Here is a 57,671-nt window from a genome sequence, read left to right as displayed (position 1 = left end):
GCCAACGCCCTTGCTCAGAGGTCTCATGACGGGACTGAGCGAGGGCGTTGGCATGTCTAGGCCCAGCTTGAAACCTCAGCACGTCTGCCAGGCACGATAGGCGTCACCATCCATTGCGACCGCGACGCGGGGACCATAGTCCCTCGCACATCGGGGTTTTGGCGAGCATAGTGGTAGTAACAGCCGCGAGGAGGTTCGTCATGAAGGTTTTGGTCGCCACAGGTTCTAAGTACGGCGCTACCCGCGAAGTCGGGGAAGCAGTTGCAGCCGTGCTCAATGAAGCCGGTTTTGAAGTCGACTGTGCCCCGGCACACGAAGTCACGGGCATCCACTACTACGACGCCTTCGTGATCGGCTCTGCCGTCTACGGGGGTCTATGGCGGCGTGATGCCTCAGCGCTGGTGCGCGAGCACAGCGAAGAGCTCAAGAACCGCGATGTGTGGCTGTTCTCCGTAGGCATGGCGACCGTGACCACGCCGAACCAAGAGTTCGAGGAAGCAAAGGAACTCACGGCGCTTATCAACGCCCGTGAGCACCAGCGCTTCGACGGTGCCCTGGATTACGAAAAGCTCAACATGGGGGAGAAGGCCATCATCCGGGCACTCAATCCTCCCAAGGGTGACTTCCGAGACTTCGCGGCCATCCGCGATTGGGCAAGCCAAGTCGTGACCGAGCTGAGGGCGGTCGCGGCACTGTAAAAGTCTTGCAACAGCCTCCGGGCCTGGAATCTGCTAGCGTGCAGATACCAGGCCCGTTGCTGTTTCCGGGCACACACGAAGGGGGAGTGCCGTCTTGTCGGACGCGCGCAGCTATCAAGCAACTGAGTTTGTGATCAATGGTCAGGTGTCAAACCTTGACGGACCGCTCATTGTCCCGTCCCCTGATGCGCGGAACTGGCTAGCGGTGACGGCGATCATCAGCAGCGTGATTGTTCCACCGCTGGGTGTATTGCTCGGTCATCGTGCAATGCGAGAAGTACGGCAGGGTAGGGCCACGAACCGCGCCCTTGCCGCACGAGCGTTGCTGTTGTCATATCAAGTCTTGGCCTTGATGTGGGCACTAGCTACCGTGCTGATGATGTCAGTGCCAGGAATCGCCATCGCCATGTGCGTGGCGCTGGGGTTGTCCTCACTCGCGGGTGTGGCGATGGCACTGACAATGTTCCGCGATCACGACAAGCACACCCCAGCAGAGTCGCGGCGCGCGCTGCTGACCGCTGGCTATTGCCTCATGCTCTCTGTGGTGCTCATCCCGGGTTACGGGGCCGTTCAGTCGATCCTGGACAGGAGCCTTCAGTGATGAAGCACGTGACACCCGCCCCAGGAGACTCGCACGGCACGGCGGTGCCGTCAGACGTTACACCTGCGGGCCAGCGCAGGAAGTTTGGCTGGGGGAGTGCTGCAATCGCGTTAACTCTGATTGCCGCGGGCGTGGTGGTGTGGGCGCTCATGAGGCCAGGTGACGTGGCGATGCCGGCAGAAGACGCGAGCCCTACGGAAGTTGTCGCGACCTACATCGAGGCTGTGAATGCACGTGATTGTGAAACAGCCGACGCCTTGTGGCTGACCGATGCGATGTCAACGGGTTCGTGGTGCGGCGAAGCCACATTGCGGGACACCGAGGTGAGCCAGGATCCACACAGTATTGATCCGGCCTGGGTGGAGCTTCCTGCGGGGACGCAGGTCGTGTCCGTCCAGGTGACTTTTGATCTTAACTGGAAGATGCTCCGCAACGACGGCTCGCTCTCGGAGGGCCCCACACAATGGGGCTACACGTTGCGCCAGGATTCGTCCGGCCAATGGCGCTTGATGGATCAGGGCGTCGGATAGTCCGTGTGCGCCCCGTCAATGACCTGGGGCAGTGCCCACAACAGCCTTACTTGACATAATGCACATTATCGGCGTTATGCGTCTCACGGCCTCCAGCCATCGGTCAGCGCACACCGTTGCGGTCATGCACCCACGTATTGACCCAGATGCTCCGCTGTGAGACCCCGCTGCGAATCGATCAGATCGCGCGGCGTTCCTTCGAAGACGATCGTCCCTCCGTCATGACCAGCACCTGGACCCATGTCGATGATCCAGTCTGCGTGCGCCATGACGGCCTGATGGTGCTCAATGACCACCACAGATTTCCCAGCGTCGACGAGTCGGTCCAGCAACGTCAACATTGTCTCGACATCCGCCAAGTGCAATCCTGTGGTCGGCTCGTCCAGAACGTAGATGTCGCCGCTCTCCGTCATACGTGCCGCCAACTTCAGTCGCTGGCGTTCTCCTCCGGACAACGTCGTGAGCGGCTGCCCCAACTTGACATAACCTAGCCCTACGTCTCTCAAGCGGACCACAATCTTGTGCGCAGCGGGCGTTTTCGCCTCTCCGCTGCCCAGGAACTCCTCAGCTTGCGCCACCGACATGTCCAACACCTCGGCGATGTTCTTGCCGCCCAACCGGTACTCCAAGACATCTGCTTGGAAACGACGTCCCTCGCATTCTTCGCATCGCGTCTCTACAGAGTCGAAAGGCCCCAACTCCGTGACCACGACTCCTGCGCCCTTGCAGACGGGACATGCACCGTCGGAGTTCGAGCTGAACAGCGCGGGCTTCACACCATTGGCTTTGGCGAAGGCCTTGCGAATGGGGTCCAGCAGTCCGGTGTAGGTCGCAGGGCTTGACCGGCGGGATCCCCGAATCGCACTCTGGTCAACCGCAATCACGCCATCCATGGGCGTCACCGACCCATGAATCAACGACGACTTGCCGGAGCCCGCGACTCCCGTGACTACGGTCAGCACGCCCTTGGGTATGTCGACGCTGACGTCGCGGAGGTTGTGTGTGCTCGCACCCCGCACTTCGATCATCCCGGAGGCCTGGCGCACGGTGTCCTTGAGGGAGGCACGGTCATGGAGATGCCGGCCGGTCACGGTGTCTGCCTGCGCAAGATCGGCTGGGGTGCCCTCGAACACCACCTCTCCCCCGTCGCTACCTGCGCCAGGTCCCATGTCGACCACATGGTCGCCGATGGCGATCGTTTCAGGCTTGTGCTCGACCACCAGCACCGTGTTGCCCTTGTCGCGGAGTTGGAGTAGCAGGCTGTTCATGCGCTGGATGTCGTGCGGATGCAGCCCGATGGTGGGCTCGTCAAAGACGTACGTGACATCGGTCAACGCGGAACCAAGGTGACGAATCATCTTGGTGCGTTGCGATTCACCACCGGACAACGTCCCGGTAGGTCGTTCAAGGGAGAGATATCCCAAACCAATGTCGACGAACGAACGCAACACTGCCCGGATTCCTTCGAGCAATGGTGCGGCCTGCGGGGCCTCGAGCGCATCACACCACTGGGACAAGTCTGTGATCTGCATGCGGCACAGGTCAGCAATGGACTTTCCGTTGATGAGAGAGGATCGTGCGGCGTCATTGAGCCTGGTACCAGCACATTCGGGGCACTCTTGAAAGGTGACGGCACGGTCCACAAACGCCCGGATATGCGGTTGCATCGCATCCCGATCCTTGCTCAGCATCGATTTTTGGATCCGCGGCACAAGCCCTTCGTACGTCATGTTCATGTTGGCGAACTTGACCTTTGTGGGCTCCTTGTACAGGAAGTCCTCACGCTCGCGCTTAGTGAAGTCTTTGATGGGCTTGCTGCCGTCAAGGAATCCCGACTCGGAGTAGATCCGCACATACCAGCCGTCAGCGGTGTACCCGGGCACCGTGATGGCACCTTCGGAGAGCGACTTCGTTTCGTCGAACAGTTGGCTGAGGTCAATGTCGGAGACAGAGCCCATGCCCTCGCACCGCGAACACTGGCCACCCTGGATCGAGAATGACCGCACTTCTTTCTTCTTGTCACCACGCGTGGTGTCCATCGTCACCGCGCCTTGGCCGGAGATGGACGCAACGTTGAACGAGTATGCCTGGGGTGAGCCGATGTGTGGCTCAGCTATGCGGGAGAACAGTGTCCGGAGCAGCGCGTTGGCATCGGTGGCGGTGCCGACCGTAGAGCGTGCGTTGGCTCCCATCCGCTCTTGGTCGACCATGATCGCGGTCGTAAGCCCCTCAAGCACGTCAACATCGGGCCTGTTCAGCGAAGGCATGAAGCCTTGAACGAACGCGGGATAGGTCTCGTCGATGAGACGGCGGGACTCTGCGGCGATGGTGCCGAACACCAGTGAACTTTTTCCGGAACCGGACACGCCCGTGAAGACCGTGAGGCGCCGCTTGGGCAGGTCGACATCGATGTCGCACAGATTGTTCTCGCGGGCTCCGCGTACTTTGATGAGATCGTGAGCGTCGGGGTTCGCCACAGGTCCTCCTTGAATGCGGCTGGTTGCCCAGCGGTGCGTAGCCCTATCTTCGCACCTGACGCCTACTTGGCGTCGGGACTCCTGTCTCCGAGGCTCAGTGCGAAACTACGCAACAGTGCCGCGAGTTGAACCTGCTGCTCTGATGTCAGGCCGGCCAGGATGGCGCGCTCGTTGTCCATGTGTGCCTCCTGTACGCGATCACAGACCTTCAGCCCTTCCTCGGTCAACTGCACCCGGATGCTGCGCCCATCTTCACTATCCCGCTCCCGCAACACCCAGCCGCGGTCTTCGAGGCGCTTGAGCCGGTGGGTCGTGGTGCCTGAGCTGATCATCATCGTGCGATCGAGTTGCCCTGGGGTCAGGGACACTCCGGCGCCCGCGCGGCGCAGCGTTGCCAACACATCAAACTCCCACGATTGCAGCCCGTACGCGCCAAACACGGAGTCGAGTTGCCTTTGCACCAGGCTCGCCAACCGCGACAGCCTTCCGATGACGGCCATTGGCGTCACGTCGACGTCCGGGCGTACGTGAGCCCATCGGTCGATGAAGTGGTCTACTGCGTCCTGCTGCTCCCCCATGGCGCACCTCCGGGAATTATTTTGACGTCAAACTACTTCTCAAGTTATCTTGACATCAAACTATAGGAGTCTCCGTGAACAGGCCAGCACTCATCGCCACGACGGCGATCGCCCCCATATTGTGGGGAACCACCTATCTCGTCACGACTGAACTTCTGCCAGAGGGTCGCCCCCTCCTCGCTTCAGTGGCACGCGCGCTCCCCGTCGGACTCGTCCTCATTGCTGCGACTCGCTCACTCCCGCGGGGCGACTGGTGGTGGAAGTCGGCCATCCTTGGCACGCTGAACATCGGCGCTTTCTTCGCACTTCTCTTCATCTCCGCATACCGGCTACCCGGAGGCGTAGCGGCCACGCTCGGCGCCGTCCACCCTCTCATCGTCGGAATCCTTGCGGTCGTCGTACTGAAAGAGGGCAGCGCGCGGCGCACCCTCGCCGCCGCTCTACTGGGCTTGGCTGGCGTGGCGCTCCTGGTATTGACACCCGGAGCCAGCGCCGATGCTGTGGGCGTGGTGGCAGGCCTCGCCGCAGGCACCTCAACGGCCGCAGGCGTCATTCTCACCAAGCGGTGGGGACGCCCCACGAGTTTGGCAGCCTTCACCGGATGGCAGTTGACATGGGGCGGCCTTATCTTGATCGTTCCCCTCATCGCACTGGAGGGATTGCCCTCCACCTTGACGAACGTCAACCTGGCCGGACTCGCATGGCTGGCAATCGCCGGTGGCCTCGTGTCCTACTTGCTGTGGTTCCGCGGGATTCTTGCCTTGCCAGCAAGCCAGGTCAGTTCACTAGCATTCCTGGCCCCACTCACCGCAGCTCTTCTGGGCTGGTATGCGCTGCAGGAGTCATTGACCCCGTTGCAGCTGTCGGGCGCAGTCCTCATTGTCGTCGCCGTCAGCATCGGCCAAGGACTCCTCCGCAGGCCGCACCGCCCGGGCAGGGCTCAGGAAGACTCCGCCGTTGCTGTGGCAGCATCTGCGAGCCGTGACAGCGGGGCTCCTAATGCGCTCAGCGCCTCAGGGTCCACTCGATAGAACGCCCAGGTCCCCCGCTTCTCGCGAGTGACCAAGCCCGCCTCAAACAACTGACGCAGGTGATGCGAAACGGTGGGCTGGCTCAACCCCAGGGGCGCTTCGAGGTCACACGCACACACGGCTCCATTGGCCGCAAGAATGCCCAGAATCTTCAAGCGCATCGGGTCCGAGACAACCTTCAGCCGGGCTGCGAAGGGGGCGACATCCCCTGTAGGCACCACTACAGCAGTGCCAGGAGGGCACACGTTCGCATCGGCCAACAGGTTCTTGGGACTGTCCATGTCCAGACAGTACATGAACCATTGATTTCGTTCAATATTGACAGGTGTCAATGTTGAGGCCATGCTTGCCTCATGAGCGAAAACAAGCCCTCAGTCATCTTCGTTTGCATCCACAACGCCGGCCGGTCCCAAATGGCCGCCGGGTACATGCGTCACCTTTCTGGCGGCGCCGTCGAGGTACGTTCTGCCGGCTCCATGCCCGCGGACCAGATCAACCCCGTGGCCGTCGAGGCAATGCTTGAAGAAGGAATCGACATCCGCGAAGAACAACCAAAGGTCCTCACACCCGAAGCCGTCGAGGCCTCTGACGCGGTCATCACCATGGGATGCGGCGACGCATGCCCGTTCTACCCCGGAAAGCGCTACGAGGACTGGAAGCTTGATGACCCAGCCGGCCAGGGCATCGATAGCGTCCGCCCGATTCGCGACGACATCAAGGGCCGAGTCGAAGCTCTTCTCGCTGACCTGCTCTCATGACGGTCACGCAGGTAGCACCCTCACGCTTGTCCACGTTGGACCGATGGCTACCCTTGTGGATCGGTCTGGCCATGGTGGGCGGCGTTGCCCTGGGGCACTTTGTGCCGCAGGTCTCGCAAGCACTCGAAGCGCTTGAAGTAGGCGGAATCTCGATCCCCATTGCGCTCGGGCTGCTCGTCATGATGTACCCGGTCCTGGCGAAGGTTCGCTACGACAAAGTCGCTGCCGTCACCGGCGACAAGCGGCTACTGACCTCGTCGCTCGTTCTGAACTGGCTGGTGGGCCCCGCCGTCATGTTCACTCTGGCGTGGACTTTCCTGCCCGATCTTCCCGAGTACCGCACCGGCCTCATCATCGTGGGACTCGCGCGATGCATCGCCATGGTGGTCATTTGGAACGACCTTGCCTGCGGCGACCGGGAGGCCGCCGCAGTTTTGGTTGCCATCAACTCCGTGTTCCAGGTAGTCGCGTTTTCGCTTCTTGGTTGGTTCTATCTCACCGTCCTGCCGGGCTGGCTGGGGTGGGACACCCAAGGCCTTGACGCATCCATTGGCACGATTGCCCTCAACGTCCTGATCTTCTTGGGCATACCGCTCGCGGCCGGCTTTGCGTCCCGTGCGCTGGGTGAACGCGCCAAGGGACGCGAATGGTACGAGGAGACGTTTCTGCCCCGCGTAGGCCCCTGGGCGTTGTACGGACTGCTGTTCACCATCGTGTTGCTGTTCGCATTGCAGGGCGAGCAGGTCGTTGCTCACCCGTGGGATGTCGCGCGAATCGCCGTTCCGCTGCTGGCCTACTTTGCCATCATGTGGGGCGTCGGCATGGTCACGGGACGCGCACTAGGGCTGGGCTATGCCCGCACCACCACGCTCGCGTTCACCGCGGCCGGCAACAACTTCGAGCTTGCGATCGCGGTGGCGATCGGCACATTTGGAGCGGCGTCCGGTGAAGCGCTAGCCGGTGTGGTCGGGCCCCTCATTGAGGTGCCCGTGCTCGTGGGGTTGGTCTACGTCACGCTCTGGCTCCGCCCCCGTCTGTTCCCGCAGCGCGTCCCTGAAACCGCTCCTGATGCGCGTGTTGAGGAAACGCGCTAGCGTCACAGTAACCGGCAAGTTACCTCGATAAACAGAGTCGAGGAGAATTCTCCGGCAACGGGAACATAACGCCTACCAGACTCGTTCCCCTCAGTAGCAGGCATACCCCGCCTGAACACTTGTAGGGAGGCTGACATGGCTGATCGAGCATTGCGCGGCATGCGTTTGGGAACACAAAGCATGGAGACCCCCGCTCACGCCGAACTGGCAGAGCGCCGCGATGTCCACTACGACTGCCCCAATGGGCACATCCTTACTCTGCCGTTCTCGGTGGAAGCTGACGTCCCGCTGTCGTGGGAGTGCCACTGTGGCGCACTCGCGCTCTTGCGTGACGGCGACCGCCCACAAGAGACCGAAGAGAAGACGCAACGCACCCACTGGGACATGCTGCTCGAACGCCGCACGATCCCCGAGTTGGAGGAACTCCTCGACGAGCGCCTGCAACTGCTCCGGGCAGGACGCCTGGGCTCGTAGTTCAAGAAGTACGGCGACTGAACGCACGGCGCACTTGCGCCGTGCGTTCTTTCATTCCCCACACGGTGGTCTTCACCAAGGCCTCACGGATGATGGCGCCACTCATCTTTGACACACCTTGCTCACGCTCAACAAACGTGATCGGCACCTCGACGACTGTGCCACCGGCCTTCACCACACGCCACGCCATGTCGATTTGAAAGCAGTACCCCTGCGACTCGACAGTCGCCAGATCCAACGAGCGCAGCACGTCCGCGGTGTACGCGCGGAAGCCTGCGGTCGCGTCCTTGACGTGGAGACCCAGCATGAGGCGCACATACGTGTTCGCACCGGTAGAAAGCGCTAGCCGATGCTTGGGCCAGTTCACGACCGAGCCGCCCTTGACCCAGCGTGAACCGATGGCAAGGTCCCAGTCGCCAGGTGCCGCCAGCACATCGGGCAAGTCCTGTGCGCGATGAGAGCCGTCGGCGTCCATTTCCACAAGGATGTCGTAACCACGTTCAAGTCCCCACGCGAATCCTGCCAAGTAGGCCGCGCCCAGACCCTGCTTGCCCGGTCGGTGAAGCACGTGGACGTGTGAGTCTTCCGCAGCCCGAGCATCGGCCCACTCCCCCGTGCCGTCCGGCGAGTTGTCGTCCGCCACAAGGATGTCGACGTCAGGCGCTGCCGCGCGCACACCATCGATTTGGACGGGCAACGAGTCGCGCTCGTTGTACGTGGGAATGATGACAAGGGTGCCGCTCACCAGTCGTACCTCTCTTTGACCGTTCGCACCGTTGCGACGCCCACGAGTAGCACGGGAACCAGCAGGAATCCCCATTGCCAGACGTGCCGCCACTGCACGGCAGGAGTGATCTCTGAGCGTAGCGGTAACTGGGCATACATCTGTTCAGCTGTGAACAACCCGGTGGTTTCCACAATCCGACCGTTGGGAGCAACGACTCCGGAAACGCCCACCGTAGAGATCTGAACCGTCGCGCGGCCCGTCTCGATTGCACGGAACTGCGTCATCTGGAGTTGCTGAGTGGACTCTGCGGTGAGACCAAAGTTCGCATTGTTCGTCTGGACAAACAGCACCTCTGCACCAGCGGCCACCGCTTCCGTGACGATCGGATCGTAGGCCACCTCAAAACAGATGATGGTGCCCACCTCTACATCGCGGCCCACGGACTCGACCGGAAGGGTCACGGTCGCAGGACCCTCACCAGGAATCACCTCCGTACGTACCAGGTCGACAGCGTCGGAGAAATGACTGACGAAGTCGCGCATCGGCACATACTCGGCAAACGGTGCGGGCCGTTGTTTGGAGTAGGTGTCCAAGACGTCACCACCCGGTGCCCACAGCAACGAGGTGTTGTAGCGGCCTTCCTCCGGCGAAAAGTCGTTGGTCCCCAGGAAGATAGGAACGCCCGCCGCCTGTGCAGCGGCGTCCACCATCGTTGCGGACTCGGCATCCGTTCGCGGATCGTAGTCAGCAGCGTTCTCTGGCCACACGACCACGTCCAGCGGTCCCGGATCAGAGTCCATCAGGGCGAAGGTGCCGTCTCGATGGTTCTGCGTGACTTGCCGAGCTTGGGCGAACGCATCCAAGCCTGCATTGGGCACATTGCCTTGTACGAAACCAGCGTTGAGTGTGCCCTCGGTGGCCTGGGTATCAAGTGGAATGAGCAGGCCCGTCATGAGTAGCGTGCCGCCAGCGAGCGGTGCTGCGAGCCCCAAGACCATTCGGCGCCGTATCAGGACCTCGATCCCTAGGCCTAATGCTGCGCCGGCCGTGACGACCACAAGGCCGGTCAGCGGCACGCCCCCAAGCCAGGCAAGTCTCGCCACCGGCAAGTCGGACTGGGAAAACGCGATCCTTCCCCACGGGAACCCCCCAAACGGAATCATGGAGCGCACCTGCTCCATGCCTACCCACAACAAGCCAAAGACAGCGGGCGACCACCACGGCACGTCAGTGTGCCGAGACGGGGCTCGCCTCACGAGCGACCATCCCAGACCGAACAGGCCGATGAACGCCCCCTCTGCGATCGACAACGCAATCCACGGCACTAGCCCGACTGAGGTGTACGCCCAGTACACATGCGGGAGCAAAAACGCGATACCGAAGGCCCAGGTGAGAAGGAAGGCCCGCCACGGGGTGGCTTCTCGAAGGGCGAGCCAGAGCAGTGCGACGCCCGCGTATGCGGCTGGCCACCATCCCCAGTCAGGGAAAGCAGCGTTGACGGCGAGCCCACCTAGGACGGCAAGGAACAGGTTGCGGGTAGCGGCGATCAGCACCGGTTCAGCCTACTTTCCGTCCCGCGTGGCGCCGTGAGGCGCGACGCACGGCCCTTGTCAGTAAGCAACGACGCCACGCCTCATCGCTTCGATGGCGCTGTGCGCACGACTGCGAAGGATTTCTGTGGGGGCCACCTGTGCGATCTGATCGAGGACGTCGATGACTTGCTTGCACCACCGCACCATGTCACCCGGCGCGATGTCCGCGTCCTTGAGTGCAACGTCGAGTGTCTTGCCTTGCGCCCAGGCATGGATGGCGCTCACCATGCCCCAGTGTGGTGCGGGTGCTTCCGGCAGCTTATGCGCATGCTGAAGATCATCGACGTGCGACCACACTCGAACAGAATCCCGCAGCGCTCTCCCCAAGACGCCCGAAGGCCCACCCGGGATCTTGGGGGATCTCATGTCGTCCTCGCGGCGGCCGTTATATAGCAGGCTGGACACGACGGCAGCGAGTGCGGGAGCGTGAAGCTCCTGCCAGATTCCTTGACGCAGGCATTCGGCGATGACGAGGTCGTTCTCTGAGTACAGCCGCTTCATCAGCCCGCCGGACTCCGTCACCGCGGTCTGCGTGCCATCCCCTTCGAGGTAGCCCAGGTCACGCAGCACAGCGCAGCGCCTGTCAAAGATCGTCGCAATGGAGCCGGTCGTGCGCGAGATCTCGCGCACGAGGCGGTCGCGATCCCGAAGAGTCCGGTGGTAGCGCTCAGCCCAACGCGCATGCTGCTCCCTGTCGGGACAGCCGTGACAGGGATGCGCCCGCAGCTGGCGGCGCAAGCTGTCGATCTGGTCATCTCGCAATTGCTGACCGGACGCGGGCTGGGCACGACGTCGCGACGGTAGTTCGAAAGTGTCCTTCGCATTGTTCATCACCTGCGCCAGTTCGCGGCGCTGCTGTGCGTTCCGTGAATCCACTTTCTTGGGCACACGGATCGCACCCACCACTTCCACACCGGCGGGAAGGTCTGCAATGGAGAGCCGAACTGAACGGGCGTGATGGGTAATGACGGTGGGGCGTGGCGTATGCGCGTGATGGTCGGGGAGAACGACAACCGCAAGTCCCGCACGCTTTCCTGAAGCGATCGACACCACATCACCCCTGCGGAGTTGAGAGAGGGTCTCCACCCCTGCATCTCGCCTTTCGCGCTTCACGGCCCGCGACGCTTCTTTCTGCGCACGGTTGATACGTTCACGCAAGGCCGCATACTCCATGAAGTCGCCCTGGTCACAAGTCACGGACTCCCCATACCCGGCGAGCGTCTTCTCGAGTTCGCGAACTCGTCGCGCTTTGCCCACCACGGTTTGGTCCGCTTGATACTGGGCAAACGACAGCTCCAGCAGTTCGCGAGCGGTTTCCACACCGGACTGCGCCACCAGGTTGATCGCCATGTTGTACGACGGGGAGAAACTCGACACCAGTGGGTAGGTGCGACGGGAAGCGAGACGGCCCAACTGAGTGGCGTCGAACCCGGGGTGCTCCACGACGACCGCGTGGCCCTCGATGTCGATCCCACGGCGACCAGCGCGGCCCGTGAGCTGCGTGTACTCCCCCGCTGTCAGGTCCTTGTGGCCTTGACCATCCCACTTGACCAGCTTCTCGAGCACCACCGAACGGGCGGGCATGTTGATGCCCAGCGCAAGCGTCTCGGTAGCGTAGACGACCTTCAGGAGGCCCGCGGAGAACAACTCCTCGACCACCTCCTTGAACAACGGGATCATGCCAGCATGATGAGCGGCAATGCCGGCTTCAAGCGAGTCGCGCCAGCGCAGGAATCCCAGGGCCCCCAAGTCCGCCGATGGGATAGCGGCACAGCGCTCGTCGACGATGCGAGCGATCTCACGCTGCTCTTCCTCAGTCGTCAACGCGAGACCAGCGGCGCGGACTTGGTCCACAGCGTCCTCGCACCCTGCCCTCGAGAACACAAACACGATGGCGGGTAGCAGCCCTTGGCGGTCGAGGACATCAATCACCGCGAACCGCGGCGGAGCCCTGCGGCCCTGAGGACGGCGCCCCCCACGTGAGGGCCTGCCACGATGCCGAGAGCCATCAAAACGGTCACGCTTGGTCGCGGCGATGAGTTCGGGATTGACCGCAGGGTTAACTCCGGGATCCTGCGGATCAACACCGGGCCCGTAGAGATCGAAGATGCCTTCCCTCACCAGAACGTGGGGCCACAGCGGGACCGGCCGATGCTCCGACACCACCACAGCGGTGTCACCGCGGACCTCAGTCAGCCAGGCGCCGAACTCCTCAGCGTTGGACACCGTGGCAGACAAAGCAATCAACGCAGTACGCGGACCCAGGTGGATGATGACTTCTTCCCACACGGAGCCGCGGAACCTGTCGGCGAGGTAGTGGACCTCATCAAGGACCACAGCCCCCAGCGTGTGGAGAGTGCTGGATCCGGCATAGATCATGTTGCGCAAGACCTCGGTCGTCATGACGACGATGGGCGCATTGGAGTTGATCGACGTGTCACCTGTCAGGAGGCCCACGTTGTCGTCGCCGTAGACCCGCTGAAGGTCGTGGAACTTCTGATTGCTGAGCGCCTTGATAGGTGTGGTGTAGAAGGCCTTCTCGCCTCGCTCATACGCGTGCTTGACGGCAAACTCACCCACCAAGGTCTTACCTGCCCCGGTGGGGGCCGCTACAAGTACCGACCGACCATCGGCAACGGCCTCACACGCTTCGCGTTGAAAGGGGTCCAGCGGGAACGACAGCGTTTCCTCGAATGCGGTGAGGTCGGGACGCTTGGCCCGTGCGCGTGCAGACGCGTATCGCTCGGCGGGGGAAGTCATGCAAGCCAGGCTAATGCCGTTGCAGACCGAGCAGTCGCAAGCCACCCGGGAGGACACGGACGTCAACAGGCAGATGCCCGATGGGTTCCCCGTCCGCAGACGCCACCGGCGGTAAGGTGCCGCCTCGAGAGGGCGCAATCGTGACCTGGTCTGCGGAGATCACCTGCACGCGCGGGTCATCGATGTGTGCGCCCCTCAACAGAGCGGGAAAGATCCCCACGATCTCTCTCCTTGTCAAAGCATCGGCAATGACCAGTTCGAGCGCGCCGTCCGTCACCGACGACTTGGGGCTGATCGGAATTCCGCCGCCGAGCAACCCAGAGTTGGAGATTGCCACCAGGGTGCACGACTGCGAGTGCGCGTACACCGTGTGCCCGTCAAGTGACGCATGGATGTCGATGTCATAGGGGCGAAAGACCGGCAACTCTCCCACCACGGCAGCCTTGTACTTAAGAGAGCCACGGGGGAAACGCATACGACGACCGCGCTCCGCGATCGCCGCGTCGATTCCCGCGGAGAGGACCCCGGCGAACCACCGTGTGTGCCCGTCGTTCCTGCGTGTCTGTCCCACATCAACAGGGGTCGGTTCCTGCAGTGAAGCAAGAATCGAGTCGACGGTGTCACTCACGTCTGCGGCCGGAGCCCTCATCACGGATGCAAAGTCATTACCTGAACCCGCGGGAACGATACCCAAGGGCACATCGGTGTTCGCACACACCTGTACGCCCAGGTGCACCGTTCCATCTCCACCGACGACCACCAACGCATCCAGTTGGGTGCGTGCGTCGAGCGCGTTACTCAGCGCTCGCGACCACGACGGCCCCGACAGATCAAGGACGTCAACGCCCCGGTCTTGGAGCGCTCGCAGTGCTCGCGTGCCCGCTCCCCCACCTCGACCCGAGTTGGCGGCCGGGTTGGCCACCAACCCGACTCTTGTCATGCGTCGTCGAGCGCCGCGGCGCGCTTGCGGTCTCGCCGTCTCTCGCCAAGCCTTGCTACGCCGATCGCACCAAAGTACAAGGCCACCATCGGGCCAGCCATGGTCAGCATCGTGACGACGTCTGGTGTGGGTGTCAGCATGGCCGCGGCGATGAAGATGATCATGACTGCCCAGCGCCAGCCCTTGAGCCACGTGCGGGTCCGCACTACGCCTGACCAGCTCAGGAACACCATGACGACAGGAAAGACGAACGCAATGCCAAAGGCGAGGAACAGCCTCATCGTGAAGCTCATCAGCATCTGGGCATCCAGGAAGTTCGACCCGCCTTCGGGGGTGAATCCTGTGAGAATCCGAACGGCCTGCGGATAGATCCACCAGGCCAGAAACAGCCCTGCACCAAACAACGGAATAGCCGATGCCAGGAAGCCGATCGTGTAACGCTTCTCCTTTGACTTCAACCCTGGAGCGACGAACGCCCACAGTTGATAAAGCCACCAGGGAGACGAGAGCGCCACGCCCACAAACAGTGAGACCTTGATCTTCATGTCCAAGGCGGTCGCGAGTCCCGCAAAGTTCACGGTGACCAGCGCGTCCTGACTTTCAGCAGCTTCAATAATGGGCGCCTGAAGTGCTTCGAAGACCGGTTCGTAGATGACCCAGCCAACGACCGAACACACCGCGACACCAATCGCTGCGTAGATCAGCCGGTTGCGGAACTCCCGTAAGTGAGCGCGCAACGACATGCGCGCATCGGGGTTAGACCGACGTGAGGTGTTACTTGCCACGCTTGTCGTCGTCGCTCGAGGACTCGGCGGAGCCTTCGCCGCCGTCCGCAGAACTGGCGTTCGTTGTTCCCTTGTCGTCCGTAGCGGCGTCCTTCTTGTCCGAGTCGCTCAGCGACTTGGTTTCTTCCTTCAGGATCTTCATGGACTTGCCCAGGCTGCGAGCCAGTTCAGGAAGCTTGGGTGCACCAAAGAGCAGGATCACCACAATGGCGATGATGATGATTTCGCGGTAACCCATCACGGTTCCTTCCGGGAGTGAACGTCAGTGTTCCAGTCTAGACCGAGTGTGCGTCGATCACGGCTTGCGCTCGCCGCACGACGGCATCGTGAAGTGCGGCAGGGCCCACGGAACGCAAGTGTGGAGCGACGGCAAGCAGCCGCCCTGCGATCCAATCGGCGTTGGCCACATGGAACCGGGCTGTCACCAGCTCTCCTGAAGTGTGCAGCTCAACACCGGGAAGTTCCTCAACCGCCCATTGACCAGCACGAGCAAGCGTCACGGTTCCCACCCATCCTTGGTCGACCGTGAATCCCAGCCGGTCCGCCGGTTCATGAGTGCCGTGGCCGCCGCCGGGCTGCACCGACACGATGCGCTCAAGCCGCAACATCCGGTAGTCCTGGGCTCGGTGGCAGAAACACTCGAGATACCCGGCCCCGTCAATGACGACCAGGCGGTGTGGCTCCACGGTCCGGACGCTTTGCCTCTCCTGGGCGTCGACGTACGTCAGTTCGAGCGTCGACCTCGCGCTGATCGCTTCATCGATGGCTCCCCTCACTTCCGGAGCAACCGTGGCGCTGTCAACAATCTCCACCGACGAACCGCCCAGTGCGGCCGTCAGTTTCTCGACCACCGTCCTCGTTGCCGCAGGTGCAGCCCCCGTCGCGTCGAGCGCGGATAGGGCACCCACGAGCGCGGCTGCCTCTCGGGCGGAGTAACGCACCTGGCGCAGGCCCTGAGCTTCCGTCAGGTCCGCAACGCCGGCCTCGAATGCGGAAGCATCAAAGTCCACCAGGTCTTCATGGGAGTACCCCGGACGGCCCGACACCCACAACAGGTACAGGTCGTCCTTGATCTGTGCCGCGGACACACCGAAGTGCGCACCCAAGTCCGCGAAGGACGTGGGCCCATGCAACTCAAGGTATTCGACGAGTCCCAGCAGGCGGGTGACCCTCCCTACTGCCTTGTCACCGGCCACCGTCCGCCTCCTCAGCACTGGATCCGATGGTCAGGGCCGCCTGCGCGTACTCCACAACCTCGGCCGCGAGGTCTTCAGGCGTCACCACGGTGACCGCACCGCCTAGCGCCAGCACACGCTCACGCACATCCTCACGGTGGAAGTAAGAGACCTCAATGAGGTCTCCCCCTGCTGTCGGCGTACTGGCGACCGCACGCCGACGCAGCTCATGCGCGGCCTCGGGCTTCACCACCAGGGTTGCGATCTTTGGCTCGTCCTGCGCCGAGTCGCGTTCAGTTTCTCCGGACTCCGGGATGGTGTACGCCTCGGGATCGCCTTCAAGTTTCACATTCCCCAGGACGCGACTGAGGCGAAAGGTCCGCTTGGCTTGGCGGTCTTGGTCAAACCCCACCAGGTAGTCCACGCCACCACGAATCTGAATACGCCACGGCTCCACACGGCGACGTCGGTCTCCCGACGAAGCCGACGCGTATTCGAAGCTCACCACCTGGCGTTGCTGGACAGCTTCCACCAAGGTCGCGGTCGCATCGGTCAAATGGGTAGACAGCGTGGCAAACGGCAACTCCGCGACCTCACCATGCGGGACGTGCGACGCGGCCTTGACCCATGCCTGAGACGCATCCACTCCCAATGCGGCACCGCGCCAGTAGTCAGCGGCCAGCGCTATCACCGCGGACTCCGCCGGCGTGAAATCGATAGGCGGCAATGTGGCCTGGTCGGGATCGATCCGATAGCCGATGTCGTCGCCGTGAGCGTGAGAGCGCACCGTGACGACAGGAACACCCAGCTTGCGAAGCGCATCTTTGTCGCGTTCAAACATGCGTTCAAACGTGGCCTTGCGGCGCTTCGCGGTCTCGTCATCCCACGCAGAGTCTTCGGCTTCATATCCAGCAACGCGCGCACGAATGTCGTCCTTCGTCATGCGAACGCCAGCATGCATCAAAGCGATGATGAGGTTGAGGAGCCGTTCCTCAGGGGTGACCTTCGCCACCTTAGATCCGGACTGCGAGCAGTTCAGTGCTGAGGATGGCACGGCCACCAGCGGCGTACACCCGGTCCATCACCTGGTTCATCTCCGAACGGGGCACCATGACACGCACGGCGTGCCAGTCCTTGCCGTGCAGCGGCGTGACTGTGGGCGCCTCGAATCCCGGGCAAACTGCCACGGAGGCCTCCAGGTGTTCCGACGGCACGTCATAGTCGATGAGCACGTACTGGCGAGCCATCAGGACACCACGCAAACGGCCTGTCAGGACCGCAATGTCTTCATCCGCAGTGTCAGGCCGGCGAATCAGGATCGCTTCCGACTTCAAGATGGGGTCGCCGAAGATCTCCAACCCTGCCGCTCGCAACGTGGTGCCTGTGGACACCACATCCGCAACAGCATCGGCCACACCAAGTCGCACAGACGACTCGACGGCACCATCAAGGCGCACCACGGTGGACTCCACACCAAAAGACTTGAGGTGGTGCTTCACCAGACGGGGATAGCTGGTGGCCACACGCTTGCCGTGGAGGGCCTCAATCGACGAGATCTCGCCGGCGGGCGCGGCATAGCGGAACGTGGACCCACCAAAGCCAAGTTCCAGGTGCTCGACGGCGTCCGCGCCGGAGTCGAGCAGCAGGTCACGGCCGGTGATACCGGCGTCGACGGTGCCCGAGCCCACGTACACCGCGACGTCGCGCGGCCGCAGGAAGAAGAACTCGACGTCATTGCGGGGATCCGCGAGCACCAACTCGCGAGAGTCCCGGCGCTGCTTGTAGCCCGCTTCCTTCAACAGCTGAGCGGCAGGTTCGGACAACGACCCCTTATTGGGAACAGCAATACGCAGCACGGCGCTCCTTAAAGATTGCGGTAGACGTCATCAAGGGTGAGACCCTTGGCGACCATCATGACCTGAGCCCAGTAAAGCAACTGCGAGATCTCCTCAGCAGCGTCTTCCTTGGACTGAAACTCGGCAGCCATCCACGACTCGGCGGCTTCCTCGACCAGCTTCTTGCCGATCGAATGGACGCCCTTGTCGATCATCGCAACCGTGCCAGAGCCCTCAGGACGCTCAGCAACGCGGGCGGACAGTTCAACAAAGAGTTCGTCGAAGGTCTTCACGCGCCCAGCCTAGTGGGATCAGGCGCGCCTCACCGGACACCACACACCGTGCCGTGTCCTCACGACTCGTTACGACGCGAGGTCACGCAAGGTCAGGGCAGTGGCCAAAGCGGCTTCTACCGACTCCGCACCCTTGTCTTCCTTCGACCCAGGAAGACCTGCACGGCTGAGTGCCTGGTCAACCGTGTCGACCGTGAGCACACCAAAGCCCACCGGAACTGCGTGCTGGCGTGCCACTTCGGTGAGGCCATTCGTCACGGAAGAACACACGTACTCAAAGTGCGGAGTTTCACCCTGGACCACCACGCCCAAGGCCACCACAGCATCGGCTCCCTGGCGGGCAAGATGCTCAGCGACGACGGTGAGTTCAAATGCGCCTGCGACACGCGTCACCCGATAGGCCGCGCCCGCCTTCTCAGCCGCCGCAACAGCGCCGTTCACGAGTCCGTCCATGATTTCGGTGTGCCACAGGCTCGCGACGATTTCGACTGTCAGGCCATGGCCGTCAACGTCAATTACAGGTGCTCCAGCGCCGCTCATTCGTCTCCTCCAGTCAAGTGGCCCATGCGCTCAATCTTGGTGCGCAAGTAGTCGGCATTTTCCGGGTGTTCGCCATAGTGGTGAGGAACCCGTTCCGTCACAGAAATACCCGATGCCTGAAGCGCAGCCACCTTGGCGGGGTTGTTCGTCATCAGGCGCACCTCATGGAGACCGAGAGCATTCAGCATTGCAGCCGCAGCACCATATTCGCGTCGGTCAATGGGAAGCCCCAGGTCAGTGTTGGCGTCTACGGTGTCTCGGCCTGCATCTTGCAATGCGTAGGCCTGGATCTTCGCCACAATGCCAATCCCGCGGCCCTCGTGACCACGCAAATACAGCACTGCTCCGCCCTCGGCAGCAACCCGGGCGATAGCGGCGTCGAGCTGTGGGCCACAGTCGCACCGCAAGGAACCGAAGGCATCACCGGTGAGGCACTCGGAGTGCACACGCACCACGGGCGTGCCTCCCTCCGGCACGGGTGCCGTCAACGCCACGTGCTCGTCACCGGTGCGAGCGTCCCGGAACCCGCGAATCGTCAGCACGCCATGGCGGGTGGGGAGGCGTGCTTCACCCAACGCCACCACACGATGAGGGGCAGGCTCGACCGGTGGTGCCTCGTCTCCCCTGTCCTGACGGAAAGCGATGAGTTCCTCGATGGTCATGAACACCAAGCCCTCGCGCTGTGCGATGGCTTTCGCGTCACCGGCACGCATCATGGTGCCGTCGTCGTTCACCATTTCTGCGATCACGCCCACCGGCTCAAGACCGGCGAGCCTGCACAGGTCGACCGCGGCTTCCGTGTGGCCGGGCCGATGCAGCACTCCCCCAGCGACTGCACGCAACGGCAACACATGGCCTGGGCGAATGACATCCTCGGGGTGGGCGTCAGCCTTCGCCAGCACTTGGAGCGTACGGTGACGGTCAGCCGCGGAAATACCAGTGGTGATACCTTCAGCTGCGTCAACGGACACGGTGTAAGCCGTGCGGCGCGGATCCTGGCTGTTCGGCACCATCAGCGGTAGCTGGAGCGCATCTGCCTTGGGCCCAGGCATCGGTGCACACAAGTAGCCACTGGAGTGGCGGATCCCCCATGCAACCCAGTCCACCGTGGCGGTCTGAGCAGACATGATGAAGTCTGCCTCGTTCTCCCGGTGGTGAGAGTCGGCTACCAGGACCGGCTTGCCTTGGCGCAGATCCGCCAGCGCCTGCTCGATGCGCACCGCGTCCTCAGCGGTCAGCACCGCGGCGGCGTTCATGCGCGGTCTCCCAGCATCTTCTCTACGTACTTTCCGATGACGTCGACCTCGACATTCGCAATGTCGCCCACCTGGGCCTCGCCAAAGATGGTGTCGGACAGAGTCGTGGGGATCAGAGAAACCGTCGCGCGATTACCTTCGAGCTCCGCAACCGTCAACGACACACCATTGAGAGCAATGGATCCCTTGCGCACCACATAGCGCAGGAGGTCGTCCGGTAGCTCGAAAGTGAGATTGTCCCAGTCCGGCCGCGAGTCACGGGCCACCAACGTTGCACGCCCATCGACGTGCCCCTGCATGAGGTGACCGCCCAGGCGTCCGTCAGCCTTCATCGCCCGCTCGATGTTGACCCGGTCGCCTGCCTGCAAGCCACCCAGCGAGGTGGTCTCCAACGTGACCTTCATGACGTCAGCGACCCAGGTGTCCCCCGTGTGCTTGGCGACCGTGAGGCACACGCCATTCACAGCGATGGACTCGCCATGAACAAGGTCGGTGCCAAAACCGTCGGTATGAATGGTGAACTGCGCCTGAGCGCCAGCGTCCGAGACAGCTTCGACCGTGCCGACCGTCTCAACGATGCCCGTAAACATCAGGTTCCTTCCGTCAAAAACCCAGTGACCAGGATATCCGCGCCCAATGGCGTGAAGGTCACATCCCGGAGCCGTAACGCATCCGCCATGGTGGAGATTCCCAGGTCCGCGAGAGACGTGGGACCGGCGCCCACGATGGCGGGCGCGAGGTAAGCGTTGACCTCATCCACGAGTCCGGCAGCAAAGAACGCGCTCAGAAGGGTGGGTCCCCCCTCGACCACCACTGTCCTCACCTCACGCGCCCACAACTCCGCCAGGACCTCAGCAGGATCGTGGGTGGAGGCCTGCATCGCATTCGAGTCGCGCCACACCGCTGCGCCGGGTGTGGACCGTTGGCCCACCACCACACGCAGAGGCTGGTGGCCCTGTTCCACACCGCCAGGCCGCGCGGACAGGCTTGGATTGTCCGCGGTGACGGTACCGGTGCCCACAGCAATCGCGTCCACTACTGCTCGGACACCGTGAGCATGCTCTCGTGCCTGCGTTCCAGTGATCCAAAACGAGGTTCCGTCAGCTGCAGCCATTCGGCCGTCGAGCGTTGACGCCCACTTGGCAATCACGTACGGCCGGTGCAACGACATCGCGCGGTGCCAGCGGCGCGTGAGTTGCTTGGCACCGTCGTGCCCAACCAAATCCGCGCCGATTCCCCGACTACGCAACGTTGCCGCACCACCGCTGGAGGCGTCTCCCGGATCCGCGACCGCGTAGACCACGTCACCGATACCGGCAGCGGTCAGCGCGTCAGCGCAGGGGCCCGTACGTCCCACGTGGTTGCACGGTTCCAAAGTGACGTAAGCCCTGGCGCCGCGAACATCGTTGCCGCGCTCAACGGCATCGGCCAACGCCGCTACCTCCGCGTGAGCGGTGCCCGCGCCCCGATGCCAGCCTTCGCCCACCACCACACCTGCGGCCGTAGGGTCCTGGCCGCCGGAGACGATGACGCATCCCACTTGGGGGTTGGGCCCGTACGCGGGGCCACGTTGCGCAAGCACTACTGCCCGGTCCATCGCGTCCCGTCCGGAGGTCACCACCGGTGTGGTCTCACTCATAGGGATGCGCAGACGCGCTCGCGGCGAGGTGCCGTAGCGCATCAACCTCCGCCGCTGGGTCGGCTGCACCGTAGACAGCGGAGCCCGCGACGAACACGTCGCAGCCAGCAGCGGCAGTCTGCTCAATGGTGTCGCGTGCGATTCCGCCGTCGGTCTGAATCCACAGATCAAGATCTGCGGCACGCGCTGCATCCCGTAGAGCCGAGACCTTTGGGAGCATGTCGGGCATGAAAGCTTGGCCACCAAAGCCTGGTTCCACTGTCATGACCAGCACCATGTCAAAGTGCTTGAGGTCGTCAATCACCGCGTCGACCGGGGTGCCCGGCTTCAAAGCCACGGACGCGCGTGCGCCTAGGGCGCGCAGGTCTTGAGCGATGGCCAGCGGGTTGGACGCAGCCTCATAGTGGAAGGTGACCGATGCGGCACCGGCCTCCGCGTATCGAGGAGCCCAATGATCTGGGTTCTCGATCATCAGGTGAGCGTCGACTGGCATGGGCGCGACCTGGGCGATGCGTTCCACCACGGGTAGTCCCAACGTGAGGTTAGGAACAAAGTGTCCGTCCATGACGTCGACGTGGACCCAGTCGGCGGTGGAGATGCGCGCCACCTCTGCCTGCAAGTTGGCGAAGTCTGCCGACAAGATTGACGGAGATATCTGCATTCCCATGGGTACGAGGCTACTGGACTCGGGCCTGCGGATCGCCGGATTTCTTCGCGGGCAGAAGGTCCGCTAGCCCACTGTCAGAAGCTGAATGAACATCGCATCCGTGGCGTGAACATGGGGCCACAGCTGAACATGGGGTCCTTGACCCCAGTCCGCAGGCTCGGTACCGGTCGCTGCTGCAACAGCCAGGCGAGTATCCAGCAGCACCGCACCGGCATCCTCGACAACTGCCCGCGTCTCCGCAACCACCGGAGAACACGTCACATATGCGACCGCACCACCTGGCGTGACCAGCCGAAGTGCCTGCGCAAGAAGTTGAGTCTGAATCTCGACGAGTTCGTCCAGGTCCCGTGGTGACCGGCGCCACCGGGCTTCCGGCCTGCGGCGAAGGGCCCCTAGACCCGTGCAAGGCGCGTCCACCATGATCCGGTCATAGCTGGCGGGCTCACCCCATGCGCGCGCATCGACGGCGTGCACCGAGACCACGCCCTCAGGAACAGCGCGAACCGAGTCCTTCACCAGGCCGGCCCGATGCGGGTGCAGTTCCAGTGCATCGAGCGCACCGCCGTCCAATGCGACCTGTGCACCGACGAGGGCTGCCTTGCCGCCGGGACCGGCGCACATGTCGAGCCATCGTTGTGGCGGTTGGCCCCCGTCCTTGTTGAGGGCGGCGTCGGCGTGAAGCAGCGCCAAGGCAGCCAACTGACTACCTTCGTCTTGAACGGCTGCTTCACCCCGTGCGACCGCTGCAATGTCACCCGGATCGCCTGACTCAAGGATGAGAGCATACGGTGACCACGAGCCGTCTACGGCGCCAGGAGCGTCCTGGGCGACGGCGTCACGCGACACCAATCCCGGCCGTGCCACGAGTGTGACAGCCGGAGGCTGATTGTCAGCCTCAAGCAACGCTTCCAGCTGACCGGGACGACCATCAGCGATCAACGCCCGGTCCAACTCCCCCACCATCCACTCCGGATGGGAGTGCTTGACCCCAAGTGAGGAGCGAGACGTTCCTGGCGCGACGCGCGAGAGCCACGTGTCGAGATCCGCCTCCACGATCCGTCTCATCACTGCGTTCGCAAAGCCGCTTGCCCCCTTGCCCCGATGCAGGCGCACCAGATCAACCGTCTCTGAGACTGCCGCGTGCGGAGGCACACGCATCCCCAAAGCTTGATGGGCGCCCAACCGCAACGCCACCAACACTTCCACGTCCAAGTCCCGAGCCGAACGCTTTGCCGCCTTGCTCACGATCGCGTCGTAGCGGCCCACCAGGCGCAGAGTGCCATAGGTCAACTCGGTAGCGAAGGCCGCATCGCGTCCACTGAGCCCGCGCTCGCGCAGCACCGTCGGCAACGCCAAGTTGGCGTACGTGTCCTGAGTCTCGACTGCGAGAACTACGTCAAATGCCGCCTGCCGTGCGGCATCGACCTTCACGCTTCACCCAGGGCTGAGCCCTCGGGCAACCGGGCGCCCCGCCACCACGCCGCAGCATCCATGGGCTTCTTGCCAGCCGGTGCAATGGTGCTCAATGCCACCGGGGACGTTCCTGTGCCCACCAGCACCTTGCCGTCATCCCACCGCAACTGGCCGGGGACCGTCGCAGCCGCATCTGCTACCTGAACGACGGGTCCGAGTTTGGCAACTGACCCATCAGGGAGCGTGGTCCAGGCTCCGGGAGCGGGAGTACATCCGCGAATCTGACGGTCAACGAAGTGACTCGGCCGTTCCCACTGCACGTACGCATCGTCCCTGGTGAGCTTGGCGGCGTACGACACGCCGTCTTCGGTTTGGGCCACGGGCGCAGCCTGACCCGAGGTGAGGGCGTCAACAGAGTTCACCAGCAAGGGTGCACCGGCGTGTGCCAGACGGTCCAGGAGTTCGCCGGCCGTGTCTGTGGGACGGATCCTCTCGGTCAACGTGCCAATCACCGGCCCCGTGTCGAGCCCCTTCTCCAGCACGAACGTGGAGGCACCTGTGAACTCGTCCCCCGCCATGATGGAACGCTGGACAGGAGCGGCACCGCGCCACGTCGGCAACAAGGAGAAGTGCAGGTTGATCCAGCCCGTGCGCACCGCGCCAAGCAGGTCCTCTTTCAGGATCTGGCCGTAGGCCACCACCGCAGCACAGTCCGCGTCAAGAGCCGCAATGTCTGCAATGAACGCGGGGTCCTTCGCGTCCACGGGCGTGAAGACAGGCAGTCCATGTGCCTCAGCAGCGACTTTGACGGGGCTTGGATGCAGAGTCTTTCCCCGCCTTCCGCGCGCATCAGGCTGGGTGATCACCGCCACGACCTCATGGGGCGACGCCACCAACGCTTCGAGGGACGGAACGGCCACGTCAGGGGTACCCGCAAAGATCACACGCATAGCGACAATCGTAGTCGGCGGCGCGCGACGCACTTCCAACGGACCGGCACGCTACTCGAGGGGTCCATCCACCCGGAGGCGAAGGTCGCCACCGGCCTTTGACGCCTCCTGCTGAACCTCACGGCAGGCCTCCACCACGGCCGCTGCGCTTCCGCGCGTGACCAGCACTGACGCACCATCAGGACGGGTCACTACCGTTGCTCGGTCCTTGCCATCTTCCACGCCCGCGCGGCGAAGCGCGGCGGTCACCCACGCATCGTCTCCCGTGAGCCGTATGTGGCGCCGATGCGGCGGCAACCCAATCTCTTGACGTTCGGCATAGTCGTCGCGCGCCGCCTCCACCGGGTTCCACGACGACAAGGCCCTGCGCACCATGTCCGGGACATCTCCGACCACTGTCACTGCACCGCCCGCTCCTCGTGGGCGTGCGAGCGCCGCCGCGTTCAGCCACCACCGGACCGCACGCAGTTCGCCTCCGAGCCCAGCGAAGACCGGCACTCCCGCATCAACGATCACGATGTGTCGATATCCCTCGCGGACGGCAGGCAACGCGGCCGGGGTCGAAATGACCACGCCAGAGTCGACAGCGAAGTCCTCCACGACGCCGGTGCCGCTGCTGGAGATCGTCACGGGCGTACCTGCTGGCACCATCCGTTGCAGCTGCTCCGCCAACCGCTCCACACCTTGACGGACCTGCTTCAAGTGTGGATGGTGGCATTCCGGACAATGCCAATGTGGTTGCGCGTGGCCATGCGCCACGCACACCGGGTCCGCTCCACTCGCGGGAATGGCGAGGGGCGACTCGCACTCCCGACACTCGGCCCAGGCCTGGCACCGCGCGCACGCGGTCGCACCCACGTAACCCGCACGCGGCACCACGATTCCGACCGGCCCGGCATCAAGCGCGCGAAGCACTGAACGCCACACGCTGCCTGGCATCCAGTGCCTTCCGGAGGCGCCTTCAGCTTCACGCCGCGCACTCGTCATGATGTCAACGGTGGGCGTCGCCTCGCGCACCCGGTCACGGCTCGCACGCTCCGCACGCGCCCAGCCATGTTCCACCAACGCAATCGCATCAACGCTCAAGGCATACCCGCCAAGGACCACGGCAGTATGCGGCGCCGCCCGCATCGCGGCCACGGTGCGCACATGAAAGTAAGGCGAGTGAAGCTCCTCGTACACCGAGTTGCCCTCGTCCCACAGCACCAGGGCACTCAGGTGGGGTACCGGCTGCAACACCGTGGGCCGCGTCCCCACCACTACCCGGGCGTGCCCGTGCATGGCTGCCAAGTACGAGCCGAACCGTGGGTTCGGACCATCGTCGTGGTCGAGGACCGCGACCTGTCCACCGGAACGCGCTGACCACCGGCTCAAGCCGATGCGTTCAAGACTGGTGAGCACGAGCCGAACCGCGCGCGCATCGGGCACCACGATGATCGCCGAGCCTGTGTCTCCCAATGACTGCACCGCGATCGACACGAGGGCATCGGCGGGTGTGGCGGTCGGTCCACCGCTCGTAGATTCGACGGGCGGCAGCGCCTCCCACACCACACGATCTCCCGGTCGTAGCGTGACCCGTGCCGCCTGCGGCTCTAGCCGCACCAGTGCTTCTTTGTACGCAGGATCACTCCCCGGCGCGGACCAATCGCGTTTCTCCACCGCCGCGACGCGAGGCGGAGCCATCAAGCGGGCCACATCCCACCATGAGCCGCCATAGCGGCGTGCCACGTCTCGAGCCAACTCCAGCGCATCTGGAGTGAAACTGGGGATCGCAGACGAGCTCTTGACCTCCAGAAGGCGCCCGCCAAACGATGACTCGCTCGTCAACTCCGTCACTACAGCGCCAGTCAAGCGCCCAGCAAAAGGCACTCGAACCCTGGACCCTACGCTCACCGTGTCCACCAGCGTGGGAGGCACGCGATAGTCGAACGGCCGGTCCAGATGTGGGAGCGGACTGTCGAGCCGCACCCGCGCAATGGGGGCGGATGTCATGTCAGTCGTGAAGCGCTACTGCGCAGCCCCAGCCAGCGCGTCCGCACGATCCGTACGCTCCCACGTGAACTCCGGCAGCTCGCGACCGAAGTGGCCGTACGCAGCAGTCGAACGGTAGATGGGGCGACGCAAGTCGAGGGCATCAATGATGGCCTGTGGACGCAGATCAAACACTTCACGAATAGCCGTCACGATGCGGTCCTCCGGCACGTTGGCCGTACCGAAAGTCTCCACGTACAGGCCCACCGGGTGCGCAGTGCCAATGGCGTACGCCACCTGAACCTCGCATCGGTCCGCCAGGCCCGCCGCCACGACGTTCTTCGCCACCCACCGCATCGCGTAGGCAGCAGAGCGATCGACCTTCGACGGGTCTTTGCCGGAGAACGCACCGCCACCGTGGCGAGCCATACCGCCGTAGGTGTCGACAATGATTTTGCGTCCGGTGAGACCGGCGTCACCCTTGGGTCCACCAATCTCAAACCGACCCGTGGGATTGATGAGTGACCGGTGGCTGGCGGCGTCCAGGTCAAACGACGCGAGGACCGGAGCGATCACGGCAGTCTCCAAGGCTTCCCTCAGCGCGGGGGTCTCCCAGGACTCATCATGCTGGCTGGACAACACCACGGTGTCGACCGTCCGTGCGATCTCGCCTTCGTAGCCGATCGTTACCTGCGCCTTGCCATCAGGACGCAAGCCTTCAACCGCCCCTGACTTGCGCACTGCCGCCAGCTGCTGCGTCAGGCGGTGGGAGATAGCGATGGGCAACGGCATCAGTTCCGCGGTGTCACGGCACGCGTATCCGAACATGAGTCCTTGATCGCCCGCACCCAGTTCAGAGCCGTCCGTATCAGTAGCGGAGCCCACACCCTGCCAAATGTCTGCACTCTGCTCACCAATCGACACGGACACACCGCATGAGTCACCGTCGAATCCCACCTTGGACGAGGTGTAGCCGATCGACTTCACCACATCGCGGATGGTGCCAGGAATATCGACGTACGCGTCATCCGTGCTGACTTCACCGGACACGTGTACCAATCCGGTGGTCACCATGGTTTCGACAGCGACCCTCGCATGCGGGTCTTGGCGCAACATCTCGTCAAGGATGGCGTCAGAGACCTGGTCGCACACCTTGTCCGGGTGGCCCTCGGTCACGGACTCGGACGTGAACAGCCGCAGATCAGTCATGGCGCCCAGCCTAGTGGTCAGCGCAGACACTGCTTCCCAGCAAAGCAGGAAGGTCATGCGCGCTGTGTCACACACCGCGCAGCTGCACCCAGAGGGGGACTAGCTGAGAAGGCCCACCACAAAGTCGTACGCGTAGTCGCGAATCCCGGGCGCTTGGCTCTCGCGGGGCCCCACAAAGTTCACGATAAGTTCGCGACCAATCGATTCCAGCCACTCGCGGGCCTGTTCCGGTGACTGCGGATCCATCAACACAGGACGGCCGGTCCCTTCCGCAAAGGCCAACGCAATCGCGCATCCCTCAGAGCCCGCTACCGGGCCCAACGCGATCGTCGCGTGAGAATCGCGGATATTGAGCCGTGTACGCACCGCTGGCTCAGCCTCGATCGTGGGCTTGAGGCCAGGGAAGTCAATCAACACTCCGGGCGGATAGGGCTTGTCTTCAGCCCACCCCCCGGCCGGGCACCAACCACCGTGCACCACCTTGCAGGCGATCGCGGCCTGCAACGCTCCCCTGTCAACGCCTGTCTGGCCACCCGCAATGACACGTGAGATGAGCGACAACGACGTGTCCATGTGGCTCTCCCTCACTTGTGCTCCCGCGACGTGACCACCGACGCGAGGAAGGCGATCAGGGTCGCGATGACTGACCCTGTGTCAGAACGGTAGCAACTCCTTCACCCAGATACCTGCGGCGCAAGTCCCAGATCAGCGTCCGGAAGACACCTGCGTGCCGCGACGGCCACGGAAGCCGGCGCGCTCATGCACGCAGCGCACTCACGGAGTCGAGGATCAGATGAGCGACCGCCACCTTGCTACCAGCGCCCTCCGCAACGACGGCGCCCTGGGAGTTCAACACCGTCACGGAGTTGTCCGGGGTGCCAAACCCACGCTTCTGTCCCGTGGAACTGACGCCGACCTCGTTCACCACCAACAAGTCCGCGCCCTTCCGGCGGGCCTTGTGGGCACCGTGGTCAAGCACGGAGCCCGTCGCGTCGCCAGTTTCCGCAGCGAACCCCACCACCACCTGCGACTCACTCTTCAAGCGCACGAGGATCTGCAAGAGATCAGGAGTCTGTTCCAACTCCAAAGTCAATCCCGAGTCGCCGGTCTTCTTCAGCTTTGATTCGGAGACGGCTGCCAGTCGATAGTCCGCTACCGCGGCGGCCATCACCACCACATCGGCCCGTTCCGCACGCGATGCCAACGCGGACTGCATCTGAGCCGCGGTCTCCACATCGACACGTTCGATACCTTCGCCCAGCGGCAGGGTGACGTTGGCGGCGATCACCGTCACCTGAGCGCCACGCTCACGGGCCGCTTCAGCAACAGCGAAACCCTGCAATCCAGACGACCGGTTACCGATGTACCGGACCGGGTCAATGGGCTCACGTGTGCCCCCGGCAGTCACGAGCACCCGAACACCGTCAAGATCGCCCCAGGTACCGTGATTAGCCTCGGCAGGCGAAGAAGCGCCACCGTGGCCCGACATCTCATACAGAGCGGCCACGATCACTTCCGGATCGGGAAGGCGTCCGGGGCCCGAATCTGGACCCGTCAAGCGCCCCACAGCCGGCTCCAACACGTGGACACCACGCTCGCGCAGCGTCGCCACATTGGCAACAACCGCAGGGTCGTTCCACATCTCGGTGTGCATCGCAGGGCACACCAACACTGGCGCCTCAGTGGCGAGCAATGCGTTGCCGAGCAAGTCTGTGGCACGGCCCGCAGCCATTTGTGCAAGGAAGTCCGCTGTCGCGGGCGCCACGAGAACCGCATCGGCCCGTTGCCCCAGGCGAACGTGCTGCACCGACGGGACGTTCTCAAACGTCTCCGTCGGTGCGGGGTGTCCTGACAGCGCTTCCCACGTGGCGCGTCCCACGAAGTTCAGGGACGCCGCCGTGGGGACCACGCGGACATCGTGGCCGTCCTCCTTGAGCAGGCGCAACACAAGCGCCGACTTATACGCGGCAATTCCGCCGGTGACGCCCAGGAGGACGCGCATCGTGGTGGTCTTACTTCTCGGCGGAGTCGCCCAGGTCCAGCAAGCCACCTTCGTTGATCTCACGCAGTGCGACCGAGAGCGGCTTGTCCGTCGAGTCAGCCTCAACGAGGGGGCCGACGTTCTCGAAGTGGCCCTCGCCAAGCGCCTCGTAGTACGAGTTGATCTGACGTGCGCGCTTGGATCCGTAGATCACCAGTGCGTACTTGGAGTCAACCTTCTCCAGCAGCTCGTCGATAGGCGGGTTGGTAATGCCCTCGGGCTGTGCAACAGTTCCGGCCACGGTAACTCCTCAAAATCATGTGGGGTGGGGGAAACAAAACTCGGACTAGTCTAGCGCGCCCCTGCGATGATGCGCTCTAACTCTTCCACTGCAGTGTCGAGGTCGTCGTTCACGACGGTGACATCGAACTCATCGACAGCAGCAAGTTCTTCTCTCGCAGTCGCGAGGCGACGCTCTCTTTCCGAGGCGTCTTCAGTGCCACGCCCTTCAAGACGCGTGACCAGTTCGTCCCAGGACGGCGGCATGACAAACACGAAGAGGGCATCTGGCATGGTCTTCTTCACTTGGCGGACGCCGTCCAGGTCAATCTCTAGGACCGCAGGTTTTCCGGCAGCAAGTGCCTGTTCAACGGGCCCACGAGGAGTGCCGTAGCGATGCTTGCCGTGAACGGTTGCCCATTCGAGCAACCCGTCTGACGACACCAAATCATCAAACTCAGTGTCTGACACAAAGTGATAGTCGTGGCCGTTCCGCTCGCCGGGTCGAGCGGAACGGGTAGTTGCGGACACCGACACCCAAACATTGGGGTCGCGATCGACGACGGCACGCAACAACGTGCCCTTGCCTACCGCCGTGGGTCCGGCAAGTACAACGAGTCGACTCATCAACCCTCGCGAGACACGAGTGCGTCGACCTGGTGAGCGCCCAGTCCGCGGATCCGGCGTGCGGCAGAGATTCCGATCTCTTCCATCGCCGTTTCAGCGCGCTTGGGGCCGATGCCGGGGAGGCATTGGAGCAGGTCGCGGACTCGAATACCTGCGAGGGCCTCGTCTGCCTTGGCCTTGGTGATGGCCTCTTCAAGGGTCATCTCGCCGTGCGTGAGCTTCTCCTTGAAGACGCGACGTGCGCTGCGCACCGCCGTCGCCTTCACGAGAGCCGCAGCACGCTGTTCGTCAGACAGTTCCGGTGTAGCCACGGTCCCTTCCTTTCCTAGGGGTTTCCTGCGCAGGCCAATCAGGCCTGGAGGGCGGATTGTGCTGCGCCTGAAGCCGAGATCACGGCTTGACGCAACTTTTCAACAAAGGGGCCCTCTCGGAGAACACCCCTCGATTGATTGACGAGTACGAGCCGCCTGGAGTTCCCGAATACCTGGGACAACTCGGCGGGTCCCGCACCCTGTGCGCCCACTCCAGGCGCGAGGATTGGCCCGTTGAGGCCGTCGAGGCCGATGCCGAGGTCCGACACCGCCGTTCCTACCGTGGCACCCACCACGAGTCCGATGGACCCCATGGGGGTCTCCCCTACGTTGTGTTCGGCTGCCTGCCGCACGATCCCGGCAGCGACAGCCTCACCGTTCGCTGCACGTGCGTGCTGGACCTCAGCCCCTTCAGGATTCGAGGTCAGCGCAAGCACGAACAGGCCCTTGCCGTTCGTCTTCGCCAGGTCGATCGCGGGCTGCAAGGAACCGAACCCGAGATACGGCGACACCGTGAGCGCGTCACACTCGAGCGGTGCGCCTTTGGTCAGGAAGGCTTGCGCATAGCCGGCCATCGTTGACCCGATGTCTCCGCGCTTGGCATCCAGCACTGTCAGGAGTTCGGCCTCGCGGGCGCGACGCAGGATCAACTCCAGCGCCGCGACGCCGCGGGCTCCGTGACGTTCAAAGAACGCGGCATTCGGCTTGACAGCTGCCGCGTGACGGGCCGATGCCTCAATCACGGTTTCGCCGAAACTCGCCAATCCCTCGGGGGTGTCAGGCAAGCCCCACTGCTGCAGCAGTTGCGGATGCGGGTCGATGCCCACACAGAGCGGACCGTAGTCGCTCATCGCTACCGCGAGCTGTGCTCCGAATGCCATTCGGTTACTCCTTTGTGGCGCTTTCGCGCCGTCTGTTAGCCATGCTACCTGCGGATACGCAAGTGTGCGGGGTCAGGCAGTCGCCTCTTGCAGACTCTGCACCTCGAAGGGGCCGGCCAGGCGTGCTTCGATCGCTTGCACCGCAGCAGACAGTTGCTGGGTCGTGGTGACGATGGCGGAGTCGGCTGCGGTGGCTGCAGCACGAATCTCGTAACCGTCTGCACGAGCGCCCTGTCCGGACGGGGTGTTGATGACCAACGGCACCTGTCCATCGTTGATCAGATCGACGATGGTGGGTTCACCGTCGGGACCAACCCCTTCGGAGTACTTGCGCACCACGGTGGCGGGGATGCCGTAGCGTCCCAGCACCTGAGCGGTGCCCGCGGTTGCCAGAATCTCGAAGCCCAACTGCGCCAGACGTGCCACGGGGAACGAGATCGCTCCCTTGTCACGGTCAGCGACCGAAACGAAGGCCTTACCCGCCGTGGGGAGTCCACCGAACGCGGCCGCCTGGGACTTGGCGAAGGCGAGGGGGAAAGTCGAGTCAAAGCCCATGACCTCACCCGTCGACCGCATCTCAGGTCCGAGTACTGTGTCCACGACCAGGCCCTCGTGGGTGCGGAAACGCTTGAACGGAAGCACTGCCTCCTTGACCGCAATGCGCTGAGACATGTCGATCCGTGCCGCGTCCTGTTCAGGCAGCACACCATCGGCCTTGAGCTGCGCGATGGACGTGCCGGTCATCACAAGTGACGCGGCGGTGGCCAGGGGCACGCCTGTGGCCTTGGCCACGAAAGGCACCGTACGAGAGGCACGGGGGTTCGCTTCGAGGACATACAGCACGCCTGACTGCAACGCGTACTGGACATTCATCAGACCGCGCACGCCGATTCCCTTGGCAAGGGCCTCAGTCGAGGTACGAATCCGCTGTAGCTCCTGCTCAGACAGAGTGACGGGCGGCAGCACACAGGCCGAGTCACCCGAGTGGATTCCAGCTTCTTCGATGTGCTCCATGACGCCACCGAGGTACAACTCTTCGCCGTCGTACAGCGCGTCCACATCGATCTCGACTGCGTCGTCCAGGAAGCGGTCGATCAGCAGTGGTGCATCGGTGGCGTGGTCGCCGACGTCTGCCATCCGTGTGCCATAGTCGGCGAGTTGTTCACGCGAGTACACGATCTCCATACCGCGCCCACCCAGAACATAGGAGGGACGGACCAGGACCGGATAGCCGATGCGCTCGGCGATCTCGATGGCTTCGTCGATGCCGTGGGCGGTGCCATAGGCGGGCGCCGGCAATGCCGCTCCGTCGAGCACGCGGCCGAAGGCCGCGCGGTCTTCAGCGTTGTCGATGGCTTCAGGCGAGGTACCCAAGATCGGAACACCGGCATCGGCCAGGCGCTGTGCGAGCGACAGCGGCGTTTGGCCACCCAGCTGGACAAACATTCCCTTGACGGGGCCGGCTGCCTTCTCTGCTTCGTAGACGGCCATGACGTCTTCAAACGTCAGTGGTTCGAAGTACAGACGGTTGGCAGTGTCGTAGTCGGTCGAGACCGTCTCAGGGTTGCAGTTGACCATGATGGTCTCGTACTGGTCCTTGAGGCTCAACGCCGCGTGCACACACGAGTAGTCAAACTCGATGCCCTGGCCGATGCGGTTGGGGCCTGATCCCAGGATGAGGACGGCCTCGCGGTCGCGGGGGGCGACCTCGGTTTCGGCTTCGTAGGTGCTGTAGTGGTACGGAGTGCGGGCCTCGAACTCGGCAGCGCAGGTGTCCACGGTCTTGTAGACCGGCTGCACGCCCAGGTCTGCGCGCGCCGCGAAGATGTCTTCGACGGCGACGCCACGCAACTGGGCGATCTGAGCGTCGGCCAGACCGTGCCGCTTCGCAGTGCGCAGCAGCTCCGCGTCCAGGCTGTCTGCGGCCGCGACGTCGGCCGCGATCTCGTTCATCAGCAGCATCTGGTCCAGGAACCAGGGATCGATCTTGCAGGCATCAAAGATCTGCTCGACCGTGCAGTTGCCGGCAAGCACTGCACGCAGGAGCTGCTGCACCTGGATGAAGCGCTTCTCCGTGGGCACCACGATGGCCTCAAGCAGTTCGGCAACCTCGGCGTCGGTGGGGGCGTCACCTTCCCAGTGGAAGTTCATGCCCTTCTTGTCGATCGAACGAAGTGCCTTGCCCAGTGCCTCAGTGAAGTTGCGGCCAATGGACATGGCTTCACCCACGGACTTCATGGTGGTGGTGAGCACCGGGTCCGCCGCCGGGAACTTCTCAAAGGCGAAGCGCGGAACCTTGACGACCACGTAGTCGAGCGTGGGCTCGAACGATGCCGGGGTAGAGCCGGTGATGTCGTTGGGGATCTCGTCCAGTGTGTAGCCCAGGGCGAGCTTGGCCGCGATCTTGGCGATCGGGAAGCCGGTGGCCTTGGATGCCAGAGCCGACGAGCGGGATACGCGGGGGTTCATCTCGATCACGATGAGGCGACCGGTCTCAGGGTCCACGGCGAACTGCACGTTGCAGCCACCGGTGTCGACGCCCACCTCACGAATGATCGCGATACCGACGTCACGCATGCGCTGGTACTCACGGTCAGTGAGAGTCATGGCAGGAGCAACCGTCACCGAGTCACCGGTGTGCACGCCGACGGGGTCAACGTTCTCAATGGAGCACACCACCACGACATTGTCGTGACGGTCGCGCATGAGCTCGAGCTCGTACTCCTTCCACCCCAGGATGGACTCTTCGAGCAGAACTTCGGTGGTCGGCGAATAGTGCAGACCGGCGCCGGCGATGCGGCGCAGGTCGGCTTCGTCATACGCGAACCCGGAGCCCAGCCCGCCCATCGTGAAGGAAGGACGGACCACGACCGGGTAGTTGAGGTCTTCGGCTGCGGCCAGGCACTCGTCCATGGTGTGGCATATCACGGAACGTGCGGAGTCTGCACCGCAGCGTTCCACGACGCCCTTGAACAGTTCGCGGTTCTCACCCAGGTTGATTGCTTCGAGGTTCGCGCCAATGAGTTCGACGTCGTACTTCTCGAGAATGCCAGCTTCAGCTGCTGAGATTGCTGCATTGAGCGCAGTCTGTCCACCCAACGTGGGCAGCAGTGCGTCAGGGCGTTCCTTGGCAATGATCGCCTCGATCACCTCGGTGGTGATGGGCTCCACGTACGTGGCATCGGCGAACTCGGGGTCCGTCATGATCGTGGCGGGGTTGGAGTTCAGCAGGATCACGCGCACGCCTTCAGCGCGCAGAATGCGGCACGCCTGGGTGCCGGAGTAGTCGAACTCACAGGCCTGACCGATGACGATCGGGCCGGAACCGATGACGAGGACTGAGGTGATGTCGTCGCGCTTGGGCATCAGGCGCGCTCCCCCTTCATGACGGAGATAAAACGGTCGAATAGGTAGGACGCGTCGTGCGGTCCTGCGGCGGCCTCCGGGTGGTACTGCACGGAGAACGCGGGGATGTCGAGGCATTCAAGGCCTTCGACCACGTTGTCATTGAGGCACACGTGCGACACCTTGACGCGGCCGTAGCCGGCGGGGCTGTCGCTGGCGCTGTCGACGGGTGCGTCGACCGCGAAGCCGTGGTTGTGTGCGGTGACTTCCACCTTGCCGGTGGTGCGATCCATGACCGGCTGGTTGATGCCACGGTGTCCGAACTGCAGCTTGTAGGTGCGGTACCCCAAGGCGCGGCCCAGCATCTGGTTGCCAAAGCAGATGCCAAAGAACGGCACCTTGGCATCCAGGACCTTGCGAAGCTGGTCCACGGCGTGGGTTGCTGCTCCGGGGTCTCCGGGACCGTTGGAAAAGAACACTCCGTCAGGGTTCTCTGCGAGGATCTGCTCCGCAGTCCACGAGGACGGCACGACCGTGACACGGATGCCTCGTTCAGCCATCATGCGCGGCGTGTTCGCTTTGATGCCAAGGTCCACGGCCACCACATCGGCGACCTTCTCGACACCGTACACGGGCTCCACGACGTAGGCCTCGGTTGCGGAGACCTCGTCGGCAAGGTGTGCGCCGGACATCTCGGCGCCGGCCTTGACGCGTTCCACCAGCTCTTCCACGGGGGCCAGCGCGTCACCGGAGAAGATGCCTGCACGCATGACACCTTCGCGGAGGATCCGGGTGAGTTGACGCGTGTCGATTCCGGAGATGCCCACGATCCCCTGCTCGCGCAGGTCATCGTCCAGGCTGCGCTGGGATCGCCAGTTGGAGGGACGACGTGCGGGGTCGCGGACCACGTATCCGGCGACCCAGATCTGGCGAGACTCGTCGTCTTCGTCGTTCACACCGGTGTTACCGATGTGGGGGGCTGTCATGACCACGATCTGGCGGTGGTAGCTGGGGTCGGTCAGCGTCTCCTGGTAACCGGTCATGCCGGTGTTGAAGACGATCTCACCCAACGTGGACCCGGTGGCACCGTATGCGGCGCCTTCGAAGGTCCGGCCGTCCTCCAGGACGAGGATCGCGGGGGCGTTGGTCACGCGAATGCTCCTTCAAGTGAAACGTCAATATGGGTGGGACGGCCGCGCAAGAAGGTGGCGACAGCGCGTCCCGGAAGCTCGATTCCGCCAAACGGCGAGTTGTTGGACCGTGAGGCGGTTGCGGATGGCTCTACCGTCCATGGTGCCTCAGGATTGATGAGGGTAATGTTCGCGGGCTCTCCCACTTCGAGTGGGCGACCGTGATTCTCGTCACGTCCGATGCGCGCCGGTGTGGTCGACATGACGCGGGCCACGTCACGCCACGTGAGCGCTCCGGTGTCGACCATCGTCTTTTGCACGATCCCGACTGCAGTCTCCAAGCCGATCATTCCCATTGCGGCGGCTGCCCATTCGCAGTCCTTGTCCTCGTCTGGGTGCGGCGCGTGGTCGGTGGCGACAATGTCGATAGTGCCGTCGGCCAGGCCTGCGCGCACAGCATCCACGTCCGACTGAGTGCGCAGCGGTGGGTTGACCTTGAAACGCGGGTCATAGCCGCGAACCGACTCATCGGTCAGCAGCAGGTGGTGAGGCATGACCTCCGCGGTGACGTCGATGCCCTTGGCTTTTGCCCACCGGATGATGTCCACGGAGCCTGCGGTCGACAGGTGGCAGACGTGGAGGCGTGATCCGACATGCTCAGCGAGAAGTACGTCGCGGGCGATGATGGATTCTTCTGCCACTGCAGGCCAACCGGCCAGACCGAGCTCTGCGGAGACGTAGCCTTCGTGCATCTGCGAGCCCTCGGTCAGGCGCGGGTCCTGGGAGTGCTGCGCGATGACACCGTCAAAGGTCTTGACGTACTCCAGCGCGCGGCGCATCAGCACTGGGTCGTGGACGCACTTGCCGTCATCGCTGAAGACGCGGACCTTGGCCCGCGAGTTCGCCATGGCACCCATCTCCGACAACTGCTTGCCTTCGAGCCCCACGGTGACCGCTCCCACGGGGAACACGTCGACGAGACCCACTTCAGCACCACGGGAAGCGACCTGCTCGACGACGCCTGCGGTGTCTGCCGTAGGCGTGGTGTTCGCCATGGCGTGCACGGCGACGAACCCGCCCTTGGCTGCGGAGCGCGAGCCGGTCTCGATGGTCTCGGCGTCTTCGCGTCCAGGCTCACGCAAGTGGACGTGGATGTCCACGAGACCCGGCAACGCGACCAGACCGGACGCGTCGAGCGTACGGGCGCCAGCCGGAGCATCGGCCCTCTCCAGTGAAGTGATGACGCCGTCGACGACCACGATGTCCGATGCGGTGTCGCCGTAGAGCGACGCGTTGACAATGACTAGGGCGTCCGTGGCGGTCTCGCTCACTGGGGCGCCTCCTCTCCAGAAAGCAGTAGGTATAGGGCGGCCATGCGCACGGCAACGCCGTTGCTGACCTGTTCGACGATGACGGAGCGCGGCGAATCCGCTGCCTCCGCGGAGATCTCCAGGCCCCTGTTCATGGGGCCGGGGTGCATGATGATGGCGTGATCGGGCATCCGGTCCATGCGGGCGCGGTCCAGGCCAAAGAGTCGCGTGTACTCCTCGGGGCTGGGGAAGAACCCTGAGCCGCCACCGGTCATGCGTTCGCGCTGAACACGCAACATCATGATGGCGTCGAGGTCGTGTGCTTCGAGCGCATCGTCCAACGTGTAGTAGACGGAGATGTCCTCACGCTGCGCCATTCCGAACGGCAGCAGCGTGGGAGGAGCGACGACCACCACGTTCGCACCCAGCGTCTTCAGCAGTGCGACGTTGGAGCCGGCGACGCGCGAGTGCAGGATGTCGCCCACGATCGCGACGGTCAGCCCATCGAGACCTTTGCCTTCACTGTCGGAGACCAGGTGACGACGCGCGGTGAACGCGTCGAGCAACGCCTGCGTGGGGTGCTCGTGGGTTCCGTCACCGGCGTTCAAGACGGCGCCGTGCATCCAGCCCGAGTCCGCCAGTCGCTGAGCGGCACCTGAGGCCCAGTGGCGGATGACCACGGCATCGGCTCCCATAGCCTGCAACGTCAGAGCGGTGTCCTTGAGAGATTCCCCCTTGGACAACGATGAGCCCTTGGCGGAGAAGTTGATGACATCCGCGCTGAGGCGCTTAGCCGCTGCTTCAAAGCTGATGCGTGTGCGGGTGGAGTCTTCGAAGAAGAGGTTGACGACGGTGCGGCCGCGCAGCGTGGGAAGCTTGCGAATCTCACGTTCCTGCGTGGCAGACATCTGGGCAGTGGTGTCGAGGATCCGGATGGCGTCCTCGCGCGACAAGTCCCGCGTTCCGAGTAGGTGCTTCACGCGCGTCCCCCTGACAGGATCACTGCATCATCGCCGTCTGTCTCTGCAAGGCGAACATCGACGCGTTCGCTGCGCGAGGTCGGAATGTTCTTGCCCACAAAGTCCGCGCGGATCGGGAGTTCGCGGTGGCCACGGTCCACCAGCACCGCCAACTGGACTGCGCGAGGCCGGCCCTCGTCCTTGATGGCGTCGAGTGCGGCGCGAATGGTGCGGCCGGTGTGGAACACGTCGTCCACGAGCACCACTGTCGCGTCATCGATACCGAACTCGGGCAGCATCGTGGAGCCGATGCTGCGCGTGGGCTGTGAGCGGAGGTCGTCGCGGTACATCGTGATGTCGATGCTGCCGGTACGTGCTTTCGCGTCGAAGGCTGGCTCTACCTGCGCGATGCGCTCTGCGAGCCGATGAGCGAGTGGCACTCCGCGAGTGGGGATCCCCAGCAAGACGAGCGACTCGTGCCCCTCGTTGCGTTCAAGGATCTCGTGTGCAATGCGTGTGAGCGCGCGACTAATGTCGGGCGCACCAAGAATGGTGCCAGTCATACTGGCGACCTCCTTCCCCGCCTCTCTGGACGGTCCTTAAAGGATGTCTGTCAGGTGCCAGCGTACCTGACCTGAGGCACGCTGGCGGCGCCCCGAGGGGCGTTTCTTTAGTCGTCTGCGAAGTCGGAGTATGCGGCCGACCCGCCGTCGATGTCGCGGGAGTCTTCCGCCGGGGTCTCTGCCGTGACGCTACCCAGCGCGGGCGCCTCACGCGTGATCCGCCCGAGCACCCCGTTGATGAAGCGGGGCGAGTCGTCAGTGCTGAGGTCGCTTGCGAGAGTGACCGCTTCGTCGATGGCGACGGCGGGTGCCACCTCGTCGTTGCACAGGATTTCCCAGCTCGCGATACGCAACAGGTTGCGATCCACTGCGGGCATGCGCTCAAGGGTCCAGTCCGGAGCTGCATCCACGATGATGGAGTCGAGCTCACGGCCCCGCTCAATCACGCCGCGGATGAGCTCTTGGGCGTAGGGCGGGAGCGGAGTCTCGCGTCCGGAAACCTTCAGGCGCTCTTCGAGCGCACGATCCAACGGCATGCTGCGCTGCTCCGCCTCGAACAGAACATCCAAGGCGCGCTTACGGGCTTTGGTACGGGCGCTCACTAGTCGTTGACGCGGCCCAGGTAGTCACCGGACTCGGTGTTGACCTTCACCTTGGTGCCGGACTCCAGGAACAAGGGCACCTGGATCTCTTTGCCGGTTTCCAGGGTTGCAGGCTTGGTGCCGCCCGAGGAACGGTCGCCCTGCAGGCCAGGCTCGGTGTAGGTCACTTCGAGCACCACGGATGCGGGAAGTTCGAGGAAGATCGGGTTACCGTTGTGCGAACCAACGGTGGCCTTCTCGTTTTCGAGGAGGTAGTCGGTAGCGCTACCCATGATCTCGGGGCTGATGGTGACCTGGTCGAAGGTGTTGGGGTCCATGAAGACAAAGCCAGCACCGTCGTTGTAGAGGTACTGCATGTCACGGCGGTCCACAGTCTCGAAGTCGACCTTGGCGCCTGCGTTGAACGTCTTGTCGACGACCTTGCCGCTGAGGACGTTCTTCAACTTGGTACGAACGAACGCACCACCCTTGCCGGGCTTGACGTGCTGGAACTCGATAACGGACCACAGGTTGCCGTCGAGGTTGAGTACTGAGCCGTTCTTAATGTCGTTCGAAGAAGCCACGGTGATGTCCTTGTCGCGTTCGTGTCGTTAAGCCGCAGAGAATTCTATAGGACGCGGGGCTCGATCACAGCAGCGAATCGGAAGACACCGCGTCGTAGGCGCCCAGGAGCAGCGCTGGGTCCGGGCCTTCGAGACGGACAGGGTTGCCGATTCCCTGCAAGATCACAAACCGGAGCAGGTCTCCCCTGGTCTTCTTGTCGCGCTTCATCGCAGTGTGAAGTGCATCCCACCTGCCGCCGGGATACGTGGTGGGGAGCCCTAGTCCGCCCAGGATCTCGCGGTGCAGGTCAACTGCGGCATCGTCCAGCTTGCCTGCGAGCCGCGCGAGTTCCGCCTCGTAGACCATGCCCACGGATACAGCGGCTCCGTGACGCCACTGATACCGCTCGGTGTACTCGATCGCGTGCCCAAACGTGTGACCGTAGTTCAAGATCTCGCGCAGGTAAGACTCTTTAAGGTCCGCGGCGACCACGGTCGCCTTGACCTGGATCTTCCGAGCGATCAGCGTTTGTAGGACGTCGAGACCGTCATCGGACAGCTCTTCGGCACGCAAGGCCGATGCGTGGGCCTGGGCAAGTTCAAGAATGGTCGCGTCTGCGATGAAGCCGCCCTTGACCACCTCGGCAAGTCCGGCGACCCGGTCATAGACAGGGAGAGTTGCCAAAGTGTCGAGATCACACCACACGCCAAGCGGCTCATGAAAAGCCCCCACCAAGTTCTTGCCCTCGGTGGTGTTGATTCCTGTCTTGCCGCCCACGGCCGCGTCGACCATGCCCAACACAGTCGTGGGCATCTGGATAACGGCCACGCCCCGAAGCCATGACGCCGCCACGAAGCCGGCCAGGTCGGTCACTGCTCCACCGCCCAGTCCCACCACCACGTCAGTGCGGGTGAAGTCGGACTTGCCCAACACCTGCCAGCAGAACGCGGCAACCTCGGCAGTCTTGCCAGCCTCAGCATCGGGCACCTCAATCAGCACGCCCTGTCTGCCGGATGCCTCTACACGGCCACGCAGCGCATCGGCCCGCTGCGCCATGGGAGCGGAGTGAATGATGGCAACACGAGTCGCGGCGCCGGGGAGGGACTCCACGACCGGATCGATGAGGTTGTGCCCAATGTGGACGTTATACGGCTGCGATGTTCCTACGTGGACGGTCGTGGTCATGCGCGCTCCAGTCCTTCTGCAATGACGGCGGCAACCTGCTCTGCGCTCAAGTCGTCCGTCACAATGCTGGTGGTGGCCAGGTCTTCGTACACCGGACGCCGTAGCTCCATCAGTTTGAGCCACTGTTGACGGGGGTTGCCCACCAGCAACGGTCGCGAAGCATTGAGGCCCACTCGAGGCGTCGCGGCCTTGAGGCTCACATCCAAGAACACCGTCACTCCCCCGCGGTCGGCGTATTCACGGAGAACCTGCTGAGTGGCTTCTCGCATGACAGCACCGCCACCCAAAGACAGCACTCCGGCATGCTCGGCGATCGCTTCGCCTACCGCCTGCTCTTCTAGTTCACGGAACTTTGGCTCTCCATCGGTGACAAAGATGTCCGGAATCGACTTTCCGGCGCGCGCAGCGATGTCCTCATCCGTGTCACGCCATGCCACGTCGAGGACACGCGCCAACGCACGTCCCACCGACGACTTCCCCGACCCAGGTGGGCCGATCAGGACAACGCGCGGCTGTGGCATCAGCGCAGGTGCTCGGGCACTGCGGCCTGGTAGGCCTCGATGTTGCGGCGTACTTCCGCGACCGAGTCACCACCGAACTTCTCAATCAGCGCATCGGCCAGAGTCAATGCCACCATGGCCTGCGCAACGACCGCGGCAGGAGCCACCGCACACACGTCTGAACGCTGGTGGATCGCTTTGGCAGCCTCACCGGTTGCCGTGTCGATCGTGTCTAACGCACGCGGCACCGTGCTGATGGGCTTCATTGCGGCAGAGACGCGCAATGGTTCACCGTTAGTCATGCCACCCTCAACACCACCGGCACGGTTAGTGCGGCGAGTCACGTTGCCGTCGCGGTACTCGATCTCATCGTGCGCGGCGGAACCACGGCGGCCAGCGGTGCGGAAGCCATCGCCGATCTCCACGCCCTTGATTGCCTGGATGCCCATCATCGCGGCAGCAAGGCGCGCGTCCAAACGGCGATCCCAGTGCACGTGGCTGCCCAGTCCCACCGGGACACCGTAGGCGACTACCTCGACCACCCCGCCCATGGTGTCACCTTCCTGCTGGCATGCGTCGATCTCTTCGACCATGCGCGCTGAGGTTTCAGCGTGGTAGCAACGGATGGGGTCGGCGTCGAGCTCAGCCGTGGCATCTGCTGGCGGCAGAGGCGCATCTTCAGGAACCTGAATGGGGCCCACCTGCGTGGTGTGGGACACAAGCCTGATCCCCGCAGCCTGCTCCAGGAAGGCTTCAGCTACCGTGCCCAAGGCCACCCGGGCCGCAGTTTCACGGGCCGATGCGCGCTCCAGCACCGGACGCGCGTCGTCAAAGCCGTACTTAGTCATGCCTACCAGGTCCGCGTGGCCGGGACGCGGACGGGTCAGCGCTGCGGCGCGGGCACCGGAGAGTTCGGACTCGTCGACAGGGTCCGGGCTCATCACGGTCTCCCACTTGGGCCACTCAGTGTTACCCACCTGGATCGCGATAGGGCCGCCCTGCGTCACGCCGTGCCGCACGCCACCGAGTACCGAAACCTGGTCCTGCTCAAACTTCATACGAGCGCCGCGTCCATAACCAAGACGGCGACGAGCCAACGCCTCCTGAATCTGCGAAGACGTCACCTCCACACCAGCGGGAAGACCCTCAAGAGTGCCCACCAGAGCGGGACCGTGCGATTCACCTGCGGTAAGCCATCTCAGCATGGGTCACATTGTGCCAGAGGGACATGGGTGCCAGGTGCGCTGGCGTGGACGGCCACACATGAAAGAGGCGGGCCACCCTTCTGGGGGACCCGCCTCTTTGTTCTAGCCGCGTCTAGTTTGCGCCCTCTTGCTCAGGTGCGTCGTCCTCAAGACGGATGAAGGGCGAGTCGCCTGACACCTCTGCAGTACCGAGAGCACCTTCGTCAATCGATGAGGTGTCGATCTCCGACAAGTAGAGTCCACCGGATATCTCCAGCCGCACATCGCCGTCGCCGGCCTCGGACACACCACCGGCAACGACTTCTCCGTCGACCAGCCCAAGGACGTCAATCTCTCCCACCTGGAAGAACTGAACGGAGGGATCCTGGAGGCGGGAAAGGAAGTCGTACGCCTCTTGGGGCGTGCCGACTACCGTGAACTCAAACGGAATCGCCGCGAGTCCCTCGGCACGAACCTGCTCCCCGGAGGGTACCGACACGACCGGAGTGAATGCCTCGGCCGCGATCTTCGTGGTGGGCGCGGGGCCGCTCTGAAAATACTTGGCTGCACGCGTAGAGTCCAGCAGCACGGCTGGAATCTCCCAACCAGCGACCAACGAGCCGTACTCCTGTCCGGAAGCCGCGATCTCGACACCAGACTCTGAGATTGCGTCAGAGATGCGGTTCCTAAACCCTTCAAGGTCAAGACGCTGAGGGGCGTTGAGTTCGAGCGTCGGCTTGATATCTGGCGCCTCGCCAAGCGCCGAGTCAAATGCCTCGATAGAGGCCTCATCGGCTTGGACCGTAGCAATGTTTGCCCGGACCAAGTCCTCGTCACTGGCGAATGCGGAAGCCTCATCAACCTGAGGTTTGATCGCGAGGAACCAACCAAGAAGAACCACGGCAATAATTCCCAAGGCCGTCAGTGCGAAGATAGGCGCATACTTCGAGTTCAGCATTATTCGGTCTCCTCACTGGGACTGGGGCTGGGCGCCGGTGCCGCGGCAGGTTCATCTGTCGACAAGGCCGCGTTGGGGTCAACGACGACAAATCCCTCGTCGTCAATGAACCGCTCGGTGAGCGCTGACTCAACAATGCTGACGTTGCCGTTGACAAGCCAAACGAGAGCGCCGTCCGGAGTCGAGTATGACTCGGTGAGAATGGTGACTTGCTCCAAGCCAGGCAACGCCTCAATGCGAGTGGCAAGAGCAGTTGCTTCTTCGTAGGACTCAGTTTGAGCAGAGAACTCGATGGTTCCCACACCCGGAACCATGGTGTCGGATCCGTTGACCTGACTAAACCCGGCCGCAGAGGGGCCTGTGTAGGTCAAGCCGACGATCGCGGTTTCGTCGGTGTCCACTTCGAGGAACGAGAACACCAGGTTGGCAATGTCGACATCGCCGTATCCGATCTGGCCGAGCGTCCATGCGTCGGACTCGTACTCCACCAGCGCGTCATAGGTCTCAACCTGCGAGTCCCGAGACGCCAGCGCGAGCCGCTGCTCATCAATCGCGTCTTCGAGTCCAGACTTGGCTACCTGCTTTGCCCCGAGTGCCAGCACGTATCCAGCGACCATCACGCCAACCGCAATGAGCACCGCAAACATTGCGGTGAACTTGACCGCGCGCATCTTGGTTGCTTCCGCGATCTCCTGCGGAATCAAGTTGACGGAAGGGAGCGCTGGAGCGCCGTACTTCTTGTCTACCGGTTTCATCACTCCACCCCCATCGCAAGCCCAATGACGCTAGCGAGGCCGGCCTCGCGTCCACGCACCTGAGACAAGTCGACCTTCTTACCGATCCCCATGCCTGCGAGCGGGTCACCGATCATCGCAGGCAGTCGCGTCGCACTCGAAAGTGACTGCCCGAAACCCTGAAGGTAGGCTCCCCCGCCGGTCAGAACCAGCCGTTCGGCTGCACCGCCTGGGTTTGAGCTCGCGAAGTACACCAAGGTGTTGCGAATCGACTCGATCAATGGACCCATGGCGTGGCCCACAGCGTCCGCTACCTGACGGTGCTCCTGCGGTGCTGATGGGTTCATGCCGATCTGGAACTTCAGTTGATCAGCGTCCACAGACGACCCTTTGAAGGCAGCACGCACAGCCTTGGAGGCGTCGTTTCCACCTTGAGCCAAGACTCGTACGAGCCGGGGAACACCGTGTTGCGACACCACGACCGATGTCGTTGCTGCGCCGACGTCGACTACCGCGACTGTGCCCTGGAGCAACTCACCCTTGCAGATCGACCGCCACAGAGCGAAAGCCGTGTGGTCGACGCGCGAGAGGTGAACCCCCGAGCCGTCGAGTGCAGAGATCACGCCTCGCACCAGTTCACGCGGCGAAGCAACCAAGAGCCCCTTGAACATCTGGCCCTGATCGCCGGCGAACTCTGCCGTCGGGTAGAAGTCGAGCAAAGCCTCGTCAACAGCCATGGGCAACGAGTCCCGTACGTGGAATGCGAGCGACTTGCGCACCTTGTCCATCGGCTGTGCAGGTACGTCCACCTCACGGATCACGACGCTCGGATGACCAATGCTGACCGCGGCAGACTTTGCGTTGACCTTCGCGGCAGAAACGGTCTGCTTCACGACGTCGGCAAAAGCCCCAGGCTCTTCGATCTCTCCGTTACGAATGACTCCTGCGGGCACAGCGCGCTCCGCGAATGCGGTCAGGGTCGCACCATCGCGCGGATCCGTGCCGCCCCTGAGTTCAATCTCTGCGACTCGAATCGCTGTCTCACCAACGTCGATCGCAACTTGTCTTGTTGCCACCTGTAGTCCCCTCTGAACTAATGTCTACTGACCTATCGGCACAAACCGCACGTTTCTGTACCCTGCTACAAACCGAACAAACCTAGGTATCCCTCGGCGATGGCGGAACCTCCGATCACACCCGTCCAGGCCCCGGCGAACATCCATGGCCCGAACGGGATAGCGACCATGCGACTGCGTCTGGTCACAGCCATCACCACTACGCCAACGACCGCACCCCACACGAACGCTGCGAACCCGCCGACGACCAACGTTGTCCATCCGTACCACCCCATGACGGCACCAAGGACTGGGGCAAGTTTGACGTCTCCGAACCCCATCCCTTTGGGATAGATGAACCACACGAGAAAGTAAAAGGCTGCAAGAATCGCCGCGCCGATGACCGCGCCCACAACGTTGCTCCAGGAGCCCGTGGTCGCGGCCCACGCCAGCAGGTAGGTTCCTACAGAGATCGCAAAAGGCCGTACGACGTTGTCGGGAAGTCGCTGCGTATCGAAATCGATGGCGCTCAACACCACAGTGAAGAAGGCAACAATCAGGGCGAGCCCAAGTTCCGGGGAGACTCCCAACCACAAAAACAGCCCCACGAAAACGAGCCCCGTAAGGCCCTCAATCACCGGGTAGCGAACGCTGATGGGCTCGCTGCAGTCAAAGCAACGTCCTCGGAGCGCTAACCATCCGACAATGGGGATGTTGTGCCGTGACCGGATCGCAGCACCGCAGCGTGGGCAAGCACTCCGTGGCCGCACGACAGATTCATTCTGGGGAGCTCGTGCGATCACCACGTTCGCGAAGCTGCCAAGGGCCAACCCCAGCAGGCCTACAACAAGTCCGAGCAGTACCACGTCCGAGTCTCAGCCTTGTCGGATGTACTCAACGTTGAACTGAGCGAAGGTAGGAACGACGTCACTCTCGCCAACCTTGCGGAAGTCCAGTTCCATTCCCGACGCAATTCGCGTCTCACATGCATAGATCTGGCCACCCCACTTGAGCCCCGAGTTGAAGTGCACCTTCTCCGGCGAGTACAAGAGGATTGCGGTTTGAGTGTCCTGGGTGAGCGTGGGTGCAGCAACCGAGATTCCTGTTCCGACTGTTGAGCCCGGGGCCGGGCACTCATAGGTGTCGCTCGGAGCAGGGTCAACGACGTAGAGCGAGTGATACTCGCCATCAACTGATTTCACGGTGAGAGTGCCCTTCACGCCGATCTCCGTCGCAAAGATCACGAGGTCCGCGCCCAACTCGATGGTGAGGCCGCCACCCCAGTCTCCTAGCGTCATGCCCTTGGATGCACAGGCGTTGGTGGTGTCAATGCGCGTGTTCGTCTCGACACGAATCGTAGCGGGAGATGTCGTCTTGCATCCCTGACCGTTCACCACGTTCCCCGAGTAGTCGGTCCACTCCTTCTCTTCCCAACCTTCAAAGGCGGGATAGTCGGTCGTCACCGCGATGAAAGGATCTACGTCTGGGTAGAGGTCCCGAACGGCGTCAGCGCCGAGGAGCATCTGAACGTTTCTCTGGGGATGGGGGCTGGCGCCGCATGCTGATCCATCTCCGGCGAACATGCTCCAGTTGCTGTTCGCAACTCGACCAGCATAGAGACAGTAGCGGTTGATTGCGCCTCCGACCCTGACATCTTTCGCTACATTGAGGTACTGGTTGTCACCTGGCGTGCCGAACGAGAATGAGGTCTGGCCGGGCCCGTTGCGCGAGAGGTCGTCTTGAACGTACAAACTCCCCAAAACGGAAGGAGTCGCGTTCGCACCCTGTGCATACTGCAGTGACTTTGCGTAGACGTCGCCTTGAATAATGCAGTCGGACGCTCGGTAGTCAACATGGCCGGTAGATATCAGATCACCTGCAATGTTCATACCAGAAGGGCACTCAAGCTCACCCTCTGAGTAGATGTCTCCCTGAACGTCTCCGTCGAAGACTGTCGTTCCGGTGTTGAACTCGATACCCAGATCGCCACGAATGGCCTGTTCGAAGCTCGGAGGGTCGATCGGCTTGGTCCAGAGCGCCTCCACCGTTGTGGAGTCTCCGCTGTCGAAGCCGCCCGAACCGATCTGCTGGGCGGAACCTGAGGAGACAATCTTCACTTGTTCGGGGAAGTTGTTGGCGTCAGCCAGGTCAGGACAGCCGACCACCCATGCGCCACCTTCTACTTGTTGGTAGGAGATCTCTGCAGAGAACGAAGGTGCAGTTGCGGAAGAGTAAACCCCACCCACAGCGGCACATCCCGCAGGGTCAGAGACCAACGACGCGTATGCGAAGTCGACGCCGGCGTCCGCCGCCGCTTGGGACTCGACAGAGGCACGCGACTGAGTGGTGAAGAAGGCCGCGAACACTGTCGATGAAGCAATCACAAGCAGAACGCCGCCCATGACGATCATCATGCCAAGCACCAACACGAGGGCCTGGCCGTCCTCGGAACGGCCGTTCATACGGTCCTGCAACGTGCGGACTAGAAGCACGTCATGCCTCCTTCATCTGATTGCGGACGATTAGTGACAGACGTGTAGATCCTGGTCCCAATCCCCCATTGGGCCGGATCTCCTTCCATACGAATGTCAACCGTCTTAGAGTTGGGTTCCTGGTGGAATGCCCGGGTCGCTTCTACGTTGGACGCGAATGTGGTCCAGCCCGACGCGGAAGTAGCGGTCGCGGAAACCACTTCAGCCTGAGAGGTGCTGCGCTTGAGCTTGCGGTCCGCGCTGTCGTAGAACCAACCCCGGCACTGATACGCGCCGGTGTCGGGCTCTCCATACCAGGTTCGAGTCCGTAGCATCTGCCCGCCAACACTGATCTGGATGTCCGATGCGTAACGAATGTCGTACTCGAGCGCTGCGGCAGCGTTCTGCATCTCGCCCGTGGTGTTGGTAGTCCCAGTGACCTCTGCTTGGGAACGCATCCCGTTGATCACGAGGGTTGCGACCATAACCGCCAGAATCGAGAACAAGAAGATGTAGGCCATGAGCTCCACAAGGGTGAAGCCGGCATCGGAACCGGAGCGCCTCTCCACGGCTCTCTTGCGTGACAGATCATTCATCGCGTCACCCCCGGTACGGAGATAAGCGTTGCGACGTCCGCAACGTCCGTGTCATGGGTGTCATCCGACTTCACGATCACGTTCATCGTCACCGCGGCGGCTGATTTGTCATCGCACCACGTCATATCAGCCTTCGCATCGGCACCGGTCGCGGTGATGATCGTCTCCGTCACCGTGTAGCGCGCGCCGCGCGAGTCCGTCATGGTGGTGGGAACCGGCTTCACCAAGAAGTCGGCAAATGCGGCGCAGTTCCTACTTGCCGTACGCGCCTCCTCGACGCGCAGTTGTGCCACCTGTCCCGCCGACGCGACCGTGGTCGAGTTAGCCGTGACTTGGAGGCTCAGAAGGATCGGCGGCACCATCGCCACCGCGAGGATCCCAAACAGCAGGATCGCCACGATGGCCTCGACCATTCCGAGACCCTCGTCACGCACCTGTTGTGTGCTCACCATTGTTCCCCCACTCCTTCCACATGACAATTGGGAAGGTGGTGGCGTGTGGACTGAGACTCTGCCCACACGCCACCACCTCATCTTGCTATGTTCACTCAATCAGGCAAATAACAGAGTGAAACCGCGAGATGGGCTTACGGTGCTTCGGTAATGGCTCCGGTGGCGTCCATAGTGAAGACCGTGCCAGTACCCGAAGTCACCGCAATGGTGACGGTGTCAGGAGTCGCCATGTCGACACTGCCGGCGGCGAGGATGTTGCCGTCCGAGACTGCGACGGTGGAAGTCTCAGTACCCGCAGTGATGGTCGAGGTCGAAGGACCAGTAGCTGCAGTCCAGGTCACGGTGGTGGCACTGGGGTTCTCGGTCATGGCCGAAACAACAGCCGTACGGATGGTGTTCAGGTCAGCCTTAGCAGCGGAGTCCTTGGCCTTGTTCTGCTGGTTCAGGTACAGCGGAATAGCAATCGCGGCCAGGATGCCAATGATGATGATGACAACGAGGAGCTCAACCAGGGTGAAGCCCTTTTCGGTGCCTTCTGCCTTCTCAGCGAGGCGCTTCTGAATACGAGCGATCATTTCGCTCTCCTTTTCATTCTCTTTGATTGTGCGGTCTAGGATGCGGGACGGATCCCGTATCCCCCCACTTTCATGACGGGGTGTGGCCCCATGAAAGCGAAGTCTGTGTGGTGTTCGAACTACCCAATGAGATCGAACACCTTGAAAATAGGCATATACAAAGCAATGACCATTCCACCAATGATCGAGCCAAGCACGGCAATCATGAGCGGTTCAATCATCGAAGTCAGCTGCTCGGTGGCGGACTCGACTTCCTGGTCATAGAAGTCGGCAATCTTGTCCAACATCTCGTCAAGCGCGCCTGTGTCTTCACCCACCGCAATCATCTGCACCACCATGGGTGGAAAGACGGCGTGCTGCGACAGCGGCTTGGCAAGCGACTCTCCACGACGCACCGAGTTTGCGATGTCGCGGGTAGCGTCTTCAATAACGACGGATCCGGAGGCCTGACCCACGATGTCGAGTGCCTGCAAGATAGGGACACCCGACCGGATCATGGACCCAAAGTTTCGAGAGAACCGGGACACCGCAATCTTCTTCACCAGTGGCCCAAAGATGGGCATCTTGATGGTGAGCGGCTGGTACCTGCGGCGCACCGACTCCTTGTGTTTGTTCTTTCCCCACCAGATGAAGAAGGCGACAATCGCGATCAGCAGTGGCAGCGCCGCGACCTTGAGGACGCTGGACATCACTACCAAGAATTTGGTCGCAGCCGGGAGCTCGCCCCCAAGTCCGTCAAACATGTTCGCAAAGACGGGCACGATGAACAGCAGCATCGCCACGGTCGCAAGGATCGCAATGCAGAACACCACCACGGGGTAGGTCATCGCGGACTTGATCTTGCCGCGAAGCTTCACGTCGTTCTCGAAGTTTTCGGCAATAGACACCAGGACCTCGTCCAAGAATCCGCCTACTTCACCGGCCTTGACCATGTTGATCATGATGGGCGGGAACACGTTGGGGTGACGGGCTAGCGCCTTGGAGAAGGCGGAACCGGTCTGCACGTCATTGCGGACCTCGCCCACTATCTTCTGCAGTTCCTTGTTCTCTGTCTGTTCCGCGAGGATGGTCAGCGCGCGCAGCAGAGATAGACCCGAGGAGATCATGGTCGCGAGCTGGCGCGACAGGATAGCGATGTCCTTGAGCGTAATCTTCTCGCCGAAACCAGGAATCTTGATCTCAGCGTTAAGCCCCTTCGCGGACGCGTCGGACACCGACAGCGGAGTCAGGCCGCGGGAGGCGAGCCGCGAGGCAACCGCGTTCTCGTCCGGTGCCTCGATCTTGCCCGTGTGCTCCTTGCCGGAAGCGTCACGTGCAATGAACTCGAACTTCTTAGTTGCGGTAGCCATCGTGTTCTCCTCGCCGCGCTAGTAGCGCGCTCCCCCGGCTCGACCGCACAGGCGGTTGAACTCTTCATAGGAGTGGCACAGTTCCACGGCGTCATCGAACGACACAGTTCCGGCCTTTACCAGCTCGGCAAGGTGCTGGTCCATGGACTGCATACCCTGCGATGCACCGGCTTGCAATGACGTGTAGATCTGGTGCGTCTTACCCTCACGAATGAGGTTGCGGATCGCCGGCGTTGCCACCATCAGTTCCACTGCCACGGCACGGCCAGGGCCATCGGCGCGACGCAGTAGCGACTGGCAGACGACGCCCTGGATAGCGGTCGCCAACTGAGTGCGGATCTGACCCTGCTGTTCTGCGGGGAACACGTCGATCACACGGTCAATGGTCTGTGCCGCATCCTGCGTGTGCAGCGTGGCGAACACCAGGTGGCCTGTTTCTGCTGCGGTCAGCGCGACCTGGATGGTCTCCAGGTCACGCATCTCACCAATCAGAATGATGTCCGGATCCTGACGCAGCACGTGCTTGAGTGCCCGCTGGAAGGACTTGGTGTCCGCGCCAACCTCGCGCTGGTTCACCAGCGAACGCTTGTGGCGGTGAAGGAACTCGATGGGGTCTTCCACCGTCATGATGTGTGCCGAGCGCGACCGGTTGGCGAGGTCCACCAGCGATGCCAACGTGGTCGACTTTCCAGAACCAGTAGGACCGGTCACCAGGACCAACCCACGGGGCAACTGAGCAAACTCTGCGACCTGACGTGGGATACCGAGCGACTCAAGCGGCTTGATCTCGTAAGGGATGACACGGAATGCTGCACCAACAGACTGACGCTGCTTGTACATGTTCACACGGAAGCGTGCCTCGCCCACCAAGGCATAAGAGAAGTCGAGTTCGAGTTCGTCTTCGAAGCGTTCGCGCTGTGCCTGAGTAAGAATTTGGTACAGCGAACGCTGCAAGCTGTCCGGGTTGAGCTTGTTGAAGCCCTCCAGCGGTGCCAGTCCACCGTCAACACGGATCATGGGCGGCGCACCTGATGTCATGTGAAGGTCGGAAGCGCCGCGGCGCAGCATCTCACGCAGCGCGTCGCCTACGTCCAGGTCGCCGTCCTGCTGATCCTGGCTCATTCCAAGGCGGCGAGAACCAGCGATGCCACCGTGCTGTTGACCAGGCTGGTTGTTCACTGTGCCTGCCGGTGCAGCCCCAGGCGCGGATGCAGTGGGAGCAGGGGCCGCTGCGCCAGCAGGCTGGGCTTGCTGAGACGCAGCGCCAGCGGGGCGGGCGCCCATTCCGAAGGATGTGCGCTGCGGGACCTGGCCAGACACAGGAGCTGACTGGGGTGCCGACGGGTTCTGCGGGGAGACTGCCTGCTGCGGAGCCGCAGCACGTTGCGGCTGCTGTGGCGCGGCGGGCTGCTGAGGCGAGAACTGCTGCTGGGCCGGCTGGTAGCCGCCCGGCTGCGCGCTCGCTTGAGGGACGCCACCAGCGCTTTGCTGCGGCGTGGAGGCAGGTCGACTACTCGCCTGCTCACCCTCATTGTTCGCAGGCCAAAACATTCCAGCCTGCGGCGCGTACTGCTCAGCCATCAAATTCCCCTCAGTCTTCACCGGCTCAGTGCCCCTCAGCACCTCGCCTTCGCGGTGAATGTCGCTCAGTCTATGGTCCAGGTAGGAAACGGTCTACCCTCAACACCTGTTATCGGCAGTGATATTTGTCACTTTAGTGAGGAAACCTCACAAACTACTCTCCCTGCTACTTCACTACTCGCAGGAGTTCTTCGATTGACGTGGTGCCCCCAAGCACCTTTGCCCACCCATCCTGGAGCAAGGTTTCCATGCCGGCTTCGATCGCTACGCGAGAGATATCAGCGGCGGACGCACGCTCGACTGTGAGTCGTTCAATGGACTCATTGACGACCATGATCTCGTGGAGTGCCACGCGGCCTCGATATCCGGTGTTGGAACACCGGCTGCAGCCACCTGCACGGTAAAGCGTGGGGAGTGGGGCATCCGCGGGCCAATGCGCTGCCGCCGGAATCTCGTGGGCGCTTGCCTGGTACGAAACTGCGCAATTGTCACAAAGGCGGCGCGCTAGTCGTTGTGCCACCACGCAGTCGACAGCAGAGCCCACAAGGAATGGCTCTACGTCCATCTCTGTGAGACGTGTGATTGCAGAAGGCGCATCGTTCGTGTGCAGTGTGGAGAGCACCAGGTGACCAGTCAATGCAGCTTCAATAGCGATCTGCGCGGTCTCTTGGTCTCGAATCTCACCCACCAGCACCACGTCGGGGTCTGCACGCAGGATTGAGCGCAGTGCCGCCGCGAACGTCAGACCGGCCTTGGGGTTGACTTGCACCTGGTTGATACCGGGGATGCGGTACTCGACCGGGTCCTCAACGGTGATCACGTTGATTTCTGGCCGCGAGATCTGGTTCAGCGTCGCATACAGCGTGGTGGACTTACCGGATCCCGTGGGACCCGTCACCAGGATCATGCCGTACGGCTTGGTGAAGGTCTCTTTGTACTTCGCGTAGTTGGACTCACGAATACCCAGGTCCTCGAGGTCCAAGGTCGCGGTCGAGTTGTCGAGAATACGCATGACAACCTTCTCGCCCCACACAGTCGGCAGCGTCGCCACGCGCAAGTCGATCTTTCGCCCGTTGTGATTCACGGAGAGGCGGCCATCCTGTGGCTTGCGACGTTCCGCGATGTCGATGTCGGACATGATCTTGAGACGGGAGATCACTCCGTTAGAGATGGCCTTGGGCGCCGACTGCACCTCATGCAACACGCCATCGATGCGGTAGCGGACCCGGAGTTCACGCTCCGCCGGCTCGATGTGAATATCTGACGCACGGTCCTGAACAGCTTGAGTGATGAGGAGGTTGACGAAACGCACGATCGGCGCGTCGTCCTCCGCCATCGCACCAGACAAGTCGATGTCGTCGAGCGAGTCCTGCTCCTCGGCGATGTCGTCCCGCAGGTTTTCCATCTCCGCATCGGAGCGGCAGTACCGATCGATCGCTGCCAGCACGTCGTCGTGCGCGGCCACCACGGGCAGGATCTGCATCCGCGTCAGGGTGCGAATGTCGTCAACCGCCACCACGTTGCCAGGGTTGGACATGGCGATCTTGAGGATGTCGCCATCAATCTGAATGGGTAGGGCCGCGTGACGCCGGCATACGGTGTCGGGCACCATCGCCACAGCGGTGCGGTCCACCGGGAAGTCAGCGAGATCCACAAACTCCATGCCCACTTGGCTGGCGAGAGCCCGGACGAGTTGCCCTTCGGAGATGAGTCCCAACTCCACCAGGGTGCGCCCCAGGGAGGCACCGCGTTCGCGTTGCTCATCGATGGCGTCCATCAGCTGCTCTTCGGAGAGAACTCCCTCTTCGAGCAGGATTGTTCCAAGCTGCTTCACGAGACTCCCTCACTGTCCACGTCAGGCACTACCTACTTGCGCAATTTACATCGGCAAGTGCTTGAGTCCTATCCAACGTGGAGGATGCCACACCTGGAAACGCGCGCGTCACATGAGACGTTGGAGCAGAGCCCTTCCCATGGCGTCCAGGGGGGCGGGGTGGCCGGTCATAAGGCGGACCTGCTCCCCTGCTTGGTGGAGCAACATGCGGGTGCCATTCACAAAGACTCCCCCGCGCTCACGCCAGGCCATGCCCAACGGAGTATCAATGGGGTGATAGACGGCATCGAGCAGGGCGGCGTGCTCCGTGACAGGGCCGAGGGTGGAGGCCAGTGACTCCCCCACTTCTCGCGGAACCGTGGAGACGACAGCTTGAGCAGTCGCCAGATAGTGCGGTGCGTCCTCAAACGAGCTGAAACGTGGCTCCACGCCCATCTTGGTGGCGGCACGCATGAGCCCTCCAGCGCGAGCACGGTTGCGCACTACAACGACGGGCCGCGTCACACCCAGTCGTCCTAACGCGGCCATTGCAGAGGTCGCGGTTGCCCCGCCTCCAAGGATGACGGCGTCATGGGCCTCGCGGATGCCACCTTCAGCGAGGGCCTCCACAATCCCGTGGACGTCGGTGTTAGCTCCCACGAGGTGGCGGCCCGCTCCCGACGGCTGCATGAGCACCGTGTTGACCGCGCCCACGAGCTTCGCCATCGGCTCGATGTAGTCCATGAGCGGCACAGCGGCGACCTTGAGTGGCATGGTCAGGCTCAGCCCACCCCAGGAGTCGTCAAGGCCCTGCACAAACCCGCTCAGCGCGGCCTCATCGACGTCAAAGGCCTCATACACCCAGTCCAACTCCAACGCGGCATAGGCCGCGTTGTGAAGCACAGGTGACAGCGAGTGGCCGATGGGATGGCCCAGCACCCCTGCGCGGCGCAAGCCTGCGGTCACGACCTAGCCTTCGTCGGTGGACTCGGTGTTCTCAGCGATCCACTCGTTCATCTCTGCCTTGTGCTCAAGGAACTCCGCGTGAGTCTCAGAGAACTTGGTCTCGCCGGTGTCAAAGTTCACCGTGACAAAGAACAGATAGTTGCTGTCTGCGGGGCTGTTGGCGGCCTGGATAGCGGACTCGCTCGGCGCGTTGATGGGGCCGGGCGGGAGTCCCGCGTACTCGTAGGTGTTGTAGGGGCTGTCGACCTTCAACTCTTCCGAGGTAGCGAACGCACCCTCACCGGGGACCACATACTTCACGGTCGAGTCCATCTGGAGCTTCATCCCGTCGTCGAGACGGTTGTAGATCACGGAAGCCACAAGCGGGCGGTCCTCGTCACGGCTTGCTTCACCTTCGACGATGGAGGCAACGGTCAGGGTCTGCTCCCAGTCCTCGGGGGCAACACCGTTGCGCTCCAGGACCTTCACGGTCTGAGCCACCATGGTGCTAAGAATCTCCACCGGTTCCACACCTGGATCGAAGGCGTAGGTCGCGGGGAACAGCCACCCCTCAAGGTTGCCGTTGGCTTCCTCGGGAAGGCCGATGGCGTCGTGGTCTGACGCGACTTCTTCCACTTCCTCAGGAGTCGACTTCGTCAGGTTCGCAATCTTCTCAAAGTACGTGTCGAGAGTCTTGCCTTCGGGAACGTTGATCGTCAGTTCCACACGGTTGCCTGGGTCAAGCAGAGCGTCGACCGCGAAGTCTGCTTTCATCTCGCGCTGAATGAGGTAGTACCCGGCAGAGATCTGCTGGGCGTCGGGGTTCTCGGTGTAAGCGGTCACGAAAGACTCCGGTGACGCCACAACGCCTGCTTCGTAAAGAACATCGGCCATCGCGGCACCGCTCATGCCGGGCTCAATGACGACGCGGACAGCACCCTGTCCAGCGCCTTCGTAGTCGGCGACTCCAGACTCGCCGTCGCCTCCCAGACCCTGCACAAAGTTCCAGGCAATCGAGCCGCCGATGGCGACCAGCACGATCGAGGCTGCTACCACCACCAAGGTCCAGCGCCGGCGAACAGCGCGACGCTTCTGACGCTGCAGTCGACGCATGTCCAGCGTCGTCGTGGTCGTTGTCTCGTTCTCGAACAAGTCAGTCATTGTCACCTTCGCGCGAAATCACTTGGGACACTCTACCCAGGTTCCCGCGACGCTCCGTCTCCAGTGCAGTTTCCAGAATGACCACGGCGGCCGCCTGGTCAATCACTTCACGTTGTTGTTTAGCACTCCTACCCGCCTGACGCATAGACGCCGATGCTGAGGCTGTGGAGAACCGTTCGTCCACCAAACGCACCACAGCATCGACCCGTTCCGCAAGTTGGCGTGCAATCGCCATCGCGTCGTCGGCCGACGGGCCAAGTTCACCCGACAACTTCCGGGGCAGTCCTACGAACACCGTAGTCGCCCTTCGTTCCTCAACGATGGCCACCAGTTCAGCGACAGCCGTGTCGGTGCGCTTCACCGTCGTCACGGGGAATGCGAGCCGACCTTCAGGGTCGGAGGCTGCAACGCCGATGCGGACCGAGCCCACATCGACGCCAAGCCTTACGCCTCTATCCACGGGCCTCAATCGCGTTGCGCACAGCGACCAAAGCATCGCCGATCTTCGATGCATCCTGGCCGCCGCCCTGAGCGAGGTCAGGCTTACCGCCGCCGCCACCACCGAGAGTCTGCGCGGCAACCTTCACC

The 57,671-nt window shown here is 62.7% G+C and carries 60 protein-coding genes (1 of these 60 cut by a window edge); 7 read left to right on the top strand and 53 right to left on the bottom strand.

Annotated features, from left to right (window positions below; all coding sequences use genetic code 11):
- The first annotated feature begins 200 nt into the window (after positions 1 to 200).
- The 3 genes from ON058_RS06675 (at position 201) to ON058_RS06665 (ending at position 1,829) form a co-directional block, all read left to right on the top strand.
- On the top strand, positions 201 to 698 hold the full coding sequence (locus ON058_RS06675) for a flavodoxin domain-containing protein (RefSeq protein ID WP_274668244.1): 498 nt from the start codon (positions 201 to 203) through the stop codon (positions 696 to 698).
- Between the two features lie 94 nt (positions 699 to 792).
- Complete coding sequence (locus ON058_RS06670) at positions 793 to 1,299, top strand: hypothetical protein (protein ID WP_274668243.1); 507 nt, start codon at positions 793 to 795, stop codon at positions 1,297 to 1,299.
- The gene (locus ON058_RS06665) at positions 1,299 to 1,829 is read left to right on the top strand and encodes a hypothetical protein (protein ID WP_274668242.1); all 531 of its coding nucleotides are present in this window, start codon (positions 1,299 to 1,301) and stop codon (positions 1,827 to 1,829) included. The genes ON058_RS06670 and ON058_RS06665 overlap by 1 nt, the downstream gene beginning before the upstream one ends.
- A 122-nt stretch (positions 1,830 to 1,951) precedes the next feature.
- On the opposite strand, the gene ON058_RS06660 is transcribed toward ON058_RS06665, so the two are convergent.
- The gene (locus tag ON058_RS06660) at positions 1,952 to 4,306 is read right to left on the bottom strand and encodes an excinuclease ABC subunit UvrA (protein ID WP_274668241.1); all 2,355 of its coding nucleotides are present in this window, start codon (positions 4,304 to 4,306) and stop codon (positions 1,952 to 1,954) included.
- 62 nt (positions 4,307 to 4,368) lie between these two features.
- On the bottom strand, positions 4,369 to 4,884 hold the full coding sequence (locus tag ON058_RS06655) for a MarR family winged helix-turn-helix transcriptional regulator (RefSeq protein ID WP_274668240.1): 516 nt from the start codon (positions 4,882 to 4,884) through the stop codon (positions 4,369 to 4,371).
- Positions 4,885 to 4,958: 74 nt separating this feature from the next.
- Between ON058_RS06655 and ON058_RS06650 the strand changes: the two genes are divergently transcribed.
- A complete protein-coding gene (locus ON058_RS06650) occupies positions 4,959 to 5,915 on the top strand; it encodes an EamA family transporter (protein WP_274668239.1) in 957 nt (318 codons plus the stop codon).
- Here the strand turns inward: ON058_RS06650 and ON058_RS06645 are convergent.
- Positions 5,825 to 6,196 (bottom strand): helix-turn-helix transcriptional regulator, encoded by a 372-nt coding sequence (locus ON058_RS06645; protein ID WP_274668238.1) that lies wholly within the window; start codon positions 6,194 to 6,196, stop codon positions 5,825 to 5,827. The two genes, ON058_RS06650 and ON058_RS06645, sit on opposite strands and share 91 nt — an antisense overlap.
- Positions 6,197 to 6,268: 72 nt before the next feature.
- Here ON058_RS06645 and ON058_RS06640 point away from each other — a divergent pair, with 72 nt between their 5' ends.
- The 3 genes from ON058_RS06640 (at position 6,269) to ON058_RS06630 (ending at position 8,241) form a co-directional block, all read left to right on the top strand.
- A complete protein-coding gene (locus tag ON058_RS06640) occupies positions 6,269 to 6,673 on the top strand; it encodes an arsenate reductase ArsC (protein ID WP_274668237.1) in 405 nt (134 codons plus the stop codon).
- Positions 6,670 to 7,767, top strand: coding sequence for an ACR3 family arsenite efflux transporter (gene arsB / locus ON058_RS06635; protein ID WP_274668236.1), 1,098 nt, complete (start codon positions 6,670 to 6,672; stop codon positions 7,765 to 7,767). Before ON058_RS06640 ends, arsB begins: the two co-directional genes overlap by 4 nt.
- A 135-nt stretch (positions 7,768 to 7,902) precedes the next feature.
- Complete coding sequence (locus tag ON058_RS06630; protein ID WP_274668235.1) at positions 7,903 to 8,241, top strand: RNA polymerase-binding protein RbpA; 339 nt, start codon at positions 7,903 to 7,905, stop codon at positions 8,239 to 8,241.
- Position 8,242: 1 nt separating this feature from the next.
- Here ON058_RS06630 and ON058_RS06625 read toward each other — a convergent pair whose 3' ends face one another.
- From ON058_RS06625 to alaS, 50 genes are all read right to left on the bottom strand, one after another.
- The gene (locus ON058_RS06625) at positions 8,243 to 8,989 is read right to left on the bottom strand and encodes a polyprenol monophosphomannose synthase (RefSeq protein ID WP_274668419.1); all 747 of its coding nucleotides are present in this window, start codon (positions 8,987 to 8,989) and stop codon (positions 8,243 to 8,245) included.
- On the bottom strand, positions 8,983 to 10,521 hold the full coding sequence (lnt, locus tag ON058_RS06620; RefSeq protein WP_274668234.1) for an apolipoprotein N-acyltransferase: 1,539 nt from the start codon (positions 10,519 to 10,521) through the stop codon (positions 8,983 to 8,985). Before lnt ends, ON058_RS06625 begins: the two co-directional genes overlap by 7 nt.
- 57 nt (positions 10,522 to 10,578) lie before the next feature.
- A complete protein-coding gene (locus ON058_RS06615; RefSeq protein ID WP_274668233.1) occupies positions 10,579 to 13,320 on the bottom strand; it encodes an RNA helicase in 2,742 nt (913 codons plus the stop codon).
- Positions 13,321 to 13,330: 10 nt separating this feature from the next.
- Positions 13,331 to 14,242 (bottom strand): diacylglycerol kinase family protein, encoded by a 912-nt coding sequence (locus ON058_RS06610; RefSeq protein ID WP_274668232.1) that lies wholly within the window; start codon positions 14,240 to 14,242, stop codon positions 13,331 to 13,333.
- A 14-nt stretch (positions 14,243 to 14,256) separates the two neighbouring features.
- Positions 14,257 to 15,045, bottom strand: a complete 789-nt coding sequence (gene tatC, locus ON058_RS06605) for a twin-arginine translocase subunit TatC (protein WP_342453000.1) — start codon at positions 15,043 to 15,045, stop codon at positions 14,257 to 14,259.
- Positions 15,035 to 15,283 (bottom strand): Sec-independent protein translocase subunit TatA, encoded by a 249-nt coding sequence (gene tatA / locus ON058_RS06600; protein WP_274668231.1) that lies wholly within the window; start codon positions 15,281 to 15,283, stop codon positions 15,035 to 15,037. Before tatA ends, tatC begins: the two co-directional genes overlap by 11 nt.
- A gap of 37 nt (positions 15,284 to 15,320) precedes the next feature.
- Entirely contained in the window at positions 15,321 to 16,241 is a 921-nt protein-coding gene (locus ON058_RS06595) for a YafY family protein (protein WP_274668230.1), read from the bottom strand.
- Positions 16,231 to 17,232, bottom strand: coding sequence for a YafY family protein (locus tag ON058_RS06590; protein WP_274668229.1), 1,002 nt, complete (start codon positions 17,230 to 17,232; stop codon positions 16,231 to 16,233). The genes ON058_RS06595 and ON058_RS06590 overlap by 11 nt, the downstream gene beginning before the upstream one ends.
- 1 nt (position 17,233) lies before the next feature.
- Positions 17,234 to 18,076 (bottom strand): ATP phosphoribosyltransferase, encoded by an 843-nt coding sequence (gene hisG / locus ON058_RS06585; RefSeq protein WP_274668228.1) that lies wholly within the window; start codon positions 18,074 to 18,076, stop codon positions 17,234 to 17,236.
- A gap of 8 nt (positions 18,077 to 18,084) precedes the next feature.
- Positions 18,085 to 18,348 carry a phosphoribosyl-ATP diphosphatase gene (locus tag ON058_RS06580; RefSeq protein ID WP_274668227.1) on the bottom strand — a complete coding sequence of 88 codons (264 nt, stop codon included), beginning with the start codon at positions 18,346 to 18,348 and terminating at the stop codon, positions 18,085 to 18,087.
- Between the two features lie 69 nt (positions 18,349 to 18,417).
- The gene (gene ribH, locus ON058_RS06575) at positions 18,418 to 18,888 is read right to left on the bottom strand and encodes a 6,7-dimethyl-8-ribityllumazine synthase (RefSeq protein ID WP_274668226.1); all 471 of its coding nucleotides are present in this window, start codon (positions 18,886 to 18,888) and stop codon (positions 18,418 to 18,420) included.
- A complete protein-coding gene (gene ribA, locus ON058_RS06570; RefSeq protein ID WP_274668225.1) occupies positions 18,885 to 20,144 on the bottom strand; it encodes a GTP cyclohydrolase II in 1,260 nt (419 codons plus the stop codon). The genes ribH and ribA overlap by 4 nt, the downstream gene beginning before the upstream one ends.
- Positions 20,141 to 20,734, bottom strand: coding sequence for a riboflavin synthase (locus ON058_RS06565; RefSeq protein ID WP_274668224.1), 594 nt, complete (start codon positions 20,732 to 20,734; stop codon positions 20,141 to 20,143). The genes ribA and ON058_RS06565 overlap by 4 nt, the downstream gene beginning before the upstream one ends.
- Entirely contained in the window at positions 20,734 to 21,783 is a 1,050-nt protein-coding gene (gene ribD / locus ON058_RS06560) for a bifunctional diaminohydroxyphosphoribosylaminopyrimidine deaminase/5-amino-6-(5-phosphoribosylamino)uracil reductase RibD (RefSeq protein WP_274668223.1), read from the bottom strand. Before ribD ends, ON058_RS06565 begins: the two co-directional genes overlap by 1 nt.
- Positions 21,776 to 22,450 carry a ribulose-phosphate 3-epimerase gene (gene rpe, locus ON058_RS06555; RefSeq protein ID WP_274668222.1) on the bottom strand — a complete coding sequence of 225 codons (675 nt, stop codon included), beginning with the start codon at positions 22,448 to 22,450 and terminating at the stop codon, positions 21,776 to 21,778. Before rpe ends, ribD begins: the two co-directional genes overlap by 8 nt.
- A 63-nt stretch (positions 22,451 to 22,513) precedes the next feature.
- Positions 22,514 to 23,881, bottom strand: coding sequence for an RsmB/NOP family class I SAM-dependent RNA methyltransferase (locus ON058_RS06550; protein ID WP_274668221.1), 1,368 nt, complete (start codon positions 23,879 to 23,881; stop codon positions 22,514 to 22,516).
- Positions 23,878 to 24,813, bottom strand: coding sequence for a methionyl-tRNA formyltransferase (gene fmt / locus ON058_RS06545; RefSeq protein WP_274668220.1), 936 nt, complete (start codon positions 24,811 to 24,813; stop codon positions 23,878 to 23,880). Before fmt ends, ON058_RS06550 begins: the two co-directional genes overlap by 4 nt.
- Positions 24,814 to 24,864: 51 nt before the next feature.
- Entirely contained in the window at positions 24,865 to 26,805 is a 1,941-nt protein-coding gene (locus ON058_RS06540; protein WP_274668219.1) for a hypothetical protein, read from the bottom strand.
- 15 nt (positions 26,806 to 26,820) lie between these two features.
- On the bottom strand, positions 26,821 to 27,993 hold the full coding sequence (gene metK / locus ON058_RS06535; RefSeq protein WP_274668218.1) for a methionine adenosyltransferase: 1,173 nt from the start codon (positions 27,991 to 27,993) through the stop codon (positions 26,821 to 26,823).
- A 99-nt stretch (positions 27,994 to 28,092) separates the two neighbouring features.
- A complete protein-coding gene (locus ON058_RS06530; RefSeq protein ID WP_274668217.1) occupies positions 28,093 to 28,566 on the bottom strand; it encodes a putative molybdenum carrier protein in 474 nt (157 codons plus the stop codon).
- Positions 28,567 to 28,750: 184 nt separating this feature from the next.
- Entirely contained in the window at positions 28,751 to 29,995 is a 1,245-nt protein-coding gene (coaBC, locus tag ON058_RS06525) for a bifunctional phosphopantothenoylcysteine decarboxylase/phosphopantothenate--cysteine ligase CoaBC (protein ID WP_274668216.1), read from the bottom strand.
- Positions 29,996 to 30,005: 10 nt separating this feature from the next.
- Complete coding sequence (gene rpoZ, locus ON058_RS06520) at positions 30,006 to 30,275, bottom strand: DNA-directed RNA polymerase subunit omega (RefSeq protein WP_274668215.1); 270 nt, start codon at positions 30,273 to 30,275, stop codon at positions 30,006 to 30,008.
- A 50-nt stretch (positions 30,276 to 30,325) separates the two neighbouring features.
- Positions 30,326 to 30,880, bottom strand: a complete 555-nt coding sequence (gmk, locus tag ON058_RS06515) for a guanylate kinase (protein ID WP_274668214.1) — start codon at positions 30,878 to 30,880, stop codon at positions 30,326 to 30,328.
- Positions 30,880 to 31,191: an integration host factor, actinobacterial type gene (gene mihF / locus ON058_RS06510; protein WP_274668213.1), complete on the bottom strand. Its 312-nt coding sequence runs from the start codon at positions 31,189 to 31,191 to the stop codon at positions 30,880 to 30,882. The genes gmk and mihF overlap by 1 nt, the downstream gene beginning before the upstream one ends.
- A 38-nt stretch (positions 31,192 to 31,229) precedes the next feature.
- Positions 31,230 to 32,072 (bottom strand): orotidine-5'-phosphate decarboxylase, encoded by an 843-nt coding sequence (gene pyrF / locus ON058_RS06505; protein ID WP_274668212.1) that lies wholly within the window; start codon positions 32,070 to 32,072, stop codon positions 31,230 to 31,232.
- Between the two features lie 72 nt (positions 32,073 to 32,144).
- Positions 32,145 to 35,438 carry a carbamoyl-phosphate synthase large subunit gene (gene carB / locus ON058_RS06500; RefSeq protein WP_274668211.1) on the bottom strand — a complete coding sequence of 1,098 codons (3,294 nt, stop codon included), beginning with the start codon at positions 35,436 to 35,438 and terminating at the stop codon, positions 32,145 to 32,147.
- The gene (gene carA, locus ON058_RS06495; protein ID WP_274668210.1) at positions 35,438 to 36,568 is read right to left on the bottom strand and encodes a glutamine-hydrolyzing carbamoyl-phosphate synthase small subunit; all 1,131 of its coding nucleotides are present in this window, start codon (positions 36,566 to 36,568) and stop codon (positions 35,438 to 35,440) included. The genes carB and carA overlap by 1 nt, the downstream gene beginning before the upstream one ends.
- On the bottom strand, positions 36,565 to 37,848 hold the full coding sequence (locus ON058_RS06490) for a dihydroorotase (protein WP_274668417.1): 1,284 nt from the start codon (positions 37,846 to 37,848) through the stop codon (positions 36,565 to 36,567). Before ON058_RS06490 ends, carA begins: the two co-directional genes overlap by 4 nt.
- A gap of 26 nt (positions 37,849 to 37,874) precedes the next feature.
- A complete protein-coding gene (locus ON058_RS06485; protein ID WP_274668209.1) occupies positions 37,875 to 38,837 on the bottom strand; it encodes an aspartate carbamoyltransferase catalytic subunit in 963 nt (320 codons plus the stop codon).
- A complete protein-coding gene (gene pyrR, locus ON058_RS06480) occupies positions 38,834 to 39,379 on the bottom strand; it encodes a bifunctional pyr operon transcriptional regulator/uracil phosphoribosyltransferase PyrR (RefSeq protein WP_274668208.1) in 546 nt (181 codons plus the stop codon). Before pyrR ends, ON058_RS06485 begins: the two co-directional genes overlap by 4 nt.
- A gap of 107 nt (positions 39,380 to 39,486) precedes the next feature.
- Positions 39,487 to 39,981: a transcription antitermination factor NusB gene (gene nusB / locus ON058_RS06475; protein ID WP_342452999.1), complete on the bottom strand. Its 495-nt coding sequence runs from the start codon at positions 39,979 to 39,981 to the stop codon at positions 39,487 to 39,489.
- Complete coding sequence (gene efp, locus ON058_RS06470; RefSeq protein WP_274668207.1) at positions 39,981 to 40,544, bottom strand: elongation factor P; 564 nt, start codon at positions 40,542 to 40,544, stop codon at positions 39,981 to 39,983. Before efp ends, nusB begins: the two co-directional genes overlap by 1 nt.
- Positions 40,545 to 40,608: 64 nt before the next feature.
- Positions 40,609 to 41,709: a 3-dehydroquinate synthase gene (aroB, locus tag ON058_RS06465; protein WP_274668206.1), complete on the bottom strand. Its 1,101-nt coding sequence runs from the start codon at positions 41,707 to 41,709 to the stop codon at positions 40,609 to 40,611.
- Positions 41,706 to 42,230, bottom strand: a complete 525-nt coding sequence (locus tag ON058_RS06460; protein WP_274668205.1) for a shikimate kinase — start codon at positions 42,228 to 42,230, stop codon at positions 41,706 to 41,708. Before ON058_RS06460 ends, aroB begins: the two co-directional genes overlap by 4 nt.
- Entirely contained in the window at positions 42,230 to 43,414 is a 1,185-nt protein-coding gene (gene aroC, locus ON058_RS06455) for a chorismate synthase (protein ID WP_274668204.1), read from the bottom strand. The genes ON058_RS06460 and aroC overlap by 1 nt, the downstream gene beginning before the upstream one ends.
- A gap of 112 nt (positions 43,415 to 43,526) precedes the next feature.
- Positions 43,527 to 44,351 carry a hypothetical protein gene (locus ON058_RS06450; protein WP_274668203.1) on the bottom strand — a complete coding sequence of 275 codons (825 nt, stop codon included), beginning with the start codon at positions 44,349 to 44,351 and terminating at the stop codon, positions 43,527 to 43,529.
- Positions 44,351 to 45,106 carry a hypothetical protein gene (locus ON058_RS06445; RefSeq protein ID WP_274668202.1) on the bottom strand — a complete coding sequence of 252 codons (756 nt, stop codon included), beginning with the start codon at positions 45,104 to 45,106 and terminating at the stop codon, positions 44,351 to 44,353. The genes ON058_RS06450 and ON058_RS06445 overlap by 1 nt, the downstream gene beginning before the upstream one ends.
- Positions 45,106 to 46,161, bottom strand: a complete 1,056-nt coding sequence (pilM, locus tag ON058_RS06440) for a pilus assembly protein PilM (RefSeq protein ID WP_274668201.1) — start codon at positions 46,159 to 46,161, stop codon at positions 45,106 to 45,108. Before pilM ends, ON058_RS06445 begins: the two co-directional genes overlap by 1 nt.
- Before the next feature lie 65 nt (positions 46,162 to 46,226).
- On the bottom strand, positions 46,227 to 47,006 hold the full coding sequence (locus ON058_RS06435) for an A24 family peptidase (RefSeq protein WP_274668200.1): 780 nt from the start codon (positions 47,004 to 47,006) through the stop codon (positions 46,227 to 46,229).
- A 9-nt stretch (positions 47,007 to 47,015) separates the two neighbouring features.
- Positions 47,016 to 48,632: a polymer-forming cytoskeletal protein gene (locus ON058_RS06430; RefSeq protein WP_274668199.1), complete on the bottom strand. Its 1,617-nt coding sequence runs from the start codon at positions 48,630 to 48,632 to the stop codon at positions 47,016 to 47,018.
- The gene (locus tag ON058_RS06425) at positions 48,623 to 49,207 is read right to left on the bottom strand and encodes a type II secretion system protein J (RefSeq protein ID WP_274668198.1); all 585 of its coding nucleotides are present in this window, start codon (positions 49,205 to 49,207) and stop codon (positions 48,623 to 48,625) included. Before ON058_RS06425 ends, ON058_RS06430 begins: the two co-directional genes overlap by 10 nt.
- Positions 49,204 to 49,659: a type II secretion system protein gene (locus ON058_RS06420; protein ID WP_274668197.1), complete on the bottom strand. Its 456-nt coding sequence runs from the start codon at positions 49,657 to 49,659 to the stop codon at positions 49,204 to 49,206. Before ON058_RS06420 ends, ON058_RS06425 begins: the two co-directional genes overlap by 4 nt.
- Before the next feature lie 134 nt (positions 49,660 to 49,793).
- Entirely contained in the window at positions 49,794 to 50,234 is a 441-nt protein-coding gene (locus tag ON058_RS06415; protein ID WP_274668196.1) for a prepilin-type N-terminal cleavage/methylation domain-containing protein, read from the bottom strand.
- A 119-nt stretch (positions 50,235 to 50,353) separates the two neighbouring features.
- Positions 50,354 to 51,583, bottom strand: a complete 1,230-nt coding sequence (locus tag ON058_RS06410; protein WP_274668195.1) for a type II secretion system F family protein — start codon at positions 51,581 to 51,583, stop codon at positions 50,354 to 50,356.
- 18 nt (positions 51,584 to 51,601) lie between these two features.
- Positions 51,602 to 53,164: a type IV pilus twitching motility protein PilT gene (locus ON058_RS06405; protein ID WP_274668194.1), complete on the bottom strand. Its 1,563-nt coding sequence runs from the start codon at positions 53,162 to 53,164 to the stop codon at positions 51,602 to 51,604.
- 166 nt (positions 53,165 to 53,330) lie between these two features.
- A complete protein-coding gene (locus tag ON058_RS06400; RefSeq protein WP_274668193.1) occupies positions 53,331 to 54,998 on the bottom strand; it encodes a GspE/PulE family protein in 1,668 nt (555 codons plus the stop codon).
- A gap of 108 nt (positions 54,999 to 55,106) precedes the next feature.
- Complete coding sequence (locus ON058_RS06395) at positions 55,107 to 55,943, bottom strand: shikimate dehydrogenase (RefSeq protein WP_274668192.1); 837 nt, start codon at positions 55,941 to 55,943, stop codon at positions 55,107 to 55,109.
- 3 nt (positions 55,944 to 55,946) lie between these two features.
- A complete protein-coding gene (mltG, locus tag ON058_RS06390; protein ID WP_274668191.1) occupies positions 55,947 to 57,083 on the bottom strand; it encodes an endolytic transglycosylase MltG in 1,137 nt (378 codons plus the stop codon).
- Positions 57,076 to 57,543, bottom strand: a complete 468-nt coding sequence (gene ruvX / locus ON058_RS06385; protein ID WP_274668190.1) for a Holliday junction resolvase RuvX — start codon at positions 57,541 to 57,543, stop codon at positions 57,076 to 57,078. Before ruvX ends, mltG begins: the two co-directional genes overlap by 8 nt.
- On the bottom strand, positions 57,536 to 57,671 hold the 3' portion of the coding sequence (gene alaS / locus ON058_RS06380) for an alanine--tRNA ligase (RefSeq protein WP_274668189.1). It continues 2,540 nt past the right edge of the window; the window shows 136 of its 2,676 coding nt (coding positions 2,541-2,676); the start codon falls outside the window, past its right edge — the gene reads right to left on this strand; it ends in the stop codon at positions 57,536 to 57,538. Before alaS ends, ruvX begins: the two co-directional genes overlap by 8 nt.

Origin of the sequence: Demequina sp. B12, from assembly GCF_028823635.1 — a bacterium.
GTDB lineage: Bacteria > Actinomycetota > Actinomycetes > Actinomycetales > Demequinaceae > Demequina.
Note: the sequence above shows the minus strand (reverse complement) of the source record. Positions and strands in the feature narration are given on the sequence as shown.

What these genes read in the sequence shown, in the direction of transcription:
- ON058_RS06675 (WP_274668244.1), top strand. Translation starts at nt 201, where the DNA reads ATGAAGGTTTTGGTCGCCACAGGTTCTAAGTACGGCGCTACCCGCGAA.
- ON058_RS06665 (WP_274668242.1), top strand. Translation starts at nt 1,299, where the DNA reads ATGAAGCACGTGACACCCGCCCCAGGAGACTCGCACGGCACGGCGGTG.
- ON058_RS06655 (WP_274668240.1), bottom strand. Translation starts at nt 4,884, where the DNA reads ATGGGGGAGCAGCAGGACGCAGTAGACCACTTCATCGACCGATGGGCT.
- ON058_RS06645 (WP_274668238.1), bottom strand. Translation starts at nt 6,196, where the DNA reads ATGGACAGTCCCAAGAACCTGTTGGCCGATGCGAACGTGTGCCCTCCT.
- ON058_RS06640 (WP_274668237.1), top strand. Translation starts at nt 6,269, where the DNA reads ATGAGCGAAAACAAGCCCTCAGTCATCTTCGTTTGCATCCACAACGCC.
- arsB (WP_274668236.1), top strand. Translation starts at nt 6,670, where the DNA reads ATGACGGTCACGCAGGTAGCACCCTCACGCTTGTCCACGTTGGACCGA.
- ON058_RS06630 (WP_274668235.1), top strand. Translation starts at nt 7,903, where the DNA reads ATGGCTGATCGAGCATTGCGCGGCATGCGTTTGGGAACACAAAGCATG.
- ON058_RS06615 (WP_274668233.1), bottom strand. Translation starts at nt 13,320, where the DNA reads ATGACTTCCCCCGCCGAGCGATACGCGTCTGCACGCGCACGGGCCAAG.
- tatA (WP_274668231.1), bottom strand. Translation starts at nt 15,283, where the DNA reads ATGGGTTACCGCGAAATCATCATCATCGCCATTGTGGTGATCCTGCTC.
- ribH (WP_274668226.1), bottom strand. Translation starts at nt 18,888, where the DNA reads ATGAGCGGCGCTGGAGCACCTGTAATTGACGTTGACGGCCATGGCCTG.
- ribA (WP_274668225.1), bottom strand. Translation starts at nt 20,144, where the DNA reads ATGAACGCCGCCGCGGTGCTGACCGCTGAGGACGCGGTGCGCATCGAG.
- ON058_RS06565 (WP_274668224.1), bottom strand. Translation starts at nt 20,734, where the DNA reads ATGTTTACGGGCATCGTTGAGACGGTCGGCACGGTCGAAGCTGTCTCG.
- ribD (WP_274668223.1), bottom strand. Translation starts at nt 21,783, where the DNA reads ATGAGTGAGACCACACCGGTGGTGACCTCCGGACGGGACGCGATGGAC.
- rpe (WP_274668222.1), bottom strand. Translation starts at nt 22,450, where the DNA reads ATGGGAATGCAGATATCTCCGTCAATCTTGTCGGCAGACTTCGCCAAC.
- fmt (WP_274668220.1), bottom strand. Translation starts at nt 24,813, where the DNA reads ATGCGTGTGATCTTTGCGGGTACCCCTGACGTGGCCGTTCCGTCCCTC.
- ON058_RS06540 (WP_274668219.1), bottom strand. Translation starts at nt 26,805, where the DNA reads ATGACATCCGCCCCCATTGCGCGGGTGCGGCTCGACAGTCCGCTCCCA.
- metK (WP_274668218.1), bottom strand. Translation starts at nt 27,993, where the DNA reads ATGACTGATCTGCGGCTGTTCACGTCCGAGTCCGTGACCGAGGGCCAC.
- ON058_RS06530 (WP_274668217.1), bottom strand. Translation starts at nt 28,566, where the DNA reads ATGGACACGTCGTTGTCGCTCATCTCACGTGTCATTGCGGGTGGCCAG.
- coaBC (WP_274668216.1), bottom strand. Translation starts at nt 29,995, where the DNA reads ATGCGCGTCCTCCTGGGCGTCACCGGCGGAATTGCCGCGTATAAGTCG.
- gmk (WP_274668214.1), bottom strand. Translation starts at nt 30,880, where the DNA reads ATGAGTCGACTCGTTGTACTTGCCGGACCCACGGCGGTAGGCAAGGGC.
- pyrF (WP_274668212.1), bottom strand. Translation starts at nt 32,072, where the DNA reads ATGGCATTCGGAGCACAGCTCGCGGTAGCGATGAGCGACTACGGTCCG.
- carB (WP_274668211.1), bottom strand. Translation starts at nt 35,438, where the DNA reads ATGCCCAAGCGCGACGACATCACCTCAGTCCTCGTCATCGGTTCCGGC.
- pyrR (WP_274668208.1), bottom strand. Translation starts at nt 39,379, where the DNA reads ATGACTGGCACCATTCTTGGTGCGCCCGACATTAGTCGCGCGCTCACA.
- aroB (WP_274668206.1), bottom strand. Translation starts at nt 41,709, where the DNA reads ATGACCACGACCGTCCACGTAGGAACATCGCAGCCGTATAACGTCCAC.
- ON058_RS06460 (WP_274668205.1), bottom strand. Translation starts at nt 42,230, where the DNA reads ATGCCACAGCCGCGCGTTGTCCTGATCGGCCCACCTGGGTCGGGGAAG.
- aroC (WP_274668204.1), bottom strand. Translation starts at nt 43,414, where the DNA reads ATGCTGAGATGGCTTACCGCAGGTGAATCGCACGGTCCCGCTCTGGTG.
- ON058_RS06450 (WP_274668203.1), bottom strand. Translation starts at nt 44,351, where the DNA reads ATGCTGAACTCGAAGTATGCGCCTATCTTCGCACTGACGGCCTTGGGA.
- ON058_RS06445 (WP_274668202.1), bottom strand. Translation starts at nt 45,106, where the DNA reads ATGAAACCGGTAGACAAGAAGTACGGCGCTCCAGCGCTCCCTTCCGTC.
- ON058_RS06425 (WP_274668198.1), bottom strand. Translation starts at nt 49,207, where the DNA reads ATGAATGATCTGTCACGCAAGAGAGCCGTGGAGAGGCGCTCCGGTTCC.
- ON058_RS06420 (WP_274668197.1), bottom strand. Translation starts at nt 49,659, where the DNA reads ATGGTGAGCACACAACAGGTGCGTGACGAGGGTCTCGGAATGGTCGAG.
- ON058_RS06415 (WP_274668196.1), bottom strand. Translation starts at nt 50,234, where the DNA reads ATGATCGCTCGTATTCAGAAGCGCCTCGCTGAGAAGGCAGAAGGCACC.
- ON058_RS06410 (WP_274668195.1), bottom strand. Translation starts at nt 51,583, where the DNA reads ATGGCTACCGCAACTAAGAAGTTCGAGTTCATTGCACGTGACGCTTCC.
- ON058_RS06405 (WP_274668194.1), bottom strand. Translation starts at nt 53,164, where the DNA reads ATGGCTGAGCAGTACGCGCCGCAGGCTGGAATGTTTTGGCCTGCGAAC.
- mltG (WP_274668191.1), bottom strand. Translation starts at nt 57,083, where the DNA reads ATGACTGACTTGTTCGAGAACGAGACAACGACCACGACGACGCTGGAC.